This is a genomic window from Streptomyces sp. NPDC058671, from assembly GCF_042716475.1.
Lineage (GTDB): Bacteria > Actinomycetota > Actinomycetes > Streptomycetales > Streptomycetaceae > Streptomyces.
On sequence record NZ_JBHXSA010000005.1, the window covers coordinates 242,908 to 298,906 of the forward strand.

Annotated in this window: 51 protein-coding genes (2 of these 51 running past the window's edge); 22 read left to right on the forward strand and 29 right to left on the reverse strand. The window is 72.9% G+C overall.

The annotated features are described in order from the left end of the window. Positions 1-1,009: the 3' portion of a trypsin-like serine peptidase gene (locus ACFWV2_RS08770; protein WP_384403811.1), read on the forward strand. Its footprint begins 155 nt before the window's first position; 1,009 of the gene's 1,164 nt are visible here — the last part of the coding sequence; the start codon falls outside the window, past its left edge; its stop codon occupies positions 1,007-1,009. A gap of 84 nt (positions 1,010-1,093) precedes the next feature. Here the strand turns inward: ACFWV2_RS08770 and hflX are convergent, their stop codons facing one another. The 6 genes from hflX to miaA all read right to left on the reverse strand — a co-directional run bounded on the left by hflX (position 1,094) and on the right by miaA (position 9,933). Then, the gene (gene hflX, locus ACFWV2_RS08775; protein ID WP_360788975.1) at positions 1,094-2,587 is read right to left on the reverse strand and encodes a GTPase HflX; all 1,494 of its coding nucleotides are present in this window, start codon (positions 2,585-2,587) and stop codon (positions 1,094-1,096) included. 150 nt (positions 2,588-2,737) lie between these two features. Continuing rightward, complete coding sequence (locus tag ACFWV2_RS08780; protein ID WP_384403815.1) at positions 2,738-4,228, reverse strand: M1 family metallopeptidase; 1,491 nt, start codon at positions 4,226-4,228, stop codon at positions 2,738-2,740. Positions 4,229-4,339: 111 nt separating this feature from the next. Beyond that, entirely contained in the window at positions 4,340-7,255 is a 2,916-nt protein-coding gene (locus tag ACFWV2_RS08785; RefSeq protein ID WP_384403818.1) for an HD domain-containing protein, read from the reverse strand. A 207-nt stretch (positions 7,256-7,462) separates the two neighbouring features. Then, on the reverse strand, positions 7,463-8,329 hold the full coding sequence (gene dapF / locus ACFWV2_RS08790; protein ID WP_384403821.1) for a diaminopimelate epimerase: 867 nt from the start codon (positions 8,327-8,329) through the stop codon (positions 7,463-7,465). A 47-nt stretch (positions 8,330-8,376) separates the two neighbouring features. Then, positions 8,377-8,886 carry a hypothetical protein gene (locus ACFWV2_RS08795; protein WP_384404024.1) on the reverse strand — a complete coding sequence of 170 codons (510 nt, stop codon included), beginning with the start codon at positions 8,884-8,886 and terminating at the stop codon, positions 8,377-8,379. A 108-nt stretch (positions 8,887-8,994) separates the two neighbouring features. Beyond that, positions 8,995-9,933, reverse strand: a complete 939-nt coding sequence (miaA, locus tag ACFWV2_RS08800) for a tRNA (adenosine(37)-N6)-dimethylallyltransferase MiaA (RefSeq protein ID WP_384403824.1) — start codon at positions 9,931-9,933, stop codon at positions 8,995-8,997. Between the two features lie 139 nt (positions 9,934-10,072). Between miaA and ACFWV2_RS08805 the strand changes: the two genes are divergently transcribed. Both ACFWV2_RS08805 and ACFWV2_RS08810 read left to right on the forward strand, forming a co-directional pair. Further along, positions 10,073-10,399, forward strand: a complete 327-nt coding sequence (locus ACFWV2_RS08805) for a hypothetical protein (protein ID WP_384403827.1) — start codon at positions 10,073-10,075, stop codon at positions 10,397-10,399. Between the two features lie 69 nt (positions 10,400-10,468). Then, positions 10,469-10,936, forward strand: a complete 468-nt coding sequence (locus ACFWV2_RS08810) for an antitoxin (RefSeq protein WP_384403830.1) — start codon at positions 10,469-10,471, stop codon at positions 10,934-10,936. A 193-nt stretch (positions 10,937-11,129) separates the two neighbouring features. Here ACFWV2_RS08810 and ACFWV2_RS08815 read toward each other — a convergent pair whose 3' ends face one another. Both ACFWV2_RS08815 and miaB read right to left on the reverse strand, forming a co-directional pair. Next, a complete protein-coding gene (locus tag ACFWV2_RS08815) occupies positions 11,130-11,864 on the reverse strand; it encodes a class III extradiol dioxygenase subunit B-like domain-containing protein (RefSeq protein ID WP_384403834.1) in 735 nt (244 codons plus the stop codon). Positions 11,865-11,965: 101 nt separating this feature from the next. Next, positions 11,966-13,495, reverse strand: a complete 1,530-nt coding sequence (gene miaB / locus ACFWV2_RS08820; protein WP_384403837.1) for a tRNA (N6-isopentenyl adenosine(37)-C2)-methylthiotransferase MiaB — start codon at positions 13,493-13,495, stop codon at positions 11,966-11,968. 140 nt (positions 13,496-13,635) lie between these two features. Between miaB and ACFWV2_RS08825 the strand changes: the two genes are divergently transcribed. Beyond that, positions 13,636-14,307 carry a DedA family protein gene (locus ACFWV2_RS08825; RefSeq protein WP_384403840.1) on the forward strand — a complete coding sequence of 224 codons (672 nt, stop codon included), beginning with the start codon at positions 13,636-13,638 and terminating at the stop codon, positions 14,305-14,307. Between the two features lie 40 nt (positions 14,308-14,347). Here ACFWV2_RS08825 and ACFWV2_RS08830 read toward each other — a convergent pair whose 3' ends face one another. Further along, the gene (locus ACFWV2_RS08830; RefSeq protein ID WP_384403842.1) at positions 14,348-15,439 is read right to left on the reverse strand and encodes a CaiB/BaiF CoA transferase family protein; all 1,092 of its coding nucleotides are present in this window, start codon (positions 15,437-15,439) and stop codon (positions 14,348-14,350) included. 167 nt (positions 15,440-15,606) lie between these two features. Between ACFWV2_RS08830 and ACFWV2_RS08835 the strand changes: the two genes are divergently transcribed. Continuing rightward, entirely contained in the window at positions 15,607-16,023 is a 417-nt protein-coding gene (locus ACFWV2_RS08835) for an organic hydroperoxide resistance protein (protein ID WP_384403845.1), read from the forward strand. Positions 16,024-16,119: 96 nt separating this feature from the next. Here the strand turns inward: ACFWV2_RS08835 and hemL are convergent, their stop codons facing one another. From hemL to ACFWV2_RS08900, 13 genes are all read right to left on the reverse strand, one after another. After that, entirely contained in the window at positions 16,120-17,424 is a 1,305-nt protein-coding gene (hemL, locus tag ACFWV2_RS08840) for a glutamate-1-semialdehyde 2,1-aminomutase (protein WP_384403848.1), read from the reverse strand. Continuing rightward, positions 17,421-19,475 (reverse strand): acetate--CoA ligase family protein, encoded by a 2,055-nt coding sequence (locus ACFWV2_RS08845; protein WP_384403851.1) that lies wholly within the window; start codon positions 19,473-19,475, stop codon positions 17,421-17,423. The genes hemL and ACFWV2_RS08845 overlap by 4 nt, the downstream gene beginning before the upstream one ends. Next, complete coding sequence (gene hemA / locus ACFWV2_RS08850) at positions 19,472-20,821, reverse strand: glutamyl-tRNA reductase (protein WP_384403854.1); 1,350 nt, start codon at positions 20,819-20,821, stop codon at positions 19,472-19,474. The genes ACFWV2_RS08845 and hemA overlap by 4 nt, the downstream gene beginning before the upstream one ends. 4 nt (positions 20,822-20,825) lie before the next feature. Beyond that, entirely contained in the window at positions 20,826-21,845 is a 1,020-nt protein-coding gene (gene hemB / locus ACFWV2_RS08855; protein WP_384403857.1) for a porphobilinogen synthase, read from the reverse strand. Positions 21,846-21,924: 79 nt separating this feature from the next. Beyond that, the gene (locus ACFWV2_RS08860; protein WP_384403860.1) at positions 21,925-22,725 is read right to left on the reverse strand and encodes an aspartate/glutamate racemase family protein; all 801 of its coding nucleotides are present in this window, start codon (positions 22,723-22,725) and stop codon (positions 21,925-21,927) included. Next, on the reverse strand, positions 22,694-24,097 hold the full coding sequence (locus ACFWV2_RS08865) for an FAD-dependent oxidoreductase (RefSeq protein WP_384403863.1): 1,404 nt from the start codon (positions 24,095-24,097) through the stop codon (positions 22,694-22,696). Before ACFWV2_RS08865 ends, ACFWV2_RS08860 begins: the two co-directional genes overlap by 32 nt. Then, positions 24,094-24,831 (reverse strand): arylmalonate decarboxylase, encoded by a 738-nt coding sequence (locus ACFWV2_RS08870; protein ID WP_384403866.1) that lies wholly within the window; start codon positions 24,829-24,831, stop codon positions 24,094-24,096. The genes ACFWV2_RS08865 and ACFWV2_RS08870 overlap by 4 nt, the downstream gene beginning before the upstream one ends. 153 nt (positions 24,832-24,984) lie before the next feature. Then, positions 24,985-25,404 carry a 4-oxalocrotonate tautomerase family protein gene (locus ACFWV2_RS08875; RefSeq protein ID WP_384403869.1) on the reverse strand — a complete coding sequence of 140 codons (420 nt, stop codon included), beginning with the start codon at positions 25,402-25,404 and terminating at the stop codon, positions 24,985-24,987. 72 nt (positions 25,405-25,476) lie between these two features. After that, entirely contained in the window at positions 25,477-26,052 is a 576-nt protein-coding gene (locus tag ACFWV2_RS08880) for a LuxR C-terminal-related transcriptional regulator (RefSeq protein WP_384403872.1), read from the reverse strand. A 182-nt stretch (positions 26,053-26,234) separates the two neighbouring features. Next, the gene (locus ACFWV2_RS08885) at positions 26,235-27,164 is read right to left on the reverse strand and encodes a DMT family transporter (protein WP_384403874.1); all 930 of its coding nucleotides are present in this window, start codon (positions 27,162-27,164) and stop codon (positions 26,235-26,237) included. A 189-nt stretch (positions 27,165-27,353) separates the two neighbouring features. Then, on the reverse strand, positions 27,354-28,274 hold the full coding sequence (locus ACFWV2_RS08890) for a LysR family transcriptional regulator (protein ID WP_384403877.1): 921 nt from the start codon (positions 28,272-28,274) through the stop codon (positions 27,354-27,356). A 31-nt stretch (positions 28,275-28,305) separates the two neighbouring features. Beyond that, the gene (locus ACFWV2_RS08895; RefSeq protein WP_384403880.1) at positions 28,306-29,223 is read right to left on the reverse strand and encodes a TIGR03619 family F420-dependent LLM class oxidoreductase; all 918 of its coding nucleotides are present in this window, start codon (positions 29,221-29,223) and stop codon (positions 28,306-28,308) included. Further along, positions 29,220-30,470, reverse strand: a complete 1,251-nt coding sequence (locus ACFWV2_RS08900; RefSeq protein ID WP_384403883.1) for an MFS transporter — start codon at positions 30,468-30,470, stop codon at positions 29,220-29,222. Before ACFWV2_RS08900 ends, ACFWV2_RS08895 begins: the two co-directional genes overlap by 4 nt. A gap of 213 nt (positions 30,471-30,683) precedes the next feature. Between ACFWV2_RS08900 and ACFWV2_RS08905 the strand changes: the two genes are divergently transcribed. Next, entirely contained in the window at positions 30,684-32,354 is a 1,671-nt protein-coding gene (locus ACFWV2_RS08905) for a glutamate--tRNA ligase (protein WP_384403886.1), read from the forward strand. 78 nt (positions 32,355-32,432) lie between these two features. Then, positions 32,433-33,431 carry a TAXI family TRAP transporter solute-binding subunit gene (locus tag ACFWV2_RS08910; RefSeq protein ID WP_384403889.1) on the forward strand — a complete coding sequence of 333 codons (999 nt, stop codon included), beginning with the start codon at positions 32,433-32,435 and terminating at the stop codon, positions 33,429-33,431. A gap of 34 nt (positions 33,432-33,465) precedes the next feature. Here the strand turns inward: ACFWV2_RS08910 and ACFWV2_RS08915 are convergent, their stop codons facing one another. Then, positions 33,466-34,893, reverse strand: a complete 1,428-nt coding sequence (locus tag ACFWV2_RS08915) for an ATP-binding protein (RefSeq protein WP_384403892.1) — start codon at positions 34,891-34,893, stop codon at positions 33,466-33,468. Between the two features lie 18 nt (positions 34,894-34,911). Continuing rightward, positions 34,912-35,625 carry a response regulator transcription factor gene (locus ACFWV2_RS08920; protein ID WP_384403895.1) on the reverse strand — a complete coding sequence of 238 codons (714 nt, stop codon included), beginning with the start codon at positions 35,623-35,625 and terminating at the stop codon, positions 34,912-34,914. A 287-nt stretch (positions 35,626-35,912) separates the two neighbouring features. Between ACFWV2_RS08920 and ACFWV2_RS08925 the strand changes: the two genes are divergently transcribed. From ACFWV2_RS08925 to ACFWV2_RS08960, 8 genes are all read left to right on the forward strand, one after another. Beyond that, the gene (locus ACFWV2_RS08925) at positions 35,913-36,710 is read left to right on the forward strand and encodes an amino acid ABC transporter ATP-binding protein (RefSeq protein WP_384403898.1); all 798 of its coding nucleotides are present in this window, start codon (positions 35,913-35,915) and stop codon (positions 36,708-36,710) included. 53 nt (positions 36,711-36,763) lie between these two features. Next, entirely contained in the window at positions 36,764-37,585 is an 822-nt protein-coding gene (locus ACFWV2_RS08930; protein ID WP_384403901.1) for a glutamate ABC transporter substrate-binding protein, read from the forward strand. 120 nt (positions 37,586-37,705) lie between these two features. Further along, on the forward strand, positions 37,706-38,380 hold the full coding sequence (locus tag ACFWV2_RS08935; RefSeq protein WP_384403904.1) for an amino acid ABC transporter permease: 675 nt from the start codon (positions 37,706-37,708) through the stop codon (positions 38,378-38,380). Continuing rightward, positions 38,377-39,267: an amino acid ABC transporter permease gene (locus tag ACFWV2_RS08940; RefSeq protein ID WP_384403907.1), complete on the forward strand. Its 891-nt coding sequence runs from the start codon at positions 38,377-38,379 to the stop codon at positions 39,265-39,267. Before ACFWV2_RS08935 ends, ACFWV2_RS08940 begins: the two co-directional genes overlap by 4 nt. Positions 39,268-39,458: 191 nt before the next feature. After that, positions 39,459-41,171: an FAD-dependent monooxygenase gene (locus tag ACFWV2_RS08945; protein WP_384403910.1), complete on the forward strand. Its 1,713-nt coding sequence runs from the start codon at positions 39,459-39,461 to the stop codon at positions 41,169-41,171. 47 nt (positions 41,172-41,218) lie between these two features. Beyond that, on the forward strand, positions 41,219-41,290 hold the full coding sequence (locus ACFWV2_RS08950; RefSeq protein WP_309544753.1) for a putative leader peptide: 72 nt from the start codon (positions 41,219-41,221) through the stop codon (positions 41,288-41,290). Between the two features lie 100 nt (positions 41,291-41,390). Further along, positions 41,391-41,945: a cysteine dioxygenase gene (locus ACFWV2_RS08955; RefSeq protein WP_384404027.1), complete on the forward strand. Its 555-nt coding sequence runs from the start codon at positions 41,391-41,393 to the stop codon at positions 41,943-41,945. Beyond that, positions 41,942-42,349, forward strand: coding sequence for a rhodanese-like domain-containing protein (locus ACFWV2_RS08960; RefSeq protein ID WP_384403913.1), 408 nt, complete (start codon positions 41,942-41,944; stop codon positions 42,347-42,349). The genes ACFWV2_RS08955 and ACFWV2_RS08960 overlap by 4 nt, the downstream gene beginning before the upstream one ends. Positions 42,350-42,571: 222 nt before the next feature. Here the strand turns inward: ACFWV2_RS08960 and recX are convergent, their stop codons facing one another. Then, on the reverse strand, positions 42,572-43,138 hold the full coding sequence (recX, locus tag ACFWV2_RS08965; RefSeq protein WP_384403916.1) for a recombination regulator RecX: 567 nt from the start codon (positions 43,136-43,138) through the stop codon (positions 42,572-42,574). 4 nt (positions 43,139-43,142) lie between these two features. Next, entirely contained in the window at positions 43,143-44,285 is a 1,143-nt protein-coding gene (gene recA / locus ACFWV2_RS08970; protein ID WP_384403919.1) for a recombinase RecA, read from the reverse strand. 419 nt (positions 44,286-44,704) lie between these two features. On the opposite strand from recA, the gene ACFWV2_RS08975 reads away from it, so the two are divergent. Further along, positions 44,705-45,640: a sigma-70 family RNA polymerase sigma factor gene (locus ACFWV2_RS08975; protein WP_384403921.1), complete on the forward strand. Its 936-nt coding sequence runs from the start codon at positions 44,705-44,707 to the stop codon at positions 45,638-45,640. Positions 45,641-45,723: 83 nt separating this feature from the next. Here the strand turns inward: ACFWV2_RS08975 and ACFWV2_RS08980 are convergent, their stop codons facing one another. Then, positions 45,724-47,262, reverse strand: a complete 1,539-nt coding sequence (locus tag ACFWV2_RS08980) for an IucA/IucC family protein (protein ID WP_384403924.1) — start codon at positions 47,260-47,262, stop codon at positions 45,724-45,726. Between the two features lie 47 nt (positions 47,263-47,309). On the opposite strand from ACFWV2_RS08980, the gene ACFWV2_RS08985 reads away from it, so the two are divergent. From ACFWV2_RS08985 to ACFWV2_RS09005, 5 genes are all read left to right on the forward strand, one after another. After that, positions 47,310-49,064 carry an IucA/IucC family protein gene (locus ACFWV2_RS08985; RefSeq protein ID WP_384403927.1) on the forward strand — a complete coding sequence of 585 codons (1,755 nt, stop codon included), beginning with the start codon at positions 47,310-47,312 and terminating at the stop codon, positions 49,062-49,064. 66 nt (positions 49,065-49,130) lie between these two features. Continuing rightward, positions 49,131-50,375, forward strand: coding sequence for a sensor histidine kinase (locus tag ACFWV2_RS08990; RefSeq protein WP_384403930.1), 1,245 nt, complete (start codon positions 49,131-49,133; stop codon positions 50,373-50,375). Continuing rightward, positions 50,372-51,040: a response regulator gene (locus ACFWV2_RS08995; RefSeq protein ID WP_384403933.1), complete on the forward strand. Its 669-nt coding sequence runs from the start codon at positions 50,372-50,374 to the stop codon at positions 51,038-51,040. The genes ACFWV2_RS08990 and ACFWV2_RS08995 overlap by 4 nt, the downstream gene beginning before the upstream one ends. A 132-nt stretch (positions 51,041-51,172) precedes the next feature. Beyond that, positions 51,173-52,474 (forward strand): cytochrome ubiquinol oxidase subunit I, encoded by a 1,302-nt coding sequence (locus ACFWV2_RS09000; protein ID WP_384403936.1) that lies wholly within the window; start codon positions 51,173-51,175, stop codon positions 52,472-52,474. A 161-nt stretch (positions 52,475-52,635) separates the two neighbouring features. Beyond that, on the forward strand, positions 52,636-53,415 hold the full coding sequence (locus ACFWV2_RS09005) for a cytochrome d ubiquinol oxidase subunit II (protein WP_384403939.1): 780 nt from the start codon (positions 52,636-52,638) through the stop codon (positions 53,413-53,415). Here the strand turns inward: ACFWV2_RS09005 and ACFWV2_RS09010 are convergent. Together ACFWV2_RS09010 and ACFWV2_RS09015 are read right to left on the reverse strand one after the other, a co-directional pair. Continuing rightward, a complete protein-coding gene (locus tag ACFWV2_RS09010) occupies positions 53,406-54,587 on the reverse strand; it encodes an AI-2E family transporter (protein ID WP_384404030.1) in 1,182 nt (393 codons plus the stop codon). The two genes, ACFWV2_RS09005 and ACFWV2_RS09010, sit on opposite strands and share 10 nt — an antisense overlap. Before the next feature lie 314 nt (positions 54,588-54,901). Then, positions 54,902-55,096 (reverse strand): DUF3046 domain-containing protein, encoded by a 195-nt coding sequence (locus ACFWV2_RS09015; protein WP_384403942.1) that lies wholly within the window; start codon positions 55,094-55,096, stop codon positions 54,902-54,904. Positions 55,097-55,175: 79 nt separating this feature from the next. Here ACFWV2_RS09015 and ACFWV2_RS09020 point away from each other — a divergent pair, with 79 nt between their 5' ends. After that, positions 55,176-55,999 carry the 5' portion of a hypothetical protein gene (locus tag ACFWV2_RS09020; RefSeq protein WP_384403944.1) on the forward strand. Its footprint extends 106 nt past the window's final position, so the window shows 824 of its 930 coding nt (coding positions 1-824); its start codon is at positions 55,176-55,178; its stop codon lies beyond the right edge, outside the window.

Sequence of the window (55,999 nt, forward strand, 5' to 3'; positions counted from 1 at the left end):
CCTCACCAAGGACCTCGCCGACAAGCTCAAGAAGCACGGTGTCGACCTGGACGAGTGGAAGGACGGCGAGTGGAAGAACTGGGACAAGGACACCTGGCTCCGTGAGGCCGAGGACTTCGTCAACCCGGTGATCGAGGGGCTCTGGGACCCGGCGCGCATGCAGTCGGCGAAGAGCCCGGACCCGACGATCACCGCGCAGGCGGGCGGTGGCAGCGACCCGGCGCCCCGTCCCGTCAGGGCGCAGCGGGAGAAGACGCCGTACCACCGCAACGCGGCCCCGGTGGGGAAGATCTTCTTCGACTCGCCGCAGGGCCACATGGTCTGCTCCGGCACCATCGTGAAGGACCCGCGCCGGCCCGGTCGGTCCAACCTGGTCTGGACGGCCGGTCACTGTGTCCACGCGGGCAAGAAGGGCGGCTGGTACCGCAACATCACCTTCGTCCCGGCCTTCAACGACCTGGGCAAGTCCCCCGCCGCGCTCGACAACGCCAAGCCGCACGAGGTGTACCCGTACGGCCAGTACTGGGCCGACTGGGCCGTGACCTCCGGTGAGTGGATCAGGTCGGGCGGGTCCAACCAGGCCTGGCCGTACGACTACGCCGTGCTGCACGTGAAGCCGCAGCGGGGCGGAAAGTCCCTGGAGGAGACCGTAGGCGCCGCCCTGCCGGTCGACTTCTCCGCGCCGGCGCCCGCGAGGGCGGGGACGGTGGGCGCCTGGGGTTACCCGGCGGCGCCGCCGTTCAACGGCATGATCATGCACAAGTGTGTCGACCGGGCGACGCGGTACATCACCGCCCCGGCCACGCCGACGATGTACCGGATCGGTTGCACGATGACCGCCGGCTCCTCGGGCGGCGGCTGGTTCCGCGTCATGCCGAACGGCAGGACGGCCCTGGTGTCGAACACCTCGATCGGCCCGGCCGGCCGCAACGGCTGGCTCGCCGGACCGCAGTTGGGTCGGGGCGCCAAGGCGGCCCACGAGATGGTCAGCAAGAAGTTCGCCCGCTGACGCACGGCCCGCACCATGACCGAGGGCGCTGTCCCCCTTCCTTGACGGAAAGGGGGACAGCGCCCTCGGTCGTTCAGCCGTGGTTCAGTGCGCGGCGGGAACGTACGGCGCGAGCATCGCCGCCAGCTCCTCGTGCACCCGGGCCTTGAGCAGGGTGCCCTCCGGGGTGTGCTCCTCGGACTCGACCTCGCCCTCGGCGTGCACCCGCGAGACCAGGCCACCCTGCGTGTACGGCACGAGGGCTTCCAGCTCGACCTTCGGGCGCGGAAGCTCGCGGTCGATGAGCGCGAGCAGTTCCTCGATGCCCTGGCCCGAACGGGCCGAGACGACGAGGGAGTGCTTCTCCGTCCGCAGCAGCCGCTGGAGCACCAACGGGTCCGCCGCGTCCGCCTTGTTGATGACGACGATCTCCGGCACGTTCATCGCGCCGACGTCCCGGAAGACCTCGCGCACGGCGGCCAGCTGCTCCTCCGGGGCCGGGTGCGAGCCGTCCACCACGTGCAGGATGAGGTCGGAGTCGCCGACCTCCTCCATGGTGGAGCGGAACGCCTCGACCAGGTGGTGCGGCAGGTGCCGGACGAAGCCGACGGTGTCGGCCAGGGTGTAGACCCGGCCGGTGGGCGTCTCGGCCCGGCGTACGGTCGGGTCGAGCGTGGCGAACAGCGCGTTCTCCACGAGCACGCCCGCGCCGGTGAGGCGGTTGAGCAGGGAGGACTTGCCCGCGTTGGTGTAGCCGGCGATGGCGACCGACGGCACCTTGTTACGGCGCCGCTCCTGCCGCTTGATGTCGCGGCCGGTCTTCATCTCCGCGATCTCCCGGCGCATCTTCGCCATCTTCTCGCGGATACGACGCCGGTCGGTCTCGATCTTGGTCTCACCGGGACCACGGGTGGCCATGCCGCCACCGCCGCCGCCGCCCATCTGCCGGGACAGCGACTGACCCCAGCCGCGCAGGCGCGGCAGCATGTACTGCATCTGCGCGAGGGCGACCTGCGCCTTGCCCTCTCGGGACTTGGCGTGCTGGGCGAAGATGTCCAGGATCAGGGCGGTCCTGTCGACCACCTTGACCTTGACGACGTCTTCGAGGGCGATGAGCTGGCCGGGGCTGAGCTCGCCGTCGCAGACGACGGTGTCGGCTCCGGTCTCGACCACGATGTCACGCAGCTCGCGCGCCTTGCCGGAGCCGATGAACGTCGCCGGGTCCGGCTTGTCACGCCGCTGGATCACGCCGTCGAGCACGAGGGCACCCGCCGTCTCGGCGAGGGCCGCGAGCTCCGCCAGGGAGTTCTCCGCGTCCTGGACGGTCCCTGAGGTCCACACACCGACCAGCACGACGCGCTCGAGGCGCAGCTGGCGGTACTCGACCTCGGTGACGTCCTCGAGCTCGGTGGAGAGGCCGACGACACGGCGGAGCGCCGCACGCTCCGAGCGGTCGAACTGGTCGCCGTCCCGGTCCCCGTCGATCTCGTGGCTCCAGGCGACGTCCTCTTCCATCAGGGCATCGGCCCGAAGGCTCTCGGTACGGCTCGTCTCCGCGAAGCTCTGCTCGTCCTGGGAAGGGGAAGAAGAGGAGGTCATTTGATCCTTACGTCGATTGCCGCGCCTGCTCCGATGAAGCCACGAGGCGATGAGTCTTATGCCGTGGCAACGCGTGAGGGCACCGGAAGATTCCCGGCGCGCCGACCGCGTCGCCGACCTGATGATGGTGACACGCCCCTGCCGGGCCCGTCATCCGGGTTTCGGGGTGGTCCTGGCGGCCCCGGCCGGGCGGCTGCGCCAGTCCGGGTGCCCGGGCATCGCCGGGGTCTTCGCCTCGTACAGCCAGGCGCGGAGGAAGGCGGTGAGGTCCCGTCCCGCGATCTCGGAGGCCAGCGCGATGAAGTCGGCGGTCGTGGCGTTGCCGTCCCGGTGGTCGGCGACCCAGCGGCGCTCCAGGCGCTGGAAGGCCTCGGTGCCGATCTCCTGGCGGAGCGCGTAGAGGACGAGGGCGCTGCCGTCGTAGACGACGGGCCGGAAGAGGCTGATCTTGTGGGTGGGCGAGGGGGGCTTGGGCGCCGCAGGCGGGCCGCCCGCCGCCCGCCAGCCGTCCGAGGCGCCATAGGCGGCCTTCATGCGCAGCTCCAGCGACTTGCCGGCGGTCTCCTCGGCGTAGAGCGCCTCGTACCAGGTGGCGTGGCCCTCGTTGAGCCACAGATCGGACCAGGTCCGGGGCGAGACGCTGTCGCCGAACCACTGGTGGGCGAGTTCGTGCACCATGATCGAGTCGACGTACCACTCGGGGAAGCCCGGCTCGGTGAACAGGCCCCGCTCGAACAGCGAGAGGGTCTGGGTCTCCAGCTCGAAGCCCGTCTCCGCGTCCGCGACGAGCACCCCGTACGTCTCGAAGGGGTACGGGCCGACCTGTCGCTCCATCCACTCCAGGTGCCCCGGTGTCCGGCGCAGCCAGGGCTCCATCAGCGTCCGGTCGGCGGTGCGCACCACGTCCCGGACGGGCAGCCCGTGGGGCCCTGACCGGTGCACCACCGTGGAGCGGCCGATGGAGACCTGGGCGAGTTCGGTGGCCATCGGATGGTGGGTGCGGTACGTCCAGGTGCTGGTGGCGCCCCGGGTGACGCGGCCGACGGGGAGGCCGTTGGCGACCGCGGTGAGCTCGCTGGGGGCGGTGATCCGGAAGGTGAAGTACGCCTTGTCCGCCGGGTGGTCGTTCGAAGGGAAGACCCGGTGGGCGGCGTCGGCCTGGTTGGCCATGGCGAGACCGTCGCCGGTACGGACCCAGCCGCCGGTGTCCGCGGGGCCGCCGGGGTCGCTGGTGTGGGTGACGGTGATCTCGATCTTCTCGCCCGCGTCGATCGGCGCGGCGGGGGTGACGACCAGGTCCTCACCGCTGCTGGTGTACGCGGCGGGCAGGTCGCCGACGGTGACGGCGGAGACCGTGCCACGCGTGAAGTCGAGGTTGAGCCGTTCCAGATCCTCGGTGGCGAGGGCTTCGATCCGGGTCACGGCTGCCAGCGGCCGGGTGTTGACCCCCGGATAGGTGAGATCGATGTCGTACGCGAGGACGTCGTACCCGGGGTTGCCGAGGTGCGGGAACAGCGGGTCCCCGATGCCGAGCGGAGCCGGGGCGGGCAGGGCGGCGGCGACGAGCCCCGCCGAGGCGGCGACAAGGACGGCGGAGCGGAGCCACCGCGCGCGGCGCGGGGTTGTTCGGACGAGCGGCATGGACCAGGCCTTTCCGGAGGACTGGCCCTACGGCTACCAGGGCCTGGCCCGCTCCCCCGGGCGGCGCGCTCGCCCGCCACCCGAAGGGGGTCACGCGGGGAAGCGGCGGGGTCAGGCCCGGCGTCCCTGCCGGGACGGCCGGTGGCGGGCCCGGGACACGTCGTACACCCCCGGTACGTCCCTCATCGCCCGCATCAGGGCCGCGAGCCGGGCCACGTCGGGCAGGTGGAGGGTGTACGTGTGGCGCACCCGCTGCTCGCTCGGCGGCTCGACGGTCGCGGAGACGACGGCGGCCCCGGCGACGGCGATGGCCTCGGTGAGGTCGGCGAGGAGGCCGGGCCGTCCGAAGGACTCCGCGACCAGGGTGACCCTGCCCTGGGCGGTGTCGCCCCAGCGGACGGCGACGGGGTCGCGGCCCGACCTGCGCATGGTGTCGACGGCCGCACAGCCCGCACGGTGGACGGTGACCGACCCGCCGCGCACCCGGAAGCCGGTGATCTCGTCCGGCGGTACGGGGGTGCAGCAGCCGGCCGGGCGGACGGGCGCGCTCGGCTCCCCCTCCAGGTCGGCGTGGAGCTCCGCGCCGGACCGGCGGTCGGCGGTGACGATGGCCGGCGGGCGCGGGCCGGTCGTGGCGGCCGGCGGTTCGGTGCTCTCCGGGTGCGACTGGAGCCAGCGGGTGATCGCGATCCGGGCGGCGGGGGTACGGGCGTGGTCCAGCCACTCCGGGGACGGTCCGGACACGGTGTCCTGGGCGAGCAGCAACTGGACGGTGTCGCCGTCTCCGAGGACGGTGCTCAGCGGTGCGAGGCGCCCGTTGACGCGGGCGCCGAGGCAGGCGTGGGCGGCCTCGCCGTGCTGCGCGTACGCGGCGTCCACGCAGCTGGCTCCGGCCGGCAGGCTGATCGTGCCGGGGGCGCCGCCGTCGGCCCGGAAGACGGTGATCTCGTCGTCCTCCGCGAGGTCGGCGCGGAGCGAGGTCCAGAAGGTGTCGGGGTCGGGGGCGGACTGCTGCCAGTCGAGCAGCCGGGAGAGCCAGCCGGGCCGGGTGGGATCGACCCGCTCACCGTCCTCGGCGGGGGGGACGGGGGCGGGGGCGTCGCGCTGGGGGGCGGTGGGGTGCTGCGACGGAGGGGAGGCGGCGGGGGGCCGGTGGGAGGTGTCGGGGTGGGGGGTGGCCGGGCCGGGGCCGTCGCCGGGGCCGGCGAGGGGGGTGGCGCAAGGGCCGGGGGCATCGGCGGCGCGGGGAGCGTCGGCGGCGCGGGGAGCGTCGGCGGCGCGGGGAGCGTCGGCGGCGCGGGGAGCGTCGGCGGGGCCGGGGTGGTCGACGGGGCCTGGGAGGGGCGTGGCGTCTGACCGGTCGGCGGTGCCGGGCCGGTCCGTGGCGTCGGGCTCAAGCGTGGGGGCGGGCTGATGCGTGCGGGCGGGATGATGCGAGGCGCTCGAACGGTCGGGGGCCCCGGCACCTCGGGTGGTGGCGGGCGGGTCGGCGGAGCCGGGCTCGGCGGCAACGCCGGGCCGCGCTGCCGGGCCGGGCCGCGCTGCCGGGCCGGGCCGGGGGGAAGCGGCAGGACCGTCGGCCAGGCTGGAACCGGCGGCGGCGGGCGGATCGGTTGGGTCGCATGCGGCACCCGCACCGAGGCCTCCTCCCGTGCCGGCACCCACCGTCGTGCCTGTGCCCCCTGCCGTGCCGGGCCCGTCGGTCGCGTGAAGGCCTACGGCTGTATCGGGCTGAGGGGGCGCGCCAAGCCGGTCTGCCGGGCCCGCCGTGGTGTCGGGTCCGTCTGTCGTGGTGGTCGGCCTGGCGGGCGTGCCCGGCAGGGCGGTGCCGCCCGGCTGCGCGCCGGTCTCCTGCCCGACGTGGGGATTGCCGAGGGCGACGACCCCCGCCTCCGCGACCTTGTGCATCCGGTGCGTCCGGATGAGGACCTCGGCGACGGCCCCGTCCGGGGCGGCGATCGCGGTGTGCAGTGACTGGTAGAGGTTGAACTTGGGGACCGCGATGAAGTCCTTGAACTCGGAGATCACCGGGGTGAAGCACGTGTGGAGCTCGCCGAGGACCGCGTAGCAGTCCGCGTCCTCTGCGACGAGGACGAGAAGCCGTCCGAAGTCGCAGCCCCGTAGCTCGCCCCGCTTGAGGCGGACCCGGTGGACGGAGACGAAGTGCCTTGGCCGGACGCCGACTTCGGCTCCGATGCCCGCCTCGCGCAGGATCGCGGACACCTGTTCCGCGACGGCGCCCAGCGCGTCACCGGCGTGCGGGTTGTCGGCGATGAGCGCCCGGGTGGCCTCGTACTCCTCGGGGTGGAGGATGGCGAAGACGAGATCCTCCAGCTCGCTCTTGAGAGCCTGGACCCCGAGCCGTTCGGCGAGCGGGATGAGGACGTCGCGGGTGACCTTGGCGATTCTGGCCTGCTTCTCGGGCCGCATCACCCCGAGGGTCCGCATGTTGTGGAGCCGGTCGGCCAGTTTGATCGACATCACCCGGACGTCGTTGCCGGTGGCGACCAACATCTTGCGGAAGGTCTCGGGTTCGGCGGCGGCGCCGTAGTCGATCTTCTCCACCTTGGTGACGCCGTCGACGAGGTAGGCGACCTCGTCACCGAACTCCCGGCGCACCTGATCGAGCGTCACCTCGGTGTCCTCGACGGTGTCGTGGAGGAGCGAGGCGGTCAAGGTGGTGGTCTCCGCGCCGAGTTCGGCGAGGATCAGGGTCACCGCGAGCGGGTGGGTGATGTACGGCTCGCCGCTCTTGCGGAACTGGCCCCGGTGCGAGGACTCGGCGAGGACGTACGCCCGGTGCAGCACCGTGAGGTCGGCCTCGGGGTGGTGGGCGCGATGGGCCTCGGCGACATGACTGATGGCGTCGGGCAGCCGGTCACGGGACGCAGGTCCGGCTGTGGCGCCGAGCAGGGCGGCTCGGCCGAGCCGGCGCAGTTCGATCCTGGCGCGTCCGCGTCTGCGGACGGTCGCATCGGTGACGGCGGCTTCCGCCGCGCTCACAGGGTTGGTGGCCTCTGCGCTCATGGGGTACCTCCGGCGACGTCGACCGGCGGTGGGCGGGCCAGGCGTGCCCCGGGGGCCGGTGCTTGATGCTACCGACCCCACCACGCGGCGCAGTCGCCCTCTCGCCCAGCGTGAAACGGATCACCCATTCGAGCGACAGATCAGTCGTTGACTGTTTCGATTGCGGCGATCCCCGCGGATCGGTCCGCGCCGATTCCTCCGGCTCGGCTAGAGCCAGGCCGGGTCGACGGTGCCCTCGGCCACGATCACCGCGGGACCCGTCATGTCGATGCCGCCGTCGGGGTGCTCGGTGATGACCAGGGTCCCGCCGAGGACGTCGACGGTGTACGTCACGGGGGTGCCGCTCTCGGCGGGGTCGGCGCCGTCCCGGCGGGCGGCGGCGACGGCGACGGCGCACGCGCCCGTGCCGCAGGAGCGCGTCTCGGCGGCGCCGCGCTCGTGGACCCGCATGGCCACGTGACGGGGACCACGGTCGGCGACGAACTCGATGTTCACCCCGTCCGGGTAGACGCCGGCGGGCTCGTACGGCGGCTCGGTGAACAGGCTGCCGGCGTGGTCGAGGTCCTCGACGAACGCGACCGCGTGCGGATTGCCCATGTTCACGTTCCGCGCGGGCCAGCTGCGGCCGTCGACGGTGACGGTGACCCCGTCCTCGGGGAGGACCGCGCGGCCCATGGCGACGGTGACCGAGCCGTCCTTGTCGAGGTGGACGCGCTTGACCCCGCCGCGGGTGGCGACGGCCACCTCGCCCGCGGTGACGTGCCCGGCGTGCTCCAGGTAGCGGGCGAAGACCCGGACCCCGTTCCCGCACATCTCGGCGACCGATCCGTCGGCGTTCCGGTAGTCCATGAACCACTCGGCCTCGTCGGCCAGGTGCCTCGCCTCGGGGTGGGCGGCGCTGCGCACGACGTGCAGGAGCCCGTCGCCGCCGATGCCGGCCCGCCGGTCGCAGAGCCGCGCGACGGCCGAGGGCGGCAGGTCGACGGCGTTCTCCGCGTCGGGGATGATCACGAAGTCGTTCTCGGTGCCGTGGCCCTTGAGGAAGGGGAGGGGCGAGGTCCGCGTGCTGGTCACGAGATCAACTGTACGGGGTGGCGCCGACAGCCGGCCCGGTCGTGCGCTCAGCGCAGGCGGGCGACGCGCCAGACCGCGAGGGCGACCAGGGCCGCGGTCGTCGACACGTACAGCGCGAGGAATCGCCAGTCCGGGCGCTCACCCGAACCGCGCTGCGGGAGCCCCGGCCAGGTGTAGCCCACCTTGCGGGCGGCCATCATGCCCCAGCCCGCCGCGCACGAGCTGATCAGGAGTCCGAGCATGGCGAGGACGGCACCGCCGTCCCCCGAACCGAACGCGAGCGGGAAGGCGAACATCAGAGAACCTACGGCGGCCAGGCCCACGATCGGGGCGAGCTGCCAGATCCGCAGCCGTCCCTGGGGCCGAAGCTCGACCTCGACCTCGACGGCGTCCACCTCGACGGCGGTGCCCGCCACGTCGTCCGGGCCGTCCGGGGTCAGCCCCGGGGCACCGAGCGGAAGAGCGTCGGCGTCCCCCGGACGACGACCCAGGGGGTCAGCCGTGGGGTCACCGAGGACCGCGTCGTGCTGTTCTCTGTCGCGAGGGCCGGCCTCCATCGCCACGCGCCCTCCCCACTCGGACTCCACTTGGTCGATCGATGCTCGATGATGGCACGCTCCTGACCGCCGGGATGACGGGCAGGGCGTCCCGATGCCATCACGTGATCAGGCTGTAACCGCTCGTTCGACCAACGACAGCGCCTCTCCGGGGAGTTCCCCCCGGTGATCGGCGGCTCCGCTGAGCCAGTGGACGCGCGGGTCGCGGCGGAACCACGAGTCCTGTCGGCGGGCGAAGCGCTTCGTCGCGCGCACGGTCTCCGCCCGTGCCTCGTCCTCGGTGCACTCCCCCGCGAGCGCCGCGAGGACCTGCTGGTAGCCGAGGGCGCGGGCCGCCGTGCGCCCCTCGCGCAGCCCCCGGGCCTCCAGGGCGCGCACCTCGTCGACGAGGCCGGCCTCCCACATCCGGTCCACGCGCGTGGTGATCCGCTCGTCGAGCTCCGGGCGGGCCACGTCGACGCCGATCTGAACGGTGTCGTAGACGGAGTCGGGCCCCGGCAGGTTGGCGGTGAAGGGCTTGCCGGTGATCTCGATCACCTCGAGCGCACGGACGATACGGCGTCCGTTGCTGGGCAGGATCGCGCGGGCCGCCCCGGGGTCGGCGTCGGCGAGCCGGGCGTGCAGGACGCCGGAGCCGCGCTCTTCGAGCTCCGCCTCCAGGCGGGCCCGGACGGCGGGGTCGGTGCCGGGGAACTCCAGGGCGTCGACGGCACCCCGTACGTACAGCCCGGAACCGCCGACGAGGACGGGGGTGCGGCCGGCGGCGAGCAGCCGGTCGATCTCGGCGCGGGCGAGCCGCTGGTACTCGGCCACGCTGGCGGCCTCGGTCACCTCCCAGATGTCGAGGAGGTGGTGCGGGACGCCGCCGCGTTCCTCGGGCGTCAGCTTGGCTGTCCCGATGTCCATCCCCCGGTAGAGCTGCATCGAGTCTGCGTTGACGACCTCGCCCCCGAGCTGCTGAGCCAGGAATACACCCAGATCGGACTTTCCGGCCGCTGTGGGGCCGACGACGGCGATGACCCGCGGGGCGGGAGCTGCGCTTTTCACCGCCCCAGTCTCGCAAACCTCCCGGCCCGTCCCCGAATGAGCGACGTGACGGGCCCCATCCGTCTTCGTTGCCTGTTGCGAGGTTCCGGCCGCCGATCACCACGGAACCCCTCCCATCCGAGTACGCTATGGAGTGAATATGGGCGTTTTTGCAATGTTTCGCCGTAAGAAGAAGGATGCGGCAGCGGTCGCCCCGGAGTCCGAGGAGGCCGGGGCCGTCGTTCCGGTGGAGGACGGCGAAGCGGAGTCCGGGGCCGACGCTCCGGATGCCGTGGCCGGGACCGGGACGGTCGAAGCGAAGGAAGCCGAGGACGCCGAGGACGCGGTCGCGGACGAGGCCGTGAGTGCCGTCGAAGCGGGCGAGACGGTGGCCGGAGAGGCCGCCGCGGAGGTCGTGGACATCCCGAAGCAGCAGTCGGCCGAGGCCGCCGCGGACAACGAGGCGGGCGAAGACGCCCGCCGCTAGGCCCCCGGGGGTCCTGGGGGCAGGACACGGAGCACGGACCCCCCGAGGGTCCGCGGAGGGAAGGTTCCCATGGGTCTCCTGGATTCGCTCAAGGCCAAGCTCAGCCCCGCCAAGGACAAGGTCGCGGACCTCGCACAGCAGCACGGCGAGAAGATCGACCACGGCCTGGACAAGGCGGCGAGGATGGTCGACGAGAAGACCAAGGGCAAGTACAGCGGCAAGATCCAGTCCGGCACGGGCAAGGCCAAGGAAGCGCTGGACCGGATCGGTCACAAGGACGACGCCACACCCGGAACCGGCACCGCACCCGGCCAGGGCGCCACACCCGGCCACGCACCCGGACCCGGCGGCACGCCCGAAAACGGTGCCGGATACGGAACCGGCGCCGGCGCCACACCCGGACCCGGCACCGCACCCGGACCCGGACCCGGCGGGACGACGGGCTACGACGGTACGCCGGGCGGCGGGACGCCCGGGACCACCGGTCACGGCACCGGCGGTACGGGAACCAGCGGTACGACACCGCCGTCCGTCTGACGTCCGGCGTCACCCGACAGTCCCTCCGCACGGCGGACGGCCGCGGAGCATCTCGCTCCGCGGCCGTCCGCCGTTCGCCGTCAGCCCTGCGCGCCGCCGTCGGTCGCTCTCGTCGGCCCCGGGCGCTTCCGGCGCCGTCGGTCGTCCTCGCGCCGTCGGTCGTTCCCCCACCGCCGGACGGTCTCGTCCCGGTTCAGGACCAGGCCGCCACGAAGTACCCGACCCCGTACGGCGCGTCCTCGAAAAGCAGCCGTCCTTCGAGTCCCGCTCCCTCGGCCGCGCCCGCGAGGACCTGCCAGGGGGCGCGGCCGGCCGCCTTCAGCTCGTGGGCGAGGTCCGGGTCCAGGGCGAGCAGCGCGGCCACGTCGGCCGTGCCGAGCGCACGGGCCGTCTGCGCGTCGAAGCCGGCGGCCCGCTCGTCTAGGTAGCCGGGGGCCTTCACGGTCCGGCAGGCGCTGCCGTCCCCCATCACCAGGAGGGCGACGCGGGGGGCGGAGGCGGCGAGCTCCCGGCCGATGCCGGAGCAGACGTCGGGCTCGGCGCCCTCGTCGACGCCCAGGCCCTCGATCGGCGCGGCGGCCCGGCCGGCCCGGCCGAGGAGCCACGCTCCGACGGCGAGGGCGGAGGGAAGGGGCCGGACGTCGGCGGGCGCGCCACCGGTCGCCGGGCCGTCCTCCGTCGGGCTCTCGCCGAGTCGTACCGCGAGGTCGACGCCGAAACCGGCGAAGGTGCCCGCCGAACCGGCCGGGAAGACGCCGCCCTCGGGGGCGGGCCCGACGACGTACAGCCGGTCGGGGCGGGCGGCGGCGAGCAGACCTACGGCGTCCGCGCAGGCCGCCCGCGCGGCGTCCAGCTCGGGGGCGGCGCCGACCGCGACCTCGGGCACGAGGAGCGGCGGGCAGGGACAGACGGCGGCGGCGACAAGCATGATCCAGAGCCTACTGCGCGGTGCGGAGGGTGCCCGTGTTCCACGGCGTGCGGGCGGTGGGACACGGGCTCAGCCGGATGCGGCCCGGGGCCGCGCTCGTGTCAGTGGCTCGCGCAGGCCGGGACCTCGGCGGCCGGGAGCGGCTCCGGGACGCCCATCTTCGGCAGGCCGAGGAGGACGCCCGTCGGCTTGGCGGCGGCTTCGGCGGTGCGCTTCTCCCAGGCGTCACCGGCACGGGTGCGGCGTACCGACGCGACCGGGCCCTCGGCGAGCAGGTGGTGCGGGGCGGCGTACGTGATCTCGACGGTCACGACGTCGCCGGGGCGGACGTCCTCGTCCGGCTTGGTGAAGTGGACGAGCCGGTTGTCGGGGGCGCGGCCGGAGAGGCGGTCCGTGGCGCCGTCCTTGCGGCCCTCGCCCTCGGCGACCATGACCTCGATGGTGCGGCCGACCTGCTTCTTGTTCTCCTCCCAGGAGATCTCCTCCTGGAGGGCGACGAGCCGCATGTAGCGCTCCTGCACGACCGCCTTGGGGATCTGGTCCTCCATGTCGGCCGCCGGGGTCCCGGGGCGCTTGGAGTACTGGAAGGTGAAGGCGTTCGCGAAGCGGGCCTCGCGGACCGTGTGCATCGTCTGCTCGAAGTCCTCCTCGGTCTCGCCGGGGAAGCCCACGATGATGTCGGTGGAGATGGCGGCGTGCGGGATGGACGCGCGGACCTTATCCAGGATGCCGAGGAAACGCTCCTGCCGGTACGAGCGGCGCATCGCCCGGAGGATGGCGTCCGAACCGGACTGGAGCGGCATGTGCAGCTGTGGCATGACGTTGGGCGTCTCCGCCATCGCCGCGATCACGTCGTCGGTGAAGTCGCGGGGGTGCGGGGAGGTGAAGCGGACCCGCTCCAGGCCCTCGATCTGCCCGCAGGCGCGCAGCAGCTTGGAGAACGCCTCGCGGTCACCGAGGTCGGAGCCGTACGCGTTGACGTTCTGGCCGAGCAGGGTGATCTCGGAGACCCCCTCGGCGACCAGTGCCTCGATCTCGGCGAGGATGTCGCCGGGGCGCCGGTCCTCCTCCTTGCCTCGCAGGGCCGGGACGATACAGAAGGTGCAGGTGTTGTTGCAGCCGACGGAGATCGAGACCCAGGCGGCGTAGGCGGACTCGCGGCGGGTCGGCAGCGTGGAGGGGAAGGCCTCCAGCGACTCGGCGATCTCGATCTGCGCCTCCTCCTGGACGCGGGCGCGCTCCAGGAGGACGGGCAGCTTGCCGATGTTGTGCGTGCCGAAGACGACGTCGACCCAGGGGGCCTTCGCGACGATCGTGTCCCGGTCCTTCTGGGCGAGGCAGCCGCCGACGGCGATCTGCATGCCGGGGCGCGTGGTCTTCATGGGGGCGAGCCGGCCCAGGTTGCCGTACAGCTTGTTGTCGGCGTTCTCGCGGACCGCGCAGGTGTTGAATACGACGACGTCGGCGTCTCCGTCGGAGCCCTTGGGGGCCTTGACGTAACCCGCCTCCTCCAGCAGACCGGAGAGCCGCTCGGAGTCGTGGACGTTCATCTGGCACCCGTAGGTGCGGATCTCATAGGTCTTGGTGCCGTCAACGCTCACTGCGGTGCTCCGGTCGCTGCTGCTCGTCATGCGTCCAAGGGTAGGCGGTCCGGGGCGGGGCTCCTCCCGGGTCCGGGCGGGCCACGGCGCCGCGCGGCCGTTCCACCGTTCGAGGACGAGACACGGGGTACCCGACCTAGGTCACCGTCGTCGCCCGCTTGGAGTCCCTTATGCCCCTCACACCCCTCACGCCACTGGCACAGGCCCAGCAGCCCGCCGGCGGTATCGCCGGCTGGGTCGCCGACCTCGTCGACACGATGGGCGGCCCGGGAGCCGGTCTGGCCATCGCCCTGGAGAACCTCTTCCCGCCGCTGCCCAGCGAGGTCATCCTGCCGTTGACCGGCTTCGCCGCGGGCCAGGGTGTGCTGAGCCTGGCCTCGGCACTCTTCTGGACGACGCTCGGTTCGGTCGTCGGGGCGGTCGCGCTCTACTGGATCGGGGTGCTCTTCGGGCGGGAGCGGATGCACCGGATCTGGGGCAGGCTGCCGCTCGTGAAGGCCTCGGACCTGGTCCGTACGGAGGAGTGGTTCGCCGAGCACGGCACCAAGGCGGTGTTCCTCGGCCGGATGGTGCCGGTCTTCCGGAGTCTGATCTCGGTGCCCGCCGGCGTCCAGCGGATGCCGATGCCCCTGTTCCTCATGCTCACCGCGCTCGGCAGCCTCATCTGGAACAGCGTCCTCATCATGGCCGGCTACTGGCTGGGCGACCGGTGGGACGTCGTGGGGACCTACGTCGGTGTCCTGTCGAAGGTGATCCTCGTCCTCGTCGTCGTCGCCGCCGCGGCCTATGTGACGGTCCGGCTGCGCGGCCGCAGCCAGGACCGGCAGCAGCGGGACGCGTGACCCCCGGTCCGCGGATACACCGGGGCCCGGGACCTGCTCGTCACGAGAGGCCGCGCCACTCGGCGAGGACCTCGGCGGTGTGCTCGCCGGGAAGCGGGGCGCGGCCGGGAGTGTCCGCGGGGGTGCGGTCGAACCGGGACGGCGGGGCGGGCTGGAGGGTGCCGCCGATCCGTACGAAGGCCTCGCGGGCGGCGAGCTGGTGGTGCTCGGCGGCCTCGGCGGCGGTGAGGACCGGGGCCACACCGGCGTCCACGGCGTCGAAGACCTTCACCCAGTGGTCCCGGTCCCGGGTCGCGAAGCGGCCGGCGATGAGGGCGCGCAGGTCGGGCCAGGCCGCCGGGTCCGACCGGTCGGGCAGCCCTTCGGTGCCGGTGAGGCCCAGGTGGTCCAAGAGGTTCTGGTAGAGCCGGGGTTCGATGGCGGCGACCGCCAGGTGGCGGCCGTCGGCGGCCCGGTAGAGCCCGTAGTGCGGGGCGTCGGTGACGGTGTGGTTGCCGGGGACCTCCCGCCACTGGTGGATCAGGGTGGAGATCAGGGCGGCGCCGTCCGCGAGGGCGGTGTCGACGACCTGGCCGCGCCCGGAGCGCTCCCGCTCGTGGAGCGCGGCGAGCAGTCCCTGGACGTGCGCGTTGGCACCGCCGGCGAAGCTGGAGAGGTACGCGCTCGGGGGCTGCACCGGGTCTCCGGTGGCCGGGTCGGTGTCCAGGGCGCCGGTCAGGGCGAGGACGGCCAGGTCGTGGGCGGCGCGCCCGGCCCACTCTCCCTGCTGGCCCCAGCCGCTGACCCGTCCGTAGACCAGGCGCGGGTTGCGGGCGAGCGCCGCATTGGGGCCGATGCCGAGGCGGTCGGCGACTCCGGGTCGGAAGCCCTCGACGAGGATGTCCGCGTGCCCGGTGAGTTCGAGGGCCGCCTCGACGCCCTCGGGGCTCTTGAGGTCGAGGGCGACCGACCGTCGGCCACGGGAGAGCGGGTTCTCCGGCGGGCGGGGGGCGTCCGGGCCGGGAGCCGTCCCGGGCGCCCGGTCGACGCGTACGACATCGGCACCGAGACCGGACAGGACGGTGCCGACGAAAGCGGTGGGCGCCGAGCCCGCGAATTCCAGTACGCGCACTCCCGCCAGCGGTCCGGCCATGGCCAACTCCTCTGCATTCGAAGGTCCTTGAGGTAATCCACGCTAATGCGCGCCCCGGGCGGAGTGACTGCGGAGATCCGTAGCGTCCGGAATTCGGCGGCGCCGGAGACTGGGGGAATTCTCCTTTGTCCCTCCGCGCATGTTCCGATTCCGAAAGGCATGACGAAATGGCTGTCGTCTACACCGCTGAGGTCACCTCCTCAGGAGACGGGCGCAACGGCGCCGTACGCTCCTCCGACGGACTGCTCGACCTCCCCCTGTCGAGCCCCAAGGCCGTGGGGGGTTCCGGTGCCGCCACCAACCCCGAGCAGCTCTTCGCCGCCGGCTACGCCGCCTGCTTCCACAGCGCGCTCCGGCTCTCCGCGCGCGAGTCCGAGGTCGCGCTGGCGGACGACACGGTCGTCGCCGAGGTCGCCCTGCACAAGGAGGAGAGCGGATTCCACCTGTCGGTGGTGCTCACCGTGGAACTGCCCGGGATCGAGGCCGCCGAGGCGCGGCGGCTCGCCGACGCGGCTCACGGGCGCTGCCCGTACTCCAAGGCGGTCCGGGGGAATGTGGAGGTGCGCCTGCATATCGCCGCGTGATCCGTCCGCGGCGATAGGCAGCGCAGACGCAAGGGAAAGCCCCCGTGGCAGCACCACGGGGGCTTTCGCTTGTGCGCGGCCCGTACGGCTCCGTCGTCAGGGCTTCGCGGCGGCGGCGGCGGCGGCCGCCGCCGGAAGCGCGTCGACCACCCGGGAGACCGCCCGGTCGTCGTGGGAGGCCGACACGAACCACGCCTCGAAGGGCGAGGGCGGCAGGTAGACGCCGCTGCGCAGGAGCTCGTGGAAGAAGGGCGGGTAGCGGTACGACGCGGTGGCGCGGACGCCGTCGAAGTCGACGACCTCGTCCTCGGTGAAGAAGACCGAGAACATGGTGCCGGAGTACTGGACGCGGTGCGCCACGCCCTCCTTGGCGAGGGCGGCGGACACCTCACGGCCGATGGTCCGCGACACCTGGTCCAGCCGCTCGTACACCTCGGGGGTGCTGTGCCGCAGGGTGGCGAGGCCGGCGGCGGTCGCGACCGGGTTCCCCGAGAGGGTGCCCGCCTGGTAGACGGGGCCGGCCGGGGCGAGGTGCGCCATGACGTCGGCACGGCCGCCGAAGGCCGCCGCGGGGAAGCCGCCGCCCATGACCTTGCCGAAGGTCAGCAGGTCGGGAGCGACGCCGTCCCGCCCGTACCAGCCGGAACGGCTGGCGCGGAAGCCGGTCATCACCTCGTCGGAGATGAAGAGCGCGCCGTGGCGGGCGGTGATCTCCTTCAGGCCGGCGTTGAAGCCGGGCAACGGCGGGACCGCGCCCATGTTGCCGGGGGCGGCCTCCGTGATGACGGCGGCGATCTCGTCGCCCACCTCCGCGAAGACCTTCTCCACGGCCGTGAGGTCGTTGTAGGGCAGGACGATCGTGTCGCTCGCCTGGGCGCCGGTGACACCCGGGGTGTCGGGGAGGGCGAAGGTGGCGAGGCCGGAGCCGGCCGAGGCGAGCAGGGCGTCCACATGGCCGTGGTAGCAGCCGGCGAACTTCACGACCTTGCCCCGGCCGGTGAAGCCACGCGCCAGACGGATCGCCGACATCGTCGCCTCGGTGCCGGAACTGACGAGCCGTACCCGCTCGACCGGGGCGACCCGGTCGACGATCTCCTCCGCGAGCTCGACCTCGCCGGTGGACGGCGCCCCGAAGGACGTCCCGCGCTCCAGGGCCCGGGTGACCGCCTCGACGACGGCGGGGTGCCGGTGGCCCAGGATCATCGGGCCCCAGGAGCAGATCAGGTCGACGTACTCGTTGCCGTCGCTGTCGGTGAGGTACGGGCCGTCGGCCGAGGCGATGAAGCGCGGGGTGCCGCCGACGGCGCCGAAGGCGCGGACCGGGGAGTTGACCCCGCCGGGGGTCACCGCGCGGGCCCGCTCGAAGAGGGCCTCGCTGTGGGTCGTCGCTCCGCCGCTCATCGGCCGGCCTCCTGGGGGGCTTCGAAGGTGAGAGCGGCGTCCAGGACGACGGCGCCCCGCTCCAGGACGCGCACCGGGTTGAGGTCGAGGGCGAAGCCGGCCGGCCAGTCCTGGACCAGGTCGGCGACCCGGTGCAGGAGCGCGGCGGCGGCCTCCACGTCCGCGGCGGCCCGGCCCCTGGCGCCGGCGAGTATCCGCGAACCGCGCAGCCCGGCGAGGAGTTCGGCGCCCTCGCCCGGGGCCAGGGGCAGGAGCCGGTGGCCGACGTCGTCGAGGACCTCGGTGAAGATCCCGCCGAGACCGGCGGTGAGCACGGGACCGAGGTCGGTGGTGTGGACGCCGACGATCAACTCGACTCCGTCCGCCACCAGTTCCTCGACGAGGACCTGTCCGCCGAGGGCGGCCAGCCGGGCGTACGCCTCGGGGGCCGTGCCGACGGTGACGCCGATCTCCACGCCTCCCGCCTCCGTCTTGTGAAGCAGGCCCGGAACCACCGCCTTGAGGACCGCCGCGCCGCCGACCTCGGTCACGGCGCGCGCCGCGTCCTCGGCGTCCTCGGCGATCCGGCCCTTCGGCACGGCGATCCCGGCCTCGGCGAGGAGCCGCTTCAGCTCGGGCTCCGTGGCGCCGGCGCCGGGGCCCGGCACGGTCCCGGGGCGGGGGGCGTCCGGCAGCGTCCGGGGGCGGCTGACCTCCCACAGGGCGGCGGCCGCCCGCAGCGCGCGGGCCGGCGTCGGGTACTCGGGGAGACCCGCCTCGCGCAGGTCACGCGGGGCGTCCGGGGCGAGGAAGTCGGCTCCGGTACGGGCGACGAGGATGGGCTTGCCGCCCTTCAGGGCGGCCCGGGAGAGGGCGTCGACGGCCTTCTGCACGTCGGGGCCCGCCATCACGCAGAACGCGGCGACGATGATGTCGACGGTGTCGTCGGCGATCAGGACGTCCAGGGAGCGGTCGAAGAGCGACGGGTCGCTGAGGACGGTGGCGGTGATGTCGACGGGGTTGTCGATGGCCCCGAACGCGGGCACGATCTCGGCGAGCGCCTCCTTGCTGCGCGGCTCCAGGGCGCTGAGCTCCAGGCCGTGGGCCTCGACGGCGTCGGCGGCGAGGATGCCGGAGCCGCCGGAGGTGGTGACCACCGCGACCCGGTTCCCGGCGGGCCGTCGCTCGGACTCGAAGACCCGTGCCACGTCGAGGAGTTCGTCGATGTCGTCGACCCGGACGATGCCGAGGCCGCGCAGGGCCGCGTCCAGGACCCGGTCGTCGGTGGCGAGGGCGCCGGTGTGCGAGGCGGCGGCCCGGCCGCCCGCCTCCGTACGGCCCGACTTGAGCAGGGCGACGGGCTTGCCGGAGCCGGCGAGCGCGCGCAGAGTCCCGATGTCCGGCGTGTCCTCCAGGTAACCGAGGAGGCCGGTGACCTCGGGGACGGTGGAGAGTTCACGGAGGACTTCGAGCGCGGTGACGTCGGCGTCGTTGCCGGTGCTCACCACCCAGCCGGGGCGCAGACCCCGCTCCAGGGCGAGGCTGGCGGCGCCGAAGCCGAGGGCGCCGCTCTGGCTGACGAAGGCGAGCGTGCCGGGTTCGAAGGGGACGGACTCGGCGCCGAAGAGGGGGCTGAAGGTGGCGAGGACACGGTTCTCGTACGCGACGGCCCCGATGCAGTTGGGACCGATGATCCGCAGGTTTCCGGCGCGGGCCCGGGCGACGACCTCGGCCTGGAGGCGGGCGCCCTCCTCGCCGGTCTCGGCGAAGCCGGAGGAGGCGATGACGGCGAGCTTGACGCCGGCGGCCACGCAGTCGTCGACGGCGCCGAGGACACGTTCGGCGGAGACCATGATCAGGGCGAGGTCGACGGGTCCGGGGGCGTCCTTCACGCTGGGGTACGCGGGAACGCCGAGGATCTCCGGGGAGCGCGGGTTGACGGGGAGGATGCGGCCCTTGTAGCCGTACCGGAGGAGGTAGTCGAGCGGCTTGCGGCCCAGGGCGCCGGGGCGCTCGCTGGCGCCGATGACGGCGATGGATCCGGCTTCCCAGAGGGCCGAGATGTCACTCATGCGATGGCCTCGATCTTCGTCTCGTTCGGGTCGTTCGGGTCGTTCGTGCCGGGTTCGCCGACGCTCTCCGCGGCGGCGAACAGCCGGGTGAAGGCGGCGATGTGACGGGCGCCGTCCGGGTCGGCCGCCAGTTCCCGGACCAGGACGGTCGGCTGGTGGAGGGCCTTGTCGACGATGCGCCGCACGCTCCGGTCGATCTCCCGCCGTACGGTGCCGTCGATGCCGTCCAACCGGCGTGCGAGGCGGTTGAGTTCGGCTTCGGCCGCCTCCGTCGCGGCGGCGCGGAGGGCGGTGAGGACGGGCTTGGCGCCGGCGAGGCGGAGGCCGGTGCGGAACTGCTCGACCTCCGCGTCGATCAGCGCGTGCGCGGCCTGGACGCTGGCCGTCGAGATCTCGTCCTCCTGGCCCTCCTCCGCGATCGTGCGCAGGTCGACGAAGGTGACGCCGGGCAGGTCGGCCGCGGTCGGCGCGATGTTGTGCGGAAGCGACAGGTCGAGCAGGAACAGCTCGCGTCCGTCCCGGGCGGCGAGCGCCTCCTCGACGTGCCGTGCGGTGACGAGGTGGCCGGTGGCGGCGGTGGCGCCGACGACCACGTCCACCTCGGTGAGCAGCCGGGGCACGTCCGTCAGGTCGTACCCCGCTCCCCCGGTGGTCTCCGCGAGGCGCTGCGCCTTCTCCGGGGTGCGGTTGGCGACGTGCACCCGGTCGAGGCCCGAGCGGCGCAGCGCGGCCACGACGACACCGGCGAACGCGCCGGCGCCGATGACCAGGGCGGTCTTGCCGTGCAGGGAGCCGACGCGCCGCTCGAAGAAGCCGAGTCCCGCGGTGGCGAGCGAGCGGCCCGCCTCGTTGAGTCCGGTCTCGTTTCGGGCCCGCTTGCCGACCCGTAGCGCGGTCTGCACCGCCTTGGCGAGGACCCGGCCGGTCCGGTCGAGCCGTTGCGACCGTTCGAGGCCCAGCTTGACCTGGCCGAGGATCTGGTCCTCGCCGACCACGACCGACTCCAGTCCGGAGGCCACGGAGAAGAGGTGGCGTACGGCTCCGTCGGCGTGGTGGCTGTAGAGGTGCGGGGCGATCTCGTCGTGGTCGACGCCGGTGTGCTGGGCGAACAGCTCACCGATGTCACCGAGGTCGCCGGGTCCTGGGGCGCCGTCCCGGGTCTCGGCGTAGATCTCCAGGCGGTTGCAGGTGGAGACCACGACGGCGGCGTCGATGCCGTCGACCGAGGTCACGTCGGAGACGAGGTCCTCTGCGGACCGGTCGGTGCCGGCGAGTCTCTCCAGGAGGTCGAGCGGGGCGCTGGCGTGGCTGATGCCGAGGACCAGCATGGTGGAGGACGGGCTCACCGGGTCACCGGTCCAGACTCTGGGCGAACTCGGAGGCCCAGTAGGTGATGATCTGCGTGGCGCCGGCGCGGTGGATGGAGGCGAGGCTCTCGCGGACGACCTGGTCGCGGTCGATCCAGCCCTTGGCGGCCGCCGCCTCGACCATCGCGTACTCGCCGGACACCTGGTAGGCGGCGACGGGGACCTGCACGTGGTCGGTGATGAGGCGGACGATGTCGAGGTAGGCGAGCGCGGGCTTGACCATGACCAGGTCGGCGCCCTCGGCGACGTCCAGCGAGACCTCCAGGAGGGACTCGCGGATGTTGCCGGGGAACTGCTGGTAGCCCTTGCGGTCGCCGCGCAGGGTGGATTCGACGGCGTCGCGGAACGGGCCGTAGAAGTGGGAGGCGTACTTGGCGGAGTAGCCGAGGATCGCTACGGACTGGTGGCCCGCGTGGTCGAGGGCTTCCCGGATCCGGCGTACCTGGCCGTCCATCATGCCGCTGGGCGCGACGATCTGGGCGCCCGCGTCGGCCTGGACGACGGCGGCCTTCGCGTACAGCTCGATGCTGGCGTCGTTGTCGACGTCGCCGTTCGCGTCGAGGACGCCGGTGTGGCCGTGGTCGGTGTACTCGTCGAGGTTGATGTCCCCGATGATCACCGTGGAGTCGCCGACCTCGGCGACGACGTCGCGGAGGGCGACCTGGAGGATGCCGTCGGGGTCGATCGCGCCGGTGCCGGTCGGGTCCTTGTGCTCGGGGATGCCGAAGAGGATGAGTCCGCCGACGCCGTTGGCGACCGCCTCGGCCGCCGCCTTGCGCAGGGTGTCGCGGGTGTGCTGGAAGACGCCCGGCATGGAGGGGATCTCACGCGCTTCGGTGAGGCCCTCGCGGAGGAAGAGGGGCTGGACGAGGTTGGCGGGGCCGACGCGGGTCTCGGCGGCGAACCGGCGCAGCGCGGGGGTGCGGCGCAGCCGGCGCGGGCGGTAGTAGGGGGCGGCGGGGTCGGTGACCGCGGCGTTGCGGCCGTAGGCGTCGTACGTCATGAGCGTGACTCCTTCGAGGGCGTGGCGGCGTGCGGGTACGGGCTTCGAGGGCGGTGCTTGACGGTGGACACGGCATCTCCTAGAGGGCCCCGCCGAGGAAGACCTGCTCCAGGTGCTTGGCGACGGGCTCGTCGGGGCGGCTGAACCAGTAGCCGTGGCCGCTGCGCTGGAAGAGCTTCAGCTCCCCGACCCTGACGAGGGTCTCGGCGAGCTTGACGGCGAGGCCCGCGGGGTCGATCACGGGCAGGCCGTGCAGTTCGTGGATGCCGAGGTGCCAGAGGATCTCGTTGGGGATGCCCTCGGCGGGGATGATGACCTCCGCCCCGGCGCGGGCGGCCCGTTCGGCGGCGGCCGAGTACACCTCGACGAACTCGTCGAAGTCCCCTTCGAGGGAACGGTGCACGGAGTCCCAGCCGCCGGGGACGACCTCGTACGAACTCAGGCTGGATTCGAGGCGGTACTGCCGGATGTTGGCCCGGATGGGCTCCTCGAGGGGTGGCATGAAGCCGAGGACGCCGAAGCGCTGTCCGGTGAGCGCCGAGAGGAAGAAGGCCGTCTCGCCGTAGCCGAGGGTCGGGATCGAGGCGAGGTGGCGGGCGTCGCGCAGGCCGGGGTCCTGGCCGGCGGCGATCACCCAGGCGTCGTAGCCCTCGCGTTCCGCGACGAGCGCCGACTCGGAGAAGTGCCGGCTGAACAGCACCTGGGCGGAGTGGTGACCGACGAGCCCGAAGGGCGTGCGGTCGGGGTACGTGTCGGCGGGGAGGGTCTTGATGTCGATGGTGGTGCCGGGGGCCGCGATGGCGTCCAGGTGTTCCCGGTACCACTGGTCGAGCAGCGGCAGACGTCCCTCAACGGTGTGCTTGTGAAACCAGATCCGCATGTGCGTCACCCTTCAGTGGCCGTGGTGCGACGTCGAGAAGTGATGCCTTGAGCAGGTAGTCCGTGGCGGAGCGGGGATCCTCGGCGGTGCGCCTCGACGAGGCCAGCCGGTCGGCGAGTTCGGCCGTGTCCCCCAGTCCGGCCGTCCGGGCCTCGCTGCGGGGGACGACCGCCGTCTCGACGACGGAACGGCGCCGTGCGAGGGCCGCGTCGAGCGGGGCCTCGTCGGCCGGGTCCCCGCGCAGTACGGCGGCGAGGGCACGTCCGGTCTCCACGGCGTCGTGGATCCCGCAGTTCATGTTCAGGCCGCCCGCGGTGGAGGTGAGGTGGGCGGCGTCCCCTGCGAACAGCACCCGGCCGGCCCGGTAGCGGGGCAGCAGGAACCTGGCGAGACGGTAGGTGTGGGCGTCGGCGACGCGCACGGCCCGTCCCGGCGCCCCGGGCAGGGCCTGCTCGACCCGGGCCCGTACGGCGTCGGGTGCGAGCACCGCGTCACGCGCCACCCCGCGCGGGATCCGGAAGATCAGCCGCCAGTGGTCGGGCATCCCGAGCGCGCTGTACGAGGCCCGCCGGTCGCGGACGTACGCCAGCGGGGCGAGCCCGGGGACCAGGTCGTCGAGCGGTGTCTCGGTGATGACCCGGAGCGCGTAGTCGGGGTACTCGTCGGCGGTGCCGGGGAGCCCGGCGAGTTCGCGCAGGCGGCTGCGGCTGCCGTCGGCCGCCACGACGTACGGGTGCCGGGTGGTGGTGGCGCCCCGCCCCGCCGCGTCCTCGGTGCGCAGCCGCACCCCGTCGCCGGTGTCGTCGGCTTCGGTGACGGTGGCTCCGAACCGTATGTCGGCGAGGCCGGTGGCGGCCAGTTCGGCGAGCAACAGGGGGGTGAGGACGGACTGTTCGACGTGGAGCCGGTACGGGTGTCCGGTGTGTCCGGCGAGCAGGGAGTAGTCCAGCTCGGCGTGGACGACGCCGTCCAGGTCGCGCCACTGGACGCGGTCGACCGTACGGCCCCGGCGGCCCAGGGCGGCCGCGACACCCAGTTCGTCGAGGAGGTCGAGGGTGGACGGGTGGAAGGTGGACGCGCGGGACGCGGTGGCGGGCGCGTCCGTTGTCTCCAGGAGGGTCACCGGCACGCCCGAGCGGGCGAGGACGAGCGCGGCGGTCAGCCCGACGGGTCCGGCACCGACCACGGCGACGGTCGGGCGGGGGGTGGTGGGGTTGCGGGCGGCCGGGCGGGGGGCGGCCGGGTGGGGGGTGGTGGGGCCAAAGGCCGTCGGACCGGGGACGCTCGGGCCGGAGGCCGTGGGACCGGGGACGCTCGGGCCGCAGGCCGTGGGGTCGGGGGCGGTCGGGTCGGGGGCGGTCGGGTCGCTCACGACACGGCCACGGGGAGTCGGCGCAGCAGCGGGTGGGCGTCCGGGCCGGTGGCCGGGAGCCCGAGGGTGTCCCGGGCCCACCAGGCGCTCGCCAGGTTCGAGGTGAGCAGGGTCTGCCCGGAGTCCCGCCCCAGCTCGGCCAGCGCGTCGAAGGTGAACATGCCGGTGCCGGTGAACAACAGCGTCGCGTCCTCGGGGAGTTCGGCCTCCCGGACCTGGGCGACGAGGTCGCCGGTCGTCACGTCGTACGGGGAGAAGCGGGCACCGGCCCGGATCTTGACCACCCGGTCGACCGTGAGGCCGGCCGACTCCCAGTAGGCCCTGGACAGTTCGGTGAGCCAGGGCTCGTACGGCGAGATCAGGACCAGTCGCTCCGCGCCCACCGCCCGCGCGGTGTCGAGGATGGCGAGCGCCGCGGACCGTACGGGCGCTCCGACGCGCTCGGAGAGTTCCGCGCAGAGAGCACGGTCGCCCTCCGGCGTCAGGAGGTAGTGCGAACCGGTGCAGGAGACGACGGCCGCGTCGAGGCGCAGCCCGCCGAAACTCCTCAGCGTTTCGGGGAGCACGTCGTTGTATTTCTCGAGACGGCCCCGCAGGTCCTTTCCGGGAAGTACCGGGAACCGCGAGGTGTGGACATTGAATGCAGGGCTGACGAGGCTGCCGATCTCGGGTTCGGCCGCGGCGTTCCCCGAGGGGACCACCACTCCGAGTCTCGGCGCCGAATGCAGAGCCATGTGCGAGTCTCTCCCATCCGTCGGTGCCATGGACATCACCGTACGGCCGGAACCCGTCGCACTTCGATACGGGATTCCGCACCCGTGGCCGAACGGAGAAATGCGAATGGCGCCGCACCGTGAATACGGTGCGGCGCCACGCCAAAACGGAATTCAGCTGGCCCGGGCGGCTTCGGCGACGAGTTCGTCGATCTTCGCCCGCCGGGTGAGACCGCCGTTCACGGCCCAGTTCCCCTCCGGGATCTCGTTGACGACGACCCAGACCACGGCGTCGGAGTCCGTCGCCTCCCTCACCTGCCGGGTGATCTCGGCGGAGAGGGTCTCGTTGCGCTCGGGGGTGAGGAAACCCTCCAGGGGCGTGACCACGACCAGGACGCCCGGGGGCGTGCCGGCCCCGGTGGTCGCGAGCCCCTTGGCGGCCTCGCGGACGTAGACCCAGGTGGCGGCGGCGAAGAAGTCGGTGCGGGGCAGTTCCATGGCCGTCAGCGTGGAGTGGGCGACCTGCTGCTGCAGGACCTCCGCGGCGGCCTCGGAAAGGGTCCCCTCGGGAACGGTTATCTCGACCAGTGGCATGACGACTCCCCAAGTGGTACGTGCGGTTACGGATGCGGATGCGGGCGCGGATACAGGCAGGCAAGGAACCCGTCAGCAGGCCAGCGCGGCCTCGAACCGGTCGATGGCGGCGGCCAGCTGGGCGCGCCGGCGAATGGCGAGCTTGCGGTAGATGCGGGTGATGTGCAGCTCGACGGCCCGGGTCGACACCGTGAAGGCCTCGGCGATCTGCTTGTTGGTCAGGCCGTCGAGCATCATCGTGGCGATGCGCCGCTCGTGGGCGGTCAGCTCCTCACGGACGCTCGGCGGCGCGAGCGGTGCGACGGGCGCCGGGACGCCCCCGCGTATTCGCTCGTGGGTCCCGGCACCGCTGATGGACCTCTCCAGCCCGGCGAGCACCGCGCGCCCCAGGGTCGCGTTCCATTCGCGGACCCGCAGTTCACCGATCACCTGCGCCTGCGCGTAGGGGTCGGCGTAGAGGACCTGTAACAGGGTGCGGCGGTCGCGGGCCTCGCAGACCAGGAGTTCCCCGGTGCCGTCCCGCCACGGTCCGCCGCCGAGCAGGATGCCGCGCGCGGCCATTCTTTTCCAGTAGGCCCGGTGAGCTTCTGAGAAACTCGACCGGTCCGTCTCATCGCCACGGAAAACGATTTCGATCACGAAAGCCACGTGCGTCTCCCCCAGAAAAGCCGGTTGTTTCCGGTTGCGACGCTACCATCCGCCGCCCGCCTCATTAATGAACACAATGTTGCGGTCCGGGCCCCGGCTTTTGTCGGAGGATATGGCGGACGCCCGGCCGCCGGAAAACGGCCGGGTATCGCCTTGTGTCGCCGATTCTCGACGGTGGTCGGCTAATCCACCGCGGCCGGGGCCGGTACGGGGGTGGCCTCCGGCTTCGGCTCGGGGGCCGGGCGCGGCTTGCGCCGGAGCAGACCGGTGGCCGCGAGCACCGCCACCGCCCCCAGCCAGACGGTCCAGCCGAGCGGCTCGTGCAGCACGACGGCCCCCAGGACGACGGCCACGGCGGTCATCAGGTAGGTCACCGTGGAGGCCACCGTGGGCCCGTCCTTGATGATCAGCTCGAAGTTGAGCAGCGCGGCGAATCCGGTGCAGACCACGCCGAGGACCAGGACCGCGATCACCGAGTCGGTGCGCCAGGTCACGGTCTGAAGCCCGAGGAACGGGAAGGCGATCAGGAGCAGCACGGTGGCCGCGCTGAGCTGTCCGCCGGCGAGCATCAGCGGCGGAACGCCCCTGCCCACGAGGAACTTGCCCATGTACGCGAAGCTGGCGCCGAAGCTGATCGAGCCGAGGACGAAGCAGAGGATGCTCCAACCGGTGCCGGCCGAGGCGGAGTTCCACGGCGAGGCGATGAGCGCGGTGCCGCCGAGGCCCAGCAGCACCCCGCCCGCCTTGAAGCCGGAGACCCGCTTCTCCTGGCCCAGGAGCAGGGCGGCGGCGAGGGTCCAGATCGGCGCGCTGCCGTTGACCACGGCGGCGACGCTGCTCGACCCGGCGATCTCGCCCTCGGCGTAGAGGGTCCACGGGATGGCGTTGCCGAGCAGCGCGGCGACGGTCAGATGGCCCCAGGTGGCGGCCTCCTTGGGCAGTCGGAGGCCCTTCGCGTAGCCGATGGCGAGGATGACGACGGCGCCGAGCGCGAGCCGGATCAGCACCATCTGCACGGGGGAGAAGCCGTATCCGGCGATCTTGATCCACAGGAAGACGGAGCCCCAGATCAGGCTCAGCGCGGCCAGCCGCGTGTACGTGGCTTTGGACATGGGTGTTTCCCGCTCTACGAGAAGAGGAGTGAGGGAGGAGGAGGGGGACGCGCGCCCAGCGGGTCCGCGGGTACGGGAACGAGCCTCGCACCGGCGCTCTGACGGGTCCAGCAACGGCTCGTGGACGGTACTGTCCACGAGCCGTGGCGAATCACACCGACCGGGCGGGACGCACGGCGTCGCGCGAGGTCAGGCCGCGACGGCCGCCCTCGCCGCCGCGCGGAGCGCGTCCAGGACCGCGGCGATCTCCGGGGACGTCTGACTGCCCTCCCGTACGGCCGCGAAAACCGTGCGCGACGGGGCCAGCTCGCTGAACGCGCGGATCGTCACCTCGGGCCTGGGCACCGGCTTGGCGAGGCGCGGGACGAGCGCGACCCCGAGGCCGAGCCGTACGGCGGCGAGCGTGGCGTCCCAGTCGCCGATGGCGTGGGAGGCCTGCGGGGTGAACCCGGCCGCCGCGCACGCGGCCACGCCGATGTCGTGACAGAGGCCCGTGGTGGCGAAGATCCAGGTCTCGTCGGCGAGGTCCGCGAGGACGAGCCGCTCGCTGTCGAGCAGCCGGTGGCCCGCGGGCAGGGCGATGTCGAAGGGGTCCTCGCAGAGGGCGACCCGGTGGAACCGGCCGTCCTCGCCCGCCGGGGCGAGGGTGCGGGCGGTGTCCGCGGAGATGACGACGTCCGTCTCGCCGCGGTGCAGCAGGGAGAAGCTCTCCGGCGGGTCGACCTCGGCCAGCGAGGTCCGCAGCAGCGGCCGGGTCTCCCGCAGCCGGGCGACGGCGGGCAGGATGAGGGCCGACAGGGTGGTGGAGAAGCCGGCGACCGCCACCTCGCCGCGCTCACCGCCCTGGTGAGCGGCGAGCTCCGCGCGCAGCTGCTCGACCTGGGTGAAGACGGCCTCGGCGTGCCGGAGCACGATCCTCGCCGCCCCGGTGAGCCGCAGTCGGCGGCCGGACGGTTCGGTGAGCGGCACGCCCAACTCGCGTCCCAGGGCGCTGATCTGCTGCGAGACGGCCTGCGGGGTGAGGTGGAGTGCCCGGGCGGCCGCGCTGACGGTGCCGCGCTCGCTGAGTTCCCTCAGCACCCGCAGCTTCCGCAGATCCGGATCGGTCACGTCCCGCCCTCCCCGTCGCTCCGCCGCCGGGTCATCGTACGCGGCCGGCGTCCACGTCGATGACCTCCTTGACCAGGGTCTCCAGGACGTCGAGGTCCCGTGCGGTGCGGCCCGCCTCCCGCCGGTCGCCCGGGTAGGTGGGGTCGAGCACCACGGCTCGCGCGCCCAGGTCCTGGAGCAGCCCGAGGTCGTCGGTGATCTGGGCGAGCGTGCCCTCGCCGAGCAGCCGCCCGGGGCCCGTCGGGCGCGGGGTGAGACGGAGTTTGATGCGGGGGGACACGTCGGGCACCGGCAGCTGCTGCTCCTCGGCGATCCGGCGCAGCGCGGGCAGTCCGACGCCGGTGAGCCAGTCTCCGGTGACGGAGGTCGGGTGCCAGGCGTCCCCCAGGCGGACGGCCCTGCGGAGCGCTCCGGGGCTGTGTCCGCCGACCCACACGGGCGGGCCCGGCCGCTGCACGGGAAGAGGTCCGGTGCGCAGGTCGCGGAAGGAGACATGAGCACCCTCGAAGGAGGCGACCTCGTCGGCCCAGCACGCCTTGATCGCGGCGAGGTACTCGTCGCTGATGGCGCCGCGCCTGTGGTGGGGGACGCCGAGAGCGGCGAACTCCCCGGCGGCCCAGCCCGCCGCCGCGCCGAAGACGAACCGGCCGTTGCTGAACCGGTCGATGTTGGCGGCGACGCGGGCGGTGTGCACGGGATGGCGGTACGGGAGGATCGTCACCGTCGTACCGAGGCCCACGGTCCTGGTGACCCCGGCGAGCCAGGCGAGGGTGGCGAGGGGGTCGTAGAACGGGGCGGGGAAGAGGTGCTGGACGTCCGGGGTGAGCGCCACGTGGTCGGAGACCATGGCGTAGTGGTAGCCCATCGACTCCACCCGCAGCGCCCAGCCGGCGAGGGCGTCGGGGGTGGCCTCGGGGCCGTAGTTGGGCAGGTTGACGCCGAACTTCATGGGGTGTTCCTTTCCGGGACGTCGGCCGCGGCATCGGCCGTGGCTCCGGTCCCGTGGGCGTGGGCGTGGTCCGCGGTGCGCCGGCCGGTCGCGGCGTCGCGCCGGGCGAGCGCGCGTACCGCGGTGAGGTGGAAGAGGACTCCCGCGAGCGCGACCCCGGCGGCGGGGAGGGGGAGCCAGCGGGCGTCGAGTCCGTGGGCGAGGGCGAGGCCGCCGAGCGCGGAGCCGACGGCGCCGCCGAGGTAGGTGGCGGAGCTGTTGAGGCCGACGGCGGCGGCTCCCCCTTCGCCGTCCCGTGCGAGCAGCCGGTGCTGCTGCGGTACGACGAAGGCCCAGCCGACGGCGCCCCACACGAGGAGGGGAAGGAGCACGAGGCCGGGTACGGTTCCGGCCCAGGGCAGCAGTGCCAGGGCGGCGCCGAGGGTGCCGAGCAGGGCGACGGCGAGGAGCGCGGGCCTCCCGGTCCGGTCGACGAGGGTGCCGGCGAGGAGGCTTCCGCAGACTCCGCCGATGCCCCAGACCCAGAGGTGGGGCACGGCGCTGCCGACGGCGGCGACCCGGTGGAGCACCGGTTCCAGGTAGGTGTAGAGCCCGAGGCTGGCGACGGTCTGGGTGAAGGTGACGGCGACGACGACGGTCACCCGGGGCCGGGCGAGTGCGCCGATCCTGGCCCGCAGGGAGGGCGCGGCCGCTCCCCGGACCGCCGGGAGGCCGGTGGCGACGCCGAGCAGGGCGAGCAGGCCGAGGCCGGTGATCAGCCAGAGGGCCGTCCGCCAGCCCGAGTGGCCGGCGACGAGCAGCCCCAGCGGCACACCGAGGACGGTGCCCGCGCTCATCCCGCCGAGGACGAGGCCGAGGGCGCGTCCGCGTCGCTCGGGCGGCACGAGCGCGACGGCGGCGGTGGCGGCCGCCGGGGTGAAGAGGCCCGCTCCGGCTCCGGCGAGGGCGCGGGTGCCGAGGAGCCCGGCGTACGAACCGGTGAGCGCGGTCCCGGCGTTGGCCAGGACGAAGACGACGAGCGCGGCCACGAGGAGCGCGCGGGTGCCGCGGCGGGCGAGGCCGGCGGAGAACAGCGGCGCCGCGAGGGCGTAGCAGAGGGTGAAGGCGGTGACGGACTGCCCGGCGAGGGGGACGGAGACGTGCAGGTCGGCGCCGATGCCGGGGAGCAGTCCCGCCATCGCGTAGGCGTCGGTGCCGATGGCGAAGGAGCCGAGTGCGAGCGGGGCCACCGCGCGCGTGCCGCCCATCACGCCCCCTCCCGTGTACGTCGTGCGGACCGGTCCCGAGGACGCTACTGACCGGGCGTGCCCTCCTGCGCCCACAGCGCGGGAGTGGCTTCGGAGTTCCGCAGCCTCGCGTCTCCGCTCCGCTCGAACGGGCCGGTCACATGCCTACGGTGGACCGATCGAGGAACTCCCGAGGAGGTCCTGGATCGCGACGAACCCAGGAGGGAGTCCACCGTGCTCGACCTGTCCGTCATCAACGCGATGTTCCCGCCCGATCTCCCGGAACCGGCCTACTGGGAGCGGCGGTTCCCACCGCGCGTCCTGCCGGCGGGTGCCGAGGTGACGCGCTTCGCTCCGAGCCCCACCGGGCACCTGCACATCGGCGGCCTCTACACGGCGGCCGTGGCGCGTGCCCTGGCCCACCAGTCGGGCGGTGTGCACGTGCTCAGGGTCGAGGACACCGACCGTTCGCGCCGCGTGGCGGGCGCGGCGGAGGAGTTCTCGCGGCTCCTCGGCGCCTTCGGGCTCGCCCCCGACGAGGGCGGGGTCGCCGGGAGCGGCGCCTGGGGCCCGTACCTCCAGTCGGAGCGCCGGGACGTCTATCTCAGCCATGTGCGGGAGCTGCTGCGGCGGGGCCGCGCGTACCCCTGCTTCTGCGACAAGGACCGGCTGGCCCGGAGTGCGGAGCAGCAGCGGGCGGGGCGCTCGCCGCTGGGCTACTACGGCCGGTGGGCGCCGTGCCGGACGCGGGCGCCCGAGGAGACGGCTCGGCTCCTGGCGGCGGGTGAGCCGTACGTGGTGCGGTTCCGCTGCCCGTACGAGTTCCCCGGCCGGGTCCGGTTCACGGACCGTATCCGCGCCTCGGTCACCCTTCAGGACAACGGCAACGACATCGTCCTGCTCAAGTCCTCGCAGGAGGAACCACCCCTGCCGACCTACCACTTCGCGCACGTCGTGGACGACCATCTGATGCGGGTGTCGCTGGTGGTGCGGGGCGAGGAGTGGCTGTCGTCGACGCCGGTCCATCTCCAGCTGCACACGGCGCTCGGCTTCGAGCCGCCCGCCTACGCGCATCTCGCTCCGCTGATGAAGGCCGAGGGGCCGTCGCGGCGCAAGCTCAGCAAGCGCAAGGACCCCGAGGCGTCGGTGGACTACTACCTCGCGGCGGGCTATCCGCCGGCCGCCGTCCAGCACTACCTGCGCGGTCTCGCCAACATCCGGCTCATGGACGTCCCCACGGCCGAGGCGCTGTCCGCGCCCGTCCGGCTCGACGGCATGCGTACCTCCGGGCCCTTGCTCGACCTGCCGAAACTGCATTCGTTGAGCCGGGAGTTCATCGCCTCGCTGAGCCCGGACGAGCTGTACGGGCAGCTCCTGGCCTGGGCCGAGGACCACGACCCCGAACTCGCCTCCGTCCTGGCCCGGCACCGTGCCCTCGCCCTGACCGCCGTGGCCTCGGGCCGCCCCGAGGGGGCGCCCGCCCGCAAGGACCTGGACCGCTGGTCCTGCTTCCGCGATCGTTACGGCTTCTTCTTCACGGAGCTCTTCGGCCCCGTACCGGCCGCCGACGACGACCGCTACGGCGGTCTCGACCCCGAGCTGGTACGCCGGATCGCCGCCGGTTTCGCCCGGGACGTGAGCGCCCCGGCGCCGGACGCGTGGGGCGGGATCACTCCGGGCGAGTGGTACGGCACGCTCCGCGAGCTCGCCCGCCGGCACGGCTACGCGCCGGACACGGCCTCATGGCGCCGGGACCCGGACCGCTGGGCGGGCCCGCCGAGGGAGGTCGTGAACGTGATCCGGGTCGCGCTCACGGGCTCCACCCGCAGCCCCGACCTGTTCGCGGTGGCCCGGGTCCTCGGCCGGGACGAGGTCCTGCGCCGCCTCACCGCCGTGGCCGGGTGAGACGACAGGTACCGGCGTCCGCCGGTCCGGCGTCGGCGAGCCTGGCCAGGGGAGGCGGGGACCTGGCAGGATCGTGGCATGCCCGCCTCCCTCTCCCGTGCCGTCCGCCGCCGTGTCCTGGTGGTCGCGGCCGCGCTGCTCGCGGTGTGCGGGGTGCTGGTGTGGTGGCTGATGCCCTTCGGGTCTCCCGTGCCGAGCGGTTCGGTCACGTTCAGTACGGGCGTCCCCACAGGCGTCTACCAGCGGTACGGGAAGCTCCTAGACCAGGCCCTCGCCCAGGACCTGCCCGAGGTCTCGATAACGCTCCTGGACAGTGAGGGCTCTCAGCAGAACCTGGCCCGGGTCGCATCGGGCGAGGCCGACTTCACCATCGCGACGGCCGACGCGGTGGCCCAGTACCAGCGCGAGCGCAGGCCCGGCTTCGAGCGGCTGCGGGGCTGCGCCCGCCTCTACGACGACTACGTGCAGCTCCTTGTGCGCAAGGGCTCCTCGGTGCAGAAGGTGCAGGACCTGCGGGGCCTGCGCGTCGGCGTCGGCCAGGACGGATCCGGTGTACGCCTGATAGCGGACCGGGTCCTCGCGGCGGCGGGCCTCACCCCCGTACGTGACATCAAGGCGGTCTCGGCGGGCATCGACACCATGCCCGAGCTCCTGGAGCGGGGCCGGCTCGACGCGTTCTTCTGGTCGGGCGGACTGCCCACGCACGCGGTGCAGACCCTGTCCGAGCGCTTCGAGGTCCGGCTGCTCCCGCTGGACTCGACCCTGGTGGACCGGCTCCACGACGTGGGCGACTCGACCCGCCACTACCGGTCGGCGGTGATCCCCGCGGACGCGTACGCCAAGGCGCAGGACGGCCAGCCGATCGAGACGCTCGCCGTGGCGAACCTCCTCGTCACCACCGAGGAGGCCGACGCGGGCCTGGTGGAGGGCTTCACCCGTACGGTGATCAGAAGCCGGGACCGGATCGGCAGCCAGGTCCACCCGGCCCAGCTGGTGGACCTGCGGACCGCCGTCTACACGGACCCGCTCGCCCTCCACGACGGCGCCCGCCGCTACTACCGCTCGGTGAAGCCGTAGAGCCACGGCGCGGAGGAGCCGGGAGTTCGGGGGCCTACCGCTCGCCGAAGCCCCGCTCCGCCGCGTCCGGTGGCGCGTGACGCGGCACGGTGACCGTCACCCGCAGCCCGTGCGGTGCGTTCGGGGCGAACGTGAGGCTTCCGCCGCCCGCCGTCAGCAGGACGCGCGTGATGGACAGGCCGAGCCCCGAGCCCTTGACGTTCTGGTGCCGTCCGGAGCGCCAGAAGCGGTCGCCGACGCGGGCCAGCTCGTCCTCGGTGAGGCCGGGCCCCTGGTCGGCGACGACGACGGACACACTCCCCCCGCCGGGAGTCACCGCGACCGTGACGGCGACCTCCTCCCCCGCCGGCGTGAACTTCAACGCGTTGTCGATCACCGCGTCCAGGGCGCTGGAGAGGGCCACCGGGTCCGCCCAGGCCGTGACCGCGCCGCACTCCCCGGTCAGCAGGACACCCTTGTCCTCGGCGACCGGCCGCCAGGACACGACCCGCTCGGCGGTGAGCGCGCCGACGTCGACGAGCCGCAGCTCGGCGGCCGCGTGTTCGGCGAGCGCCAGGTCGAGGAGGTCGTCGAGGACCTGGGCGAGGCGCTTGCCCTCGGTCCGCACGGACGCGATCTCCTCGTTGCCCTCGGGGAGTTCGAGAGCGAGGAGCTCGATCCGCAGGAGCAGCGCGGCCAGCGGGTTGCGCAGCTGGTGGGAGGCGTCGGCGACGAACGCCCGCTGCTGTTCGAGTGCTTCCTCGACGTTGTCGGCCATCTCGTTGAACGAGAGCGCGAGCCGACGCAGTTCGGGCGGTCCGCCGGTCGCGGCGACGCGGGAGTTCATGCGTCCGGTGGCGATGTCGTGGGTGACGGAGTCGAGGACGCGGACCGGGCGCAGGACCCAGCCGGTGAGGCGGAAGGCGGCGACGACGGCGAGCAGCATGGCGGCGGACTCGCCCGCGAAGATGAGCAGCCAGCCGCGCAGGATGCGGGACCGGAGCTGTCCGGTGGGCGAGTCGGTGACGACGACGGCGACGACGTCACCGTCGCGGACGACCGGGGAGGCGATGGTGAGCCGTGCGTGGGGCTGCCAGGGCCACACCTGGGGCGGGTCGTGGCTGCGGCGGCCGAGGAGCGCCTCGCGGAAGGCGCGGCGGCCCTCCCCCTCGTACGGGACGACCCAGTCCTCGGGTGCGGCGGCCATGGAGCGGTTGTTCCGGTAGAAGATCCCGGCGCGGATGCCGTACACGTCGTGGTAGCTGGCGAGTTCACCGCCGAGGGTGGTCCGTCGCTCGTCCGTGCCGGGGTTGGTCTCGTTGACGAACTGGGCGAGCGCGGCGAAGCGCGCGGCGTCGTCGAGCCGGTCGACGACGACCCGTTGCTGTTCCGACGCGGCGAGGCTGGCGGCGAGCGGGAATCCGAGGGCGAGCAGGACGCCGGCCATCAGGATGATGAGCAGCGGAAGGAGGCGGGTGCGCACGGAGGGACCGTCCGGCGGTTACGCGGAGGGGGCGACCAGGCGGTAGCCGACGCCCCGCACGGTCTCGATCAGGGCGGGCATGCGCAGCTTGGAGCGCAGGGAGGCGACGTGGACCTCCAGGGTGCGGCCGGTCCCCTCCCAGCTGGTGCGCCAGACCTCGCTGATGATCTGCTCGCGGCGGAAGACGACTCCGGGGCGCTGGGCGAGGAGGGCGAGCAGGTCGAACTCCTTGCGGGTGAGGGGGACGCTCTCGCCGTCGACGCTCACCCGGCGGGTGGGGAGTTCGATGGTGACGGAGCCGAGTCGCAGCTGCGTGCCGTCGGAGCCGGCGCCGGTCCCGCCCGTCTCCTCGGCGCCGGCGTGGCGCCGGCTGACGGCGTGGATCCGGGCGAGGAGTTCGCCGGGGTCGTAGGGCTTGACGACGTAGTCGTCGGCGCCGAGGTTGAGCCCGTGGATCCGGGAGCGTACGTCGCCGCGCGCGGTCACCATGATCACCGGGGTGGTGGTGAGCTTCCGGATGCGACCGCAGACCTGGTAGCCGTCCTGGTCGGGGAGGCCGAGGTCGAGCAGGATCACCCCGAAGGAGGGGCGCTCGCCCTGCGCGGTGGGCAGGACGGCCTGGAGCGCCTCCTCGCCGTTGCGGGCGTGGGTCACGCTGAAGCCGTGCTTGGCGAGGATCGCGGAGAGGGCGGCGGCGACGTGGTCGTCGTCCTCGACGAGCAGCAGTCGCATGCGTACCTCCTCCGTGGTGATCTGCCGATGGCGGCTCTCTGTGTACGAGTCTGTGTACCAGGTGGTACCTGGGCATGAACACCGATCTTCGGTGTCACAGTCAAGTGTCCCCCGGTGACGCCGGCGTTTCCGTCATGCAGCCGGTACGGCCCGAGGCGCGCCTCCTTCACCGGCCGTGTCCGGTTGCGGCCGGATCGTTATCCTCAATTTCCGCTCAGATGTGATGACGGTCATCACAGTGGGTCTCTAGTGTCCTCCCCAACCGAGGAGGACGGAGCAAGAGCCCGATGAGCGGAGAGTCTGTGTCCCAGCCAGTGCCCGGAGGGCCCGAGGACACCCCGCACGCCGCGGACGACCTGGTCGTACTGTCCGGCGTGAACAAGCACTTCGGCGCGCTGCATGTCCTCCAGGACATCGACCTGACGATCAGCCGCGGTGAGGTCGTGGTCGTCATCGGACCCTCCGGGTCCGGCAAGTCGACGCTGTGCCGCACGATCAACCGGCTGGAGAGCATCGACTCCGGCTCCATCACCATCGACGGCAAGCCGCTGCCCGAGGAGGGCAGGGAGCTGGCCCGGCTGCGGTCCGACGTCGGCATGGTGTTCCAGTCGTTCAACCTCTTCGCGCACAAGACGGTGCTCGAGAACGTGATGCTGGGGCAGATCAAGGTCCGCAAGACGGAGAAGAAGGCCGCCGAGACGAAGGCCCGCGCCCTGCTCGACCGGGTCGGCGTCGGCACCCAGGCGGACAAGTACCCGGCTCAGCTCTCCGGTGGCCAGCAGCAGCGCGTGGCGATCGCCCGCGCGCTGGCGATGGACCCGAAGGTCATGCTCTTCGACGAGCCGACCTCCGCGCTGGACCCCGAGATGATCAACGAGGTCCTGGAGGTCATGCAGCAGCTGGCCCGGGACGGCATGACGATGGTGGTCGTCACCCACGAGATGGGCTTCGCGCGCTCCGCCGCCAACCGGGTCGTCTTCATGGCCGACGGACGGATCGTCGAGCGGGCGACGCCCGAGGAGTTCTTCAGCAACCCGCGCAGTGACCGCGCCAAGGACTTCCTCTCCAAGATCCTTCACCACTGAGCGAGTTCGGGCCTATTCTTCCCCACTCACGCCTAGTAAAGGGACATTCCTCCATGAAGCTTCGCACCACCTCCGCGGCCGCCGCGGCCGCCGTCGTCCTCGCCCTGACCGCCACGGCCTGCGGCGGCGGTTCGGACTCCGGCAGCAACGGCGACAAGATCAACATCGGTATCAAGTTCGACCAGCCCGGCCTTGGCCTGAAGACCCCGGACGGCAAGTACGCCGGCTTCGACGTCGACGTCGCCCGTTACGTCGCCAAGGAGCTCGGCTACGCCGAGGACAAGATCAACTGGAAGCAGGCGCCGAGCGCCGAGCGCGAGAACCTGATCAAGAACGGTGACGTCAAGTTCGTCGTCGCCAGCTACTCGATCAACGACAAGCGCAAGAAGGAGGTCGACTTCGCCGGCCCGTACTTCGTGACCCACCAGGACCTCCTGGTGCGCGCCGACGACGGCTCGATCACCAAGGTCGAGGACCTCAACGCCAAGAAGCTCTGCTCGGTCACCGGCTCCACCTCCGCCCAGAACGTCAAGGACAAGCTGGCCCCGAAGGCCGACCTCCAGCAGCTCGGCGGCTACTCCGAGTGCCTGACCGGCCTGGAGAACAAGGCCGTCGACGCCCTGACCACGGACGCCTCCATCCTCGCGGGCTACGCCGCGCAGAAGGAGCACCAGGGCAAGTTCAAGCTCGCGGGCCTCTCCATGAGCGACGAGAACTACGGCATCGGCCTCAAGAAGGGCGACGACGAGCTCAAGGGCAAGATCAACAAGGCCCTGGAGAAGATGGTCTCCGACGGCAGCTGGGACAAGCTCGTCAAGCAGCACTTCGGCCCGTCGGGCTACAAGAACGACCCCGCGCCGAAGATCGCCGGCTGACCCGTTCCGCCCGGTCCGTGACGGCCGCCCCGAGCGGGGCGCCCGTCACGGACCGGCACCGGCCGCTGCCCACGCACGGCCTCCACACCGACCGACCACCAGGGGAGAGCGCGGGGCATCGTGTTCGACTTTCTTGATTCCGGGCAGTACGACCTGCTCGGCGCCTTCTGGGTGACGGCGCAGCTCGCCCTCTACTCGGCGATCGGCTCGCTGATCTGGGGCACCGCACTGGTCGCGATGCGCGTCAGCCCGGTCCCGATCATGCGCGGCTTCGCCACCTCGTACGTCAACCTCGTCCGGAACACCCCGCTGACCGTGGTCATCGTGGCCTGTCTGCTGGGCCTCAACCAGACCCTGCTCATCACACTCGGCGGCGACCGCTCGGAGGACATCGGCTTCCGGCTCGCGATCCTCGGCCTCGTGGCGTACACCGGCACCTTCGTCTGCGAGGCGCTGCGCTCGGGGATCAACACCGTTTCGCCGGGTCAGGCCGAAGCCGCCCGCGCGCTGGGTCTCACCTTCACTCAGGTCCTCACGTCCGTGGTCCTCCCGCAGGCGTTCCGCGCCGCGGTGACTCCGCTCGCCAACGTCCTGATCGCCCTGACCAAGAACACCACCGTCGCGGCCGCCATCGGCGCCGCCGAGGCGGCGGTCCTGATGAGGGAGATGGTCGAGAACGAGGCCGACGCCCTCTTCGTGGTCTTCGGCATCTTCGCCTTCGGCTTCATCGTTCTCACCCTCCCCACCGGCCTCTTCCTGGGCTGGGCGGCCAAGCGACTGGCGGTGAAGCGATGAGTTCCGTCCTGTACGACAACCCCGGACCGCGCGCCAAGCGGCGGAACGTCCTCTACACGATCGCCTTCCTGGTCGTCCTCGTCCTGGTGGGCTGGTGGGTGCTGGCCGCCCTGGACGAGAAGAACCAGCTGGACGCGGACAAGTGGAGCCCGTTCGTCACCGACTCCGAGGTCTGGACGACGTACCTGCTGCCGGGCCTCATGGAGACCCTCAAGGCCGCCGCGCTCTCCATCCTGATCGCGCTGCCCCTCGGCGCCGTCCTCGGCATCGGCCGGCTCTCCGACCACCGCTGGGTACGGGTGCCCGTCGGCGCGGTCGTGGAGTTCTTCCGCGCCATCCCGGTACTCCTCCTGATGGTGTTCGCCAACCAGGTCTACCGTGAGTTCACGGCCGTGAGCTCCGACTACCGCCCGCTCTACGCGGTCGTCACCGGCCTGGTGCTCTACAACGCCTCCGTGATCGCCGAGGTCGTCCGCGCCGGTGTGCTCTCGCTGCCCCGCGGCCAGGGCGACGCGGCCGTGGCGCTCGGCATGCGCAAGGGCCAGACCATGATGAACGTCCTGCTGCCGCAGGCCGTGACGGTGATGCTCCCGGCCCTGGTCGGCCAGCTCGTCGTGATCGTCAAGGACACCGCGCTCGGCGGCGCCCTGCTCGGCTTCTCGGAGCTGCTCAGCCAGAACCGGCAGATCACGGCCAACTACGGCGCCAACACGATCGCCACCCTCGTGGTCATCGCGTTGATCTACATCGCCCTGAACTTCGCCCTGACCAGCTTCGCGAGCCGGCTGGAGAAGCGCCTCCGTCGCGGCAAGAAGTCCCCCGCCGTGACGCTCCCCGCCCAGGCGGGAGCCCCCGAGGTGCCGACGAAGACCGTCAGCGACGCCTGACCCCGAGGGGTTCGTGGGACAGCAGGGGTGGGCCGGAGCGGCACCGACCACAGGTCGGCCGCACCGCGCCCACCCCGTCGCTTGACGCACGCACCCTCAGTGGGTTGCATACGTTCTGTGATCAAGCACCGGGCTCGTGCCACACTCAGCTGTGCTGCCCCCATGACCGTCCGGCCGTCAGGAGCCGCGCCGTGGACCCGGTGATCATCGTGGGCGCCGGGCCGGTCGGCCTCGCGCTCTCCCTCGCGCTCGCCGCGCAGGGCGTACCCAGCGTCGTCCTCGACGAGAGTTCAGGAAAGGACGAGCCGCGCCCCGCCCGGAGCGTCGTCCTGCGCGCCGACACGGCCGCCATGGTGGAGCGCCTCGGCTGCACCACCCTCCGTGACGAGGGCGTCCGGTGGGTCGGCTGGCGCGGTATGCGCCGGCGCCAGCAGGTACGTCACTTCGCACTCGACCCGGGCCTCAGCGGTACGGAGGAGTGGTCCGAGGACCCTTCCTCGCCGGCCGCCCCGGCCGCGCCGCTGCACATCCCCCAGCACGCCCTCGCCCGCGGACTGCGCGACGCCATCACCCACCAGAAGCTCGTCCAGCTCGTCACCGAGGCCCGGCTCGACTCCGTCGAACAGGACCGCGACGGGGTCGTCGCCCACACCCGGGGACCGGAGGGCACCTGGTGGCGCGGCAGCCATCTCGTCGGCTGCGACGGAGCCCGCTCGACCGTACGCAAGCTCCTCGGCATCCGCTTCCCCGGGCGTACGGCGGTGGAGCGGCACGCCGTCGCCGCCCTGCGCACCGAACTCCCCTGGCCGGGCGAAGCCCTGCTGCACCGTCAGCCCCCGTGGCGGGGCGCCGCCGACGAGATCACCGCCCGCCCGCTGCCAGACGGGGTGTGGCGGATCGACTGGCTGCTGCCGCCCCGGGGTGACCTCGTCACCCCGGACGTGCTGGTCGGCCGGATCCGCGAGACCCTGGCCGGCTGGTGCGACGGGGTGACACCCCCGTACGAACTCATCGACACCGGCGTGCACACCCTGCACCACCGGCTCGCCCGTCGCTGGCGGGTCAACCGGGTCCTCCTGGCCGGGGACGCCGCGCACCTGCTCGGCGCGGTCGGCACCCAGGGCCTCGACGAGGGGCTCAGGGACGTGGACAACCTGGCCTGGAAACTCGCCCACACCTGGCATCACGCCGCCCCGGACCGACTGCTCGACAGCTACCAGAGCGAGCGTCGCGCGGCCGTCGCCCACCGGCTGCGCGCGGCGGACCAGTCGCTGCCGGTCCTGCGCGGCGGCGGAGGCCTGCGGACCTACCTGCCCGGCGCTGCGCGCGGTCATGACGCCCTGCTGACCGACGGCCATGTGGGGCGGGGCCCGCTCGGCGCGCCCCCCGCCTACCCGCACTCCCCCCTCGCCGCGCCGTACACCGAGGGCCGGACCCCCGTGGGCACCCCGGTGGGCGCCCCGGTCGAGGACGTCCGCGTGACCGCCCCGGACGGCGCGACCGTGCGGCTCAGGGACCGGCTCGGTCAGGGCCGCTTCCTCGTGCTCCTGGTCGCACCCGGTACCGGGGTGTGGGACCGGCGCCACTGGCAGGGAGCGGGGATGATGCCCCGGCTGGACGAGGCGGTCCGCGCCCTCCCCGCCAAGGCGGAGATCCTGGTCACCGAGGCGTACCCGGGTGCTCCGGCCCACGCCGTCCTGCTCGTACGGCCCGACGGGCACCTCGTCGCCGCGTTCTCCGGGGTCCGCCCCGACGAGCTGTACGCGGCGGCGGACGCGGCTCGCGGCGGCTCGGCGCCGGACGAGACGGCCGACGAGGTGAGCGCCGGGGCGGGCGTCGGGGTGGATGCCGAGGTGCCCGCTCCGGCGTCCCCGAAGGGTGCCCGCACGGCGGACATGCGTTGATTCCCACAGGCGCGCGTGGTGTACTCCGGAGCGTGACCGACACCGATGTGCGCCTGTGGCGGAGGGTCCATATGGATCTCGTCCGCTATGCGGGCTGCGTGTGTCGCCCGTCCTGCTGATCTCGCCCTCTCCCCGCGCGCCCCGCCACCGACGCACCCGCGTCCGTGTGCCGTCGCGCGCTCTTCGCGAACCTCAGGACGGTCACCCGTGTCTCTCCACATCCCCGCGCCCTCTCCATCCCCCTCTGCCTCCCCCACCCCCTCCCCGGTTGCTGATCCCCACGCCCCGACGGCGGCCGATCTGCTCGACTTCGTCCGGCGCACGGCAGCCGACCGGGAACTCGTCGACTCCCTGCCACTCGACCCCGAGGGTCGTACCTGGGTGCGGCTCGACGGCCCCGGCGGCAGCGAGGCCTGGCTCATCGGCTGGCCGCCGGGCACCGGCACCGGCTGGCACGACCATGCCGAGTCACTGGGCGCCTTCGCCACCGCGAGCGGCACGCTGACCGAGAACGCGCTCGCGGTCCGGCTCCCGGCGAGCGGCTGGAAGACCCTGGAACTGGCCGACGGGCTCGACCGTTCCCGCCGCCTCGGACCGGGAGGGAGCCGCGCCTTCGGCACCCACCACGTGCACGAGGTGCTCAACGAGTCCCCGGACACCCATGCCGTGTCCGTGCACGCCTACTATCCGCCGCTCCCGCTGATCCGGCGGTTCAGCCGGACGGGCGCGGTGCTCCGTCTTGAGCAGGTCGAGCGTCCGGAGGACTGGCAGTGAGCGACGAACGCGTAGGCATCGACGAGCTGTTGGAGCGGGTCAGGTCGGGGCTCGACCGGATCTCGCCCCGGGCCGCCCATGAGGCGTACGAGGCGGGTGACGCGCTCCTGGTGGACACCCGTTACGCGGCCCTGCGCGAACGGGACGGGCTGATCCCGGGCGCGCTGGTGGTGGAGCGCAACGAACTGGAATGGCGGCTCGACCCCCAGGGCAGCCACCGGGCGGCGGAGGCGGTGAGCCACGATCTGCGGGTGGTGGTGCTGTGCAACGAGGGCTATGCCTCCTCCCTCGCGGTCGAGTCGTTGCGTCGGCTCGGCCTTCACCGGGCGACCGACCTGATCGGCGGCTTCCAGGCATGGAAGGCCGAGGGCCTCCCGGTCCTCCCCCCGACGACCCGACACTGACGGGACCGCGGGCTCGGGACTCGGGGCCCGCGGGTTCCGGCCGTGGGTTCCGGCCGTGGGTTCCAGCTCCGGGTTCCAGGTTCCGGTTCCGGTTCCGGGCACCGGGCACCGGGCACCGGGCACCGGGCACCGGGCACCGGGCACCGGGCACCGGGAAGTCTTCCGTGGTCGACGGGCCCCGCTACCCCCTGGCGACGAGCCCTTCTGATTTCCCCCCGGAGATCAGAAGGGCTCGTCCAGCCCGTCCGTGTCCTCCCCCTCCGCCTCCAGCGCCTGGCGGACGACGCGGAGGGCCATGCCCTCGGGGTACCCCTTGCGGGCGAGCATCCCGGCGAGCCGGCGCAGTCGCCGGTCGCGGTCGAGACCGCGGGTGGCGCGCAGCTTGCGGGCGACCAGCTCGCGCGCCGTGGCCTCCTCCCGCTCGGAGTCGAGCTGCTCCACCGCCTCCTGGATGAGGGTCGGTTCGACGCCCTTGGTCCGCAGCTCGCGGGCGAGGGCCCGGCGGGCGAGGCCACGGCCGTGGTGGCGGGACTCCACCCAGGCCCCCGCGAAGGCGGCGTCGTCGATGAGCCCGACGTCCTCGAAGCGGGAGAGGACCTCCTCCGCCACCTCGTCGGGGATCTCCCGCTTGCGCAGCGCGTCGGCGAGCTGCTTGCGCGTGCGGGGGGTTCCGGTGAGCAGGCGCAGACAGATCGCCCGCGCCCGCTCCGCCGGATCCTGGGGTGACAGCTCCTTCTCGGCCCTCGACGATTCGAGGCTGCCACCCGGCCATTCGGTGCGACCGGTCACCGGTTCAGCTCTTGACCGCGGTGGCCTTGGTCGCCTTCGCGGTCTTGCTCGCGGGTGCCGGGACGCTCTTGGCGGCGTCGTCCACGCCGGTCGCGTCCGCGCCGGCGGCCGCCGCCGTGTCCGTCACCGGCTCGGTCTTCGCGGCCTCGGGCCGGACGCCGACGCCCAGCTTCTCCTTGATCTTCTTCTCGATCTCGTCGGCGAGGTCGGGGTTGTCCTTCAGGAAGTTACGGGCGTTCTCCTTGCCCTGGCCGAGCTGGTCGCCCTCGTACGTGTACCAGGCGCCGGCCTTGCGCACGAAGCCGTGCTCCACGCCCATGTCGATCAGACCGCCCTCGCGGCTGATGCCCTGGCCGTAGAGGATGTCGAACTCGGCCTGCTTGAACGGGGGCGCGACCTTGTTCTTGACGACCTTGACGCGGGTGCGGTTGCCGACCGCGTCCGTGCCGTCCTTGAGGGTCTCGATGCGACGGATGTCGAGGCGCACCGAGGCGTAGAACTTCAGGGCCCGGCCACCGGTCGTGGTCTCCGGCGAGCCGAACATCACGCCGATCTTCTCGCGGAGCTGGTTGATGAAGATCGCGGTGGTCTTGGACTGGTTGAGCGCGCTGGTGATCTTCCGGAGCGCCTGGCTCATCAGGCGGGCCTGGAGACCGACGTGCGAGTCGCCCATCTCGCCCTCGATCTCCGCACGCGGGACGAGCGCGGCGACGGAGTCGATGACGATCAGGTCGAGGGCGCCGGAGCGGACCAGCATGTCGACGATCTCGAGGGCCTGCTCGCCGTTGTCCGGCTGGGACAGGATGAGGTTGTCGATGTCGACGCCGAGCTTCTTGGCGTACTCGGGGTCGAGGGCGTGCTCGGCGTCCACGAAGGCGACCTGGCCGCCGGCCTTCTGCGCGTTGGCGACGGCGTGCAGGGTGAGGGTCGTCTTGCCGGAGGACTCCGGTCCGTAGACCTCCACGACACGGCCGCGCGGCAGTCCGCCGACACCGAGCGCGATGTCGAGGGCGGTCGATCCGGTGGAGATCACCTCGATCGGCTCCTGGACGCGGTCACCCATGCGCATCACGGCGCCCTTGCCGAATTGGCGTTCAATCTGTGCGAGTGCGGCGTCGAGCGCCTTCTCGCGGTCGGTTCCTGCCATGGGTTCCACCCGGTTTGCTTGAGTCGATCGCTTCATGTGAAAGACGCTAACCCCTGCCACTGACAATGGGCCCCGACGTCCCCTCCGGCCTGTGGACAACTCGTCGGCAGGCCCGCGCCGAGCCCGCCGTTCCCGGGGCCGGACTTCCATGAGAATGGATGTTCGATTTCAGTGTCAAGCGCACCACGCCCGGGCCGCGCTCCCCGCCGCGCCTGCCACGTGACCGCTGACCTCGACCAGCTCCATCGAAGGAAAGCGCCCGACAAGAGGTGACCCACGTCACATGCGACTCCTGTCAGCATGCACGACTCCGTCCCGTTCAAGACGCACGCGAACGAGACAGGAGCCGAGCCATGCAGCAGATCCCGTCCGCCGGCTCGAGGTACCACGGGAACCCCACCCGCCCTAGGGTGCTCCGCATGGACAGCGCAGCCGTCGATCGCTTCGAGGCCAGCCGGGGCCGGCTGGCCTCGCTGGCGTACCGTCTGCTCGGCTCCGCGACCGACGCCGAGGACGCGGTGCAGGACACGTTCCTGCGCTGGCAGGCCGCGGACCGCGAGCGGGTCGAGGTGCCGGAGGCGTGGCTGACCAAGGTCGCCACCCGTCTCTGCCTCGACCGGCTCCGCTCCGCGCAGGCGCGCCACGAGCGGGCTGCCGGGGACTGGCTGCCCGAGCCGCTCCTCGCGGGCGACCCGATGCTCGGTCCCGCCGACACCTACGTGCAGCGCGAATCGGTGTCCTTGGCCGTACTGGTCCTCATGGAGCGCCTCTCCCCGGTCGAGAGGGCCGCCTACGTCCTGCGCGAGGCCTTCTCGTACCCCCACGCGGAGATCGCCAGGATCCTCGACATCACCGAGTCCGCGAGCCAGCAGCATGTCCACCGGGCCCGCCGCCGGGTCGCCGCCGAACGCCGCGGTGGTGAGGTGGACCCCGCGTCCGCGCGCAGGATCGTCGAGGAGTTCCTCCTCGCCGCCACGTCGGGGCGCACCGATCGGCTGGTGGAGATGCTCACCGCCGACGCGACCGCGGTCTCGGACGGCGCAGGTCTGCTCAGGCGGCTGCTGCGGTACGAGACACGCGGGCGCGTCGCCTCCTTCGTGCGGGCCGGCTTCACGCCCACGCCGGCGAAGCGGCGGCAGGCCGGTGGCCCCCTCGCGTTCCACATCGCGCTGGTCAACGGTTCCCCGGCCGCTCTCGCCGTGGTCGACGGCAAGGTCGTGGGCGCGGCGGCGTTCGAGATCAGCGACGGCCGGATCGCGTCCCTGCGCGGCATCGCCGCCCCGGACCGCCTGACCCGCCTCAACGACGCCTGGGAACGGCGCGAACCCGACGCTCCGGTCATCGAGGCATGGTGACCGGAGCACCGGCTTGTCTCCCTCCCCGTGGGACCGCGTACCCGGCGTGCGCTGCGACGCTCCGCACCGGACCCGCCGGTCACTCAGCCACCGTGAACCCGCGGTACCTGCCGGTCGCGCCCCGCGGGTACCCCGGGATGCGGAAGTCCCGTCCACAGGTCCCCACCGCCGTCCGGCCCCAGTCGCATCAGGGTGAGCGCCTTCGCCGGGAGCGGTTCCGCCCGCAGGGCGCGCAGGTCCGGGGTGGGTGCGAGGTCCCGGGTCGCCGCCTCCAGGACGGTGCCGAGCGTCGGCGCGTCGCCGGCCAGGGGGCCGAGCGCCCCGGTGACCAGGCTGCCGAGGACCTTGCGGCGGAGCACGGCCGGGTCGTCGTTGAGGAGTCGGCCGGTCACCGGCGGGGCCGGCACGCCGTGCCGGGCCAGACGGGCGGGGCTGATACGGATGTCGGCGAGGTCCCGGTAGACGAGGCGCCTCGTCCGGCCCTCGGCGTCGACGACGGCGAGCAGGTTCTGGCCGTGCGCCTCCAGGGCCACCCCGAGGTCGAGCAGGTCCAGGCAGGCGCCGAGGGCGAGGCGCGCGAACTCCACGACCCGGTCGAGCCGTTCATCCGGCGTGTGAGGTGCGAGCAGCGCGGGAAGGACGGCGACGGGCACGACCCGTTCCCCGGCCGCCGCGTCCGCGTGGACGTGGGGTGACTCGCGAAGGAGCGCCGCGAGGTCGGCGTCTCCCGCCCCCGCCACCGCGACCGTCCGCGCGATGCGCAGACGCCCGTCGAGACGGGCGACGAGCCGCTCGACGAAGTCGGACGTCGCCACTGCGTGGGTGACCGTGTACGCCGAGATGTCCCGCACGGTCGACGTGAGCCGTGTGCTCAGCGCCGTCTTGACGTGCGTGTCCCCGCCGACGTCGAGCGTACGCAGGGACATCAGGGGGTGCGCCGCCGGACCGGGCCGCAGCGGCAGGCCGGACAGGACGTGCTCGGCCTGCCAGGGGTGTACGGGGATCAGCACGGCGGCGCCGTCGCGCAGCTCGCGGGGCCATGCCCCCGACACGGCGGCCCCCTCGACCCGGGCCAGGCGCAGGGCGACCAGGAGCCGGTGCTCCGGCGCGTACGCGAGCTGCTCGGCGGCGGAGAAGCCTGGCCGGGAGCGGCAGCCCGGGTGGTACGGATGCCCGTCGGTGTCCTTCTGCTCCCACTCCCACGGGTGGGCCGGCGGGGCCGGCCGAGGGGCCGTGCGCGAGAGGGCCAGCGACGCGACGCTGTGGTCGAGCTCGGCGGCGAACCGGTCGCCTCGTGGCACGGCCAGGGCCGCCACCAGTTCAGCCGGATGGTCGTACCGGACGCCGTCCAGGTCGAGGCCGGTCACCGATGCCGCCGTCGCCCAGGGATCGGAGGCGGGGCCGTGCAGCCGCCGCCCGTCGTCCAGGCGCAGGGCGACGCCTTCGCGGTCGCCCGTACGCGTGGCGATCCAGGGCAGCGGCTCGTGGACGAGACCGCGCCACAGCCGGGTCAGCACCGCGGCCCTGGCGCCGGGGAGTTCCGCGGCGTACCGGGTCGTGAGCCCCGGCCGGACCGCGTCCAGCTCGGCGGCGACGGCCCGCTCCGCGGCAGTTCGGCACATGCGGATGTTCTATCGCGGCCGCGTGCGATCCACACATACTGAGGTCGATGAACGCACTCACGCGGACCGCCGACGCGTTGGCGGTGACGCCCCTGCTCACCTGCCTGCTCCGCGAGGCCACGGACCCGGCGGGGGACCCGGCGGAGGGCGTGGTGGGGAGTGCGGAGGAGGACTTCGCGGAGGGCCAGGCGGCGGACGTCACGGATGACCCGGCGAAGGACGTGCCGGAGGACCCGACGGAACACCCGGCGACGGACCCGCCGCCCCACCCGTCGGAGCACTCGACGACGGACCTGCCCCAGAACCCGACGGAACACCCGGCGAAGGACCCGCCGCCCCACCCGGCCCCCATCACCCCCGCCCCCACCGTCCACCGTCTCCGCAGCACCGGCCGCCTCCTCCGGGTCCGCCCCGGCCACCGCCCCTCCGGTGCCGAGCTGTGGACGGGGCGCGCCTGGCGGCCCCTGCGCCATGCCGGGCTCGTCGACCTCGCGGTCGAGGAGATGTGCGCCTCCACCGGCCGCCCCAACCCCGCCCTGGCCGCCGAGATGGCCGCGAGCCGTACGGCGGTGAGGGCCGTGCTGGCCGCGCGTGCCCGCACGGCGCCGCCCGAGGACCTCTGGCTCCGTTCCGAACAGGCACTGGTCATGGGTCACCCCTGCCATCCCGCCCCCAAGGCGCGTACCTGCGACGGCCCGGCTGCCGCCTGGCTGCGCTACGCGCCCGAGGCGTACGCCCGGTTCCCGCTCGTGCTGCTCGGCGTACGCGACGACGCGGTCGTCGAGGACGGCGACACCGGGGCCCTGGACGCCCTCGGCGAGGCTCCCCCCGGCTACCGTCTGCTGCCCGCCCACCCCTGGCAGCTGGAACTGTCCGAGCGGTCCACACGCGTGCGTGCCGCGTTCGCCGAGGGCCGCCTCGTCCGGCTGGGCGTCACGCCCCGGCCCGCGCGGCCGACGGCATCCGTGCGCACCCTGCACCTTCCGGGCGACGCCTCCCGGGAGGGCGGGGACCTGTTCCTGAAGTTCAGTCTCGACGTCCGGATCACCAACGACGTCCGTCGGTTGCGCCGCCATGAGCTGCTCCACATGCGCCGTACGGACCCGCTGGTCAGTGCGGCCTTCGCCGCCATGGACGGCCCGGCGGGCTGGCTCAGCGACCGCGGCTACCGCACGGTGGACAACCTGTTCGAGACCTGCGCCGTCGTCGTCCGGGACGGCCTCGACCGTCACCTGGCCCCCGGTTCGACCGCCGTGCTGGCCGCCGCGCTCGCCGAGGGCTTCCCCGGCAACCCCCTCGACCGGATCGACGATCCCCGGCCGTGGTGGTCGGCGTATCTGCGGTGTGTCGTGACGCCCGTCCTCGAGGCGTTCGCCCGCTTCGGCGTCGTCGTGGAGTGCCATCTGCAGAACACGCTGATCGGCGTGGACGCGCGCGGCGTCCCCGTCCAGTCCGTGTTCCGTGACGCTGAGGGCGCCAGGACGATGCCCCCGACGCCCCGCGAGTCCGCCTGGCGCAGGCTCGTCTACTGCCTCGTCGTCAACAACCTCTGCGAGATCGCCGGCGCGCTCACCCACCGCTTCCCGGGGTCCGGCCCCGCCCTGTGGGCCCTGGCCCGCGCCGAGTTCGAGCGGGGCGGCCCCATGCCGGTGCTTCCCGACGTCAAGGAGCTGCTCGACTCCTCCACCCTGCCGGCCAAGGCCAACCTGCTCTCCCGCTGGGTCGGCGCGGAGGCGACCGCCCCCCACTACTGCCCCGTGCCCAACCCGCTCGCGGACGGCAGGGCACGGCACCTCCCGTAGTCGGCCCGGGCGCGGACCCCGCTTCTCGTCGACCGCCGCGGCGAGCCCCCGCCTATCCTTCGACGCATGTCCCTCCCCCTCCGTTCTCCCGGCGGACGCCTGTCCTCGCGGGCCGCCGACGCCCTCGTTGCCGGTGTCGTCCTGCTGGTCGTCGCCGTCTGGACGCTCCTCTCCGCGGGGGACGCGAGTGAGCCGGCCGTCCGTACGGTGCTCGGCTGGGGGCTCGTCCTGGTCGGGTGCGGCGCGCTGTACTTCCGGCGGCGGCAGCCGGTCGGGGTCGCCGTCGTGACCCTGCTCGCCTGCGTCGTCTACTATCCGCTGTCCGCGCAGGACGGCCCGCTCATGATCGCCTTCGCGCTCGCGCTGTACACGACCGCCGCCGAGGGCCGGTTCGCCGCCGCCGTCGCGCTCGCCGCCGTCACCCTGCTCGCGGTGGGCGTCGGCGAGGTCCGGCAGCAGCCGGGGCACCGGCAGATCGACGACACCTCGCTCGCGATGCTGGCAGGCTGGCTGATCAGCCTCGTCGCCGTGGGCCGGGCCCAGCGCACCCGGATCGCCTATCTCCACGAGGTGGAGCAGCGGGCGCTCGCCGCCGAGCGGGAGCAGGAGGCCCGTGCCCGGCAGAGCGCCACCGAGGAGCGGCTGCGGATCGCCCGCGAGGTGCACGACGTGCTGGGCCACAGCATCTCGCTGATCAACGTCCAGTCCGGAGCCGCGCTGCACCGGCTCGGCAAGGGCCCCGCCGCCGAGGCCGGGCTCGTCACCGCCACCGAGGCACTGGAGGCGGTGAAGGCCACCAGCAAGGACGCGCTGCGGGAGCTGCGGGCCACCCTCGGGGTGCTGCGTGGCGCCGACGAGCCCACGCCGACCGCCCCGCCGCTCTCCGGTCTCGCGCTCCTCGGGGACCTCGCGGGCCGCGCCCGGAGCGCCGGACTCGACGTCCGTACGGAGAGCACGGGCACCCCGGTGGCCCTGCCGCCGTCGGTCGACCTGGCCGCGTACCGGATCGTGCAGGAGTCGCTGACGAACGTGACGCGCCACGCGGGCGCGAGGAGCGTCCGCGTGAGCCTCGACTGGGGCCCGGAGGCCGTGCGGCTGCGGATCGAGGACGACGGCGGGGGCGCGCCGGAGGGGCGGCCTCAGGACAGTGGGACCGCCCGGCCGCCGGGCAGTGGCATCCGGGGCATGGCGGAGCGGGCCCGCGCGCTGGGCGGTGAGCTGACGGCCGAGAATGTGGACGGCGGCGGTTTCCTGGTGGACGCCCGGCTGCCGCTGACCGCACCCGCCATGACCGAGGGGGACCCCCGATGATCCGTGTCGTGCTCGCCGACGACCAGACCCTGGTCCGGGCCGGCTTCCGGTCGATCCTGTCCGACGAGGAGGACATCGAGGTCGTCGGAGAGGCCGGGGACGGGGAGCGGGCGATCGGGCTCGCGCGCGAGCTGCGCCCGGACGTGGTCCTCATGGACATCCGGATGCCGGTGCTCGACGGCCTCGAAGCGACCCGGCGCATCACCGCGGACGAGCGGCTCGCGGGGGTCCGGGTGGTCGTCCTCACCACGTTCGACGCGGACGACCATGTGTACGGGGCGCTGCACGCGGGCGCGTCGGGCTTCCTCGTGAAGGACACCGAACCGATGGAACTGCTGCACGCGGTACGGGTGGTGGCGCGCGGCGACGCCCTGATCTCCCCGGCCGTGACCCGCCGGCTGATCGCCGAGTTCGCCGCCAGGGCCGGGCGCCGGCCGGATCCGAGTCCCCGCCTCAACGTGCTCACGGAGCGGGAGCGCGAGGTCCTCGGCCTGGTGGGGGCGGGGCTGTCCAACGACGAGATCGCCGGCCGGCTCGTGCTCTCCCCCGCGACGGCGAAGACCCATGTCAGCCGGATCATGACCAAGCTGGCCGTACGGGACCGGGCGCAGCTGGTGATCCTGGCGTACGAGTCCGGGATGATCACTCCGGGCTGGCTGGCCTGACCCGTAGGGGACCGGAGCCGACCGCCGCAACTCCTGGGGTACGCGCGCGTGGGCCGGCGCAACCGGTGGGGTACGGCCGGTGCCCACCCGGGGGTGACGCGGGGCCGCCGACCGTGCGCCGACGCTGTACGGGTGAACCAGGACGTACTCGATCTCGCGCGGCTGCAGTTCGCCCTCACGGCGGGCGGCCACTTCCTCTTCGTCGCCCTGACCCTGGGGCTGGCGACGGTCGTCGCCGTGCTCCAGACGAAGGCCACCCTCGGCCGGAAGCCGCTGGACGCGCGCATGGTGCGTTTCTGGGGTCAGCTGTACGTGATCAACTACGCGGTCGGGATCGTCACGGGCCTCGTGATGGAGTTCCAGTTCGGCATGGCCTGGAGCGGGCTGACGCACGAGGCGGGGAACATCCTCGGTGCCTCGCTCGCCGTCGAGACGATCGTGGCGTTCTTCGTCGAGTCGACCTTCCTCGGCCTGTGGATCTTCGGCTGGAACCGGCTCAACCGCTGGGCGCATCTGGCCGCGATCTGGATCGTCGTCCTGACCGCCTACCTGTCGGCGTACTGGATCCTCGTCTCCAACGGCTTCCTCAACCACCCGGTGGGGTACGGCTCCGAGGACGGCGGACTCGTCCTGGACGACCCGCTCGCCGTCCTGGCCAACCCTTCCGCGCTGCTGGCCTTCGGTCACGTCCTGGCCGGGGCGCTGCTCACGGCCGGTTTCTTCATGGCCGGGGTGAGCGCGTACCACCTCTTCCGCCGCAGTCCCGAATGGGAGTTCTTCGGCCGGAGTCTGCGGATCGGGGTGTTCCTCTCGGCGCCCGCGCTGATGGTGACCGCCGTCTTCGGCGGTGTGCAGTTCGCCGTGCTCGACGCCTTCCAGCCGATGAAGTCGGCCGTGTTCAGCGGGAAGGCCGCCGAGATCGGGCGGGTCCAGGCGGAGATGGCGGAGCGTTTCGGTCCGGGTGACTACGTGCCCTCGGAGACGTGGACCCGGGGCGGTGCGCTGCTGATGCTCGTCAGCTTCGCCCTGATGATGTACCTGTGTTTCGCCGGGGTGATCCTGGCCTCCTTCCGGAAGGCTGTCTTCCGGTTCCGGTTCTGGCACGTCGTCCTGATGGCGGCCGTGCCGCTGCCGTATCTCGCCATGATCAGCGGCTGGGTCTTCCGGGAGTCCGGACGGCAGCCCTGGGTGGTCTACGGCCTGCTGAAGACGGAGGACGCGGTCTCGGACCTCTCCGTCGGCACCATGCGCCTCTCCCTCACCGTGTTCACCACGGTCTTCGTCCTGCTCGCCGTCCTCAACGCCTGGCTCCTCACCCGGCACGCCCGCCGCGGACCCGTCGACTCCGGCCTCGGCCACGACGAGCGCCCCGCCGACGGGGAGGAGGACCACACACCCGACCCGTCCGACGCGCTCCCCGCGCACCGCTACTGAACCCCTGGCATCAACCCTCACACTCCCACCGAACCCCTCGCATCAGCCCGCACACCTCCACCGAACGCTCGCGTCAGCCCGCACACCCCCACCGAACCCCGGCATCCGGCCCGCGCGCCGCCCGAGGAAAGCCCGAACGCCCGAAAGCCCGAGGAGCCCCCGTGGAGACCCTGGCCATCGTCCTGCTCGCCTTCTTCGCGGCGGGCTGGTTCGTCCTCGCCGGGGCGGACATCGGCACCGGCATGCTCACGCCCTGGCTCGGCCGGAGCGACCGGGAGCGCAGACTCGTCCTCGCCTCCTTCGCCCCCTTCTTCCTGGGCAACGAGGTCTGGCTCGTCGCCACCGTCGGGGTCCTCGTCGGCTGCTTCCCCGCCCTCGAAGGAGACCTGCTGAGCGGCCAGTTCCCGGTCCTCGTGGCCCTGCTGACCGGCTGGATCGTCAGGGACGCGGGCCTGTGGTCACGCGGCCGTGGCCCCGGTCCGCGCTGGCGCGCGGCCTGCGACGGCGCCGTGACGTGCGGGAGCTGGGCCGTCGCGCTCTCCTGGGGGTGGCTGCTCGCGGCCCTCCTGACCGGGCGTCCTCACGACCCGGCGACCGGCCCCACGGGCGTCCTCACCGCACTCGCCGTGGCCGCCCTGTTCTCCGCGCACGGGCTGGGTTTCGCCGCGCTGCGGCTCACGGGACTGCCGTACGAGCGTGCCCGCAGGCTCGTCGGACACGCCGGGCGCCCGTGGCAGCCCTTCGCCCTCACCGCCGTCCTGATGGGCATGCTGCCGCTCTGGGCGGGGACCGCGCTCCCGCTGGCCGAACGGGCGGCCGCACCGGGCACGCTCGGTCTGCTCGTGCCCGCCCTGCTGTGCGTCACGCCGCTGCTGGTCGGCGTCCAGGCGTGGATCTGGCACACCTTCCGGCACCGGGTCACCCGGCCTTCCTACCTCTGAGCGCCGCCGGGGCCGTCCGATGCGCGCTGCTCGGAACGACGCCGCTCCTCCAGGGCCGCGGCTTCCTTCTTGTGGTGCAGCGCCTTCTGCAGCCGGGCCACCACCGCCTCGCCGTACCTGCGGTGGCCGTGGACGCGCGGGTCGTCCGTCACGTCGTACCGCTTCACATAGGCGCCGAGGAAGGCCTGGAGCGTGGCGACGGCCGGGATGGCGATCAGCGCGCCGACGGCGCCGAGCAGTGCCGTCCCCGCGATGACCGAGCCGAAGGCCACCGCCGGGTGGATGTCCACCGTCTTGGAGGTGAGCTTCGGCTGGAGCACGTAGTTCTCGAACTGCTGGTAGACCACGACGAAGCAGAGCACCCACAGCGCGTACCAGGGGTTCACGGTGAAGGCGATCAGCATCGGCAGCGCGCCGGCGAGATAGGTGCCGATGGTCGGGATGAACTGCGAGACCAGACCCACCCACACCGCGAGCGCGGGCGCGTACGGCACCTCCAGGATCTCGAAGAGCACGAAGTGCGCCGTGCCCGAGATGAGGGCCATGAGGCCGCGCGAGTAGAGATAGCCGCCGGTCTTGTCGACCGCGATCTCCCAGGCCCGCAGCACCTCGGTCTGCCGGGCCGGCGGCAGGACGGAACAGAGCGCGCGCCGCAGCCGGGGCCCGTCGGCCGCGAAGTAGAACGAGAAGAGGAAGATCGTCAGGAGCCGGAACAGTCCGCCGAGGACGGTGGCGGAGACGTCGAGCACACCGGCCGCGCTGTTCTGCACGTACTTCTGGAGCCAGTCGGAACTCAACAGGCTGTCCTGGACCTCGACCCGCGACAGGTCCGTGTGGAAGACCTGGTTGATCCACTTGATCAGCGAGTCGAGGTACTTGGGGAAGTTCTCGACCATGTCCACGATCTGGCCGGCGAGCATCGACCCCAGCAGGACCACGAAGCCGACGCTGAAGACCAGGACCGCGAGGAAGACGAGGAAGGTGGCGAGGCCGCGGCGCATCCCGCGCGCCGCCATCCGCCCGACCGCCGGTTCGATGGCGAGAGCGAGGAAGAAGGCCAGCAGGACGTTGACCAGAAGGCCGACGAGCTGGTGGAACGCCCACTCACCAAGCTGGAAACAGGCGTAGAGGGCGAGGGCGAGGACAAGCGCGCGGGGCAGCCAGCGCGGCATCCTGGCAGCCGGCTCCACCGTGGCGGCGGGCACGGACGCCGGGCCTCCGCCGTCGCCGCCGTCACCTCTGGAGCCCGAGGCCGTGGAAGGGGCCGAGGCGGTCGGGACGGTCGGTGCGGTCGAAGCCGTCAGGTCGGTCGGGTCGGTCTCGTCAGTCGGGGCCACCCCGCCAGTCTCGCGCACCGCACGGACATTCCCCCCGGGACCCCGCACTTCCCCGCCTGCGAACCCCGGCCCACGGCCGCTCGCCGCGGCCGCGTCACCCGGTCCCCTCGCCCACGACAGGCCGCTCATCCGGCCCACCCACGCGTCGGTCAGCGTTTGTCGGCCGGCACGTCGACGGCCGCGCAGACGGCCCGCCACACGTCCTTCGCCTCCCAGCCGGCGTCCAGCGCCTCACGCACCGTCCGGCCCCCGAGCGCCGCCATCACATGGTCCCGCGCGAAGGACTCGGCATAGGACGCACCGAAGTGGTCCGCCATCCGCTCCCAGAAAATCGTCAACCGCATGAACCCAGTATCCCGCTCCCAAGAGTGCAGCCCGCTCCGTAGGCCTTGTCACCGCGTCGTTGCGCCCTACGGTCGGAACATGGCCGAAGAACCCCTCTCCTCCCCGCCCGCGACCCCCCTGGCCCGCGCCGAGCGTTTCGTCTGGCTGACGGCCCGTGTCCTCGAACAGCGCAGGTTCGCCTACCACTTCCTGCGCGGTGGCGCGGATCAGGTGGAGACGGCCCTCGCCGCGTACCTCAACGAGGACGGCGGCTACGGCCACGCGCTCGAACCCGATCTGCGCGGCCCGGTCAGCCAGCCCCTGCACACCGCGCACGCGCTGCGGGTCCTGGACTCCATCGGCCGCTGCGGCGGCCTGCGCGTGGAGCGGATCTGCCGTTACCTCACCGATGTGTCCACCCACGAGGGCGCGCTCCCGGCGATCCACCCGTCACAGCGCGCCTACCCGTCCGCGCCGTTCGTCCCGGTCGTCGACCTCCCGCCGAGCGCGCTGCTCTCGACCGGCCCCGTGGTCGGACTGCTGCACCGCAACCAGGTGTGGCACGCGTGGCTGTTCCGGGCCACCGAGTTCTGCTGGTCGGCCGTGGAGTCGCTGGAGAAGTCCCATCCGTACGAGATCGAGGCCGCCGTCGCCTTCCTGGACGGGGCCCCGGACCGCTCGCGCGCGGAGGCGGCCGCCGACCGCCTCGGACGCCTGGTCCGCGAACAGCGGCTCGCCGTCCTGGACCCCGACCGGCAGGAGGACTACCCCCTGGCCGACGGCTACGCGCCCGGCGAGCACCACTTCCCGCACGACTACGCGCGCGTGCCGGACTCGCTGGCCGCCCGCTGGTTCACGGAGGAGGAGATGGCCCGTTCCCTGGACCGGCTCGCCGCCGACCAGGAGGAGGACGGCGGCTGGCC

Coding starts and splice junctions, on each gene's coding strand:
- ACFWV2_RS08825 (WP_384403840.1), top strand. CDS start 13,636: ATGCCCCTCACACCCCTCACGCCACTGGCACAGGCCCAGCAGCCCGCC.
- ACFWV2_RS08990 (WP_384403930.1), top strand. CDS start 49,131: ATGTCCCTCCCCCTCCGTTCTCCCGGCGGACGCCTGTCCTCGCGGGCC.
- ACFWV2_RS08925 (WP_384403898.1), top strand. CDS start 35,913: ATGAGCGGAGAGTCTGTGTCCCAGCCAGTGCCCGGAGGGCCCGAGGAC.
- ACFWV2_RS08835 (WP_384403845.1), top strand. CDS start 15,607: ATGGCTGTCGTCTACACCGCTGAGGTCACCTCCTCAGGAGACGGGCGC.
- ACFWV2_RS08985 (WP_384403927.1), top strand. CDS start 47,310: ATGAACGCACTCACGCGGACCGCCGACGCGTTGGCGGTGACGCCCCTG.
- ACFWV2_RS08785 (WP_384403818.1), bottom strand. CDS start 7,255: ATGAGCGCAGAGGCCACCAACCCTGTGAGCGCGGCGGAAGCCGCCGTC.
- ACFWV2_RS08940 (WP_384403907.1), top strand. CDS start 38,377: ATGAGTTCCGTCCTGTACGACAACCCCGGACCGCGCGCCAAGCGGCGG.
- ACFWV2_RS08910 (WP_384403889.1), top strand. CDS start 32,433: ATGCCCGCCTCCCTCTCCCGTGCCGTCCGCCGCCGTGTCCTGGTGGTC.
- ACFWV2_RS08875 (WP_384403869.1), bottom strand. CDS start 25,404: ATGCCACTGGTCGAGATAACCGTTCCCGAGGGGACCCTTTCCGAGGCC.
- ACFWV2_RS09015 (WP_384403942.1), bottom strand. CDS start 55,096: ATGCGGTTGACGATTTTCTGGGAGCGGATGGCGGACCACTTCGGTGCG.
- ACFWV2_RS08995 (WP_384403933.1), top strand. CDS start 50,372: ATGATCCGTGTCGTGCTCGCCGACGACCAGACCCTGGTCCGGGCCGGC.
- hflX (WP_360788975.1), bottom strand. CDS start 2,587: ATGACCTCCTCTTCTTCCCCTTCCCAGGACGAGCAGAGCTTCGCGGAG.
- ACFWV2_RS08920 (WP_384403895.1), bottom strand. CDS start 35,625: ATGCGACTGCTGCTCGTCGAGGACGACGACCACGTCGCCGCCGCCCTC.
- ACFWV2_RS08900 (WP_384403883.1), bottom strand. CDS start 30,470: ATGGGCGGCACGCGCGCGGTGGCCCCGCTCGCACTCGGCTCCTTCGCC.
- ACFWV2_RS08860 (WP_384403860.1), bottom strand. CDS start 22,725: ATGCGGATCTGGTTTCACAAGCACACCGTTGAGGGACGTCTGCCGCTG.
- ACFWV2_RS08845 (WP_384403851.1), bottom strand. CDS start 19,475: ATGAGTGACATCTCGGCCCTCTGGGAAGCCGGATCCATCGCCGTCATC.
- hemL (WP_384403848.1), bottom strand. CDS start 17,424: ATGAGCGGCGGAGCGACGACCCACAGCGAGGCCCTCTTCGAGCGGGCC.
- ACFWV2_RS08975 (WP_384403921.1), top strand. CDS start 44,705: ATGGACAGCGCAGCCGTCGATCGCTTCGAGGCCAGCCGGGGCCGGCTG.
- ACFWV2_RS08795 (WP_384404024.1), bottom strand. CDS start 8,886: ATGGAGGCCGGCCCTCGCGACAGAGAACAGCACGACGCGGTCCTCGGT.
- ACFWV2_RS08805 (WP_384403827.1), top strand. CDS start 10,073: ATGGGCGTTTTTGCAATGTTTCGCCGTAAGAAGAAGGATGCGGCAGCG.
- ACFWV2_RS08885 (WP_384403874.1), bottom strand. CDS start 27,164: ATGTCCAAAGCCACGTACACGCGGCTGGCCGCGCTGAGCCTGATCTGG.
- miaB (WP_384403837.1), bottom strand. CDS start 13,495: ATGACGAGCAGCAGCGACCGGAGCACCGCAGTGAGCGTTGACGGCACC.
- recA (WP_384403919.1), bottom strand. CDS start 44,285: ATGGCAGGAACCGACCGCGAGAAGGCGCTCGACGCCGCACTCGCACAG.
- ACFWV2_RS08870 (WP_384403866.1), bottom strand. CDS start 24,831: ATGGCTCTGCATTCGGCGCCGAGACTCGGAGTGGTGGTCCCCTCGGGG.
- ACFWV2_RS09010 (WP_384404030.1), bottom strand. CDS start 54,587: ATGCCGCGCTGGCTGCCCCGCGCGCTTGTCCTCGCCCTCGCCCTCTAC.
- ACFWV2_RS08830 (WP_384403842.1), bottom strand. CDS start 15,439: ATGGCCGGACCGCTGGCGGGAGTGCGCGTACTGGAATTCGCGGGCTCG.
- ACFWV2_RS08815 (WP_384403834.1), bottom strand. CDS start 11,864: ATGCTTGTCGCCGCCGCCGTCTGTCCCTGCCCGCCGCTCCTCGTGCCC.
- ACFWV2_RS08810 (WP_384403830.1), top strand. CDS start 10,469: ATGGGTCTCCTGGATTCGCTCAAGGCCAAGCTCAGCCCCGCCAAGGAC.
- ACFWV2_RS08980 (WP_384403924.1), bottom strand. CDS start 47,262: ATGTGCCGAACTGCCGCGGAGCGGGCCGTCGCCGCCGAGCTGGACGCG.
- ACFWV2_RS08930 (WP_384403901.1), top strand. CDS start 36,764: ATGAAGCTTCGCACCACCTCCGCGGCCGCCGCGGCCGCCGTCGTCCTC.
- ACFWV2_RS08895 (WP_384403880.1), bottom strand. CDS start 29,223: ATGAAGTTCGGCGTCAACCTGCCCAACTACGGCCCCGAGGCCACCCCC.
- hemB (WP_384403857.1), bottom strand. CDS start 21,845: ATGACGTACGACGCCTACGGCCGCAACGCCGCGGTCACCGACCCCGCC.
- ACFWV2_RS08780 (WP_384403815.1), bottom strand. CDS start 4,228: ATGCCGCTCGTCCGAACAACCCCGCGCCGCGCGCGGTGGCTCCGCTCC.